Origin of the sequence: Streptomyces sp. NPDC021080 (genome assembly GCF_044333225.1) — a bacterium.
GTDB lineage: Bacteria > Actinomycetota > Actinomycetes > Streptomycetales > Streptomycetaceae > Streptomyces.
This window is the reverse complement of record NZ_JBIRQM010000001.1, coordinates 56,938-113,362: the sequence shown is the minus strand read 5'-3', so window position 1 is coordinate 113,362 and position 56,425 is coordinate 56,938. Positions and strand designations below refer to the sequence as shown.

51 protein-coding genes (2 of these 51 running past the window's edge) are annotated in these 56,425 nt (G+C 71.7%); 27 read left to right on the top strand and 24 right to left on the bottom strand.

The window, feature by feature from the left end; genetic code table 11:
- A protein-coding gene (locus ACH4S8_RS00495) for a Xaa-Pro dipeptidyl-peptidase (RefSeq protein WP_398389489.1) crosses the window boundary here: on the bottom strand, positions 1–956 show its 5' end (the start). The gene continues 1,012 nt to the left of window position 1, outside the view; 956 of the gene's 1,968 nt are visible here — the first part of the coding sequence; the start codon lies at positions 954–956; its stop codon lies off the left edge, out of view.
- 182 nt (positions 957–1,138) lie between these two features.
- Between ACH4S8_RS00495 and ACH4S8_RS00490 the strand changes: the two genes are divergently transcribed.
- Entirely contained in the window at positions 1,139–2,635 is a 1,497-nt protein-coding gene (locus ACH4S8_RS00490; protein WP_398389488.1) for a M1 family metallopeptidase, read from the top strand.
- 83 nt (positions 2,636–2,718) lie between these two features.
- Here the strand turns inward: ACH4S8_RS00490 and ACH4S8_RS00485 are convergent, their stop codons facing one another.
- Positions 2,719–3,651 carry an adenosine kinase gene (locus tag ACH4S8_RS00485; protein ID WP_398389487.1) on the bottom strand — a complete coding sequence of 311 codons (933 nt, stop codon included), beginning with the start codon at positions 3,649–3,651 and terminating at the stop codon, positions 2,719–2,721.
- Between the two features lie 186 nt (positions 3,652–3,837).
- Positions 3,838–4,317 (bottom strand): macro domain-containing protein, encoded by a 480-nt coding sequence (locus tag ACH4S8_RS00480; RefSeq protein WP_398389485.1) that lies wholly within the window; start codon positions 4,315–4,317, stop codon positions 3,838–3,840.
- A gap of 144 nt (positions 4,318–4,461) precedes the next feature.
- Between ACH4S8_RS00480 and ACH4S8_RS00475 the strand changes: the two genes are divergently transcribed.
- Entirely contained in the window at positions 4,462–5,160 is a 699-nt protein-coding gene (locus ACH4S8_RS00475; RefSeq protein ID WP_398389484.1) for a MerR family transcriptional regulator, read from the top strand.
- A 120-nt stretch (positions 5,161–5,280) separates the two neighbouring features.
- On the opposite strand, the gene ACH4S8_RS00470 is transcribed toward ACH4S8_RS00475, so the two are convergent.
- From ACH4S8_RS00470 to ACH4S8_RS00455, 4 genes are all read right to left on the bottom strand, one after another.
- A complete protein-coding gene (locus tag ACH4S8_RS00470) occupies positions 5,281–7,473 on the bottom strand; it encodes a 3-hydroxyacyl-CoA dehydrogenase NAD-binding domain-containing protein (RefSeq protein ID WP_398389483.1) in 2,193 nt (730 codons plus the stop codon).
- Between the two features lie 38 nt (positions 7,474–7,511).
- A complete protein-coding gene (locus ACH4S8_RS00465; protein ID WP_398389481.1) occupies positions 7,512–8,726 on the bottom strand; it encodes an acetyl-CoA C-acetyltransferase in 1,215 nt (404 codons plus the stop codon).
- Between the two features lie 21 nt (positions 8,727–8,747).
- Positions 8,748–9,890, bottom strand: coding sequence for an acyl-CoA dehydrogenase family protein (locus ACH4S8_RS00460; protein ID WP_398389479.1), 1,143 nt, complete (start codon positions 9,888–9,890; stop codon positions 8,748–8,750).
- A 118-nt stretch (positions 9,891–10,008) separates the two neighbouring features.
- Positions 10,009–11,145 (bottom strand): CaiB/BaiF CoA transferase family protein, encoded by a 1,137-nt coding sequence (locus ACH4S8_RS00455; RefSeq protein WP_398389477.1) that lies wholly within the window; start codon positions 11,143–11,145, stop codon positions 10,009–10,011.
- Between the two features lie 378 nt (positions 11,146–11,523).
- Here ACH4S8_RS00455 and ACH4S8_RS00450 point away from each other — a divergent pair, with 378 nt between their 5' ends.
- Positions 11,524–12,696 (top strand): saccharopine dehydrogenase family protein, encoded by a 1,173-nt coding sequence (locus tag ACH4S8_RS00450; RefSeq protein ID WP_398389476.1) that lies wholly within the window; start codon positions 11,524–11,526, stop codon positions 12,694–12,696.
- Positions 12,697–12,745: 49 nt separating this feature from the next.
- On the opposite strand, the gene mmpA is transcribed toward ACH4S8_RS00450, so the two are convergent.
- Positions 12,746–12,892 (bottom strand): morphogenic membrane protein MmpA, encoded by a 147-nt coding sequence (gene mmpA / locus ACH4S8_RS00445; RefSeq protein WP_398389474.1) that lies wholly within the window; start codon positions 12,890–12,892, stop codon positions 12,746–12,748.
- Positions 12,893–13,095: 203 nt separating this feature from the next.
- On the bottom strand, positions 13,096–13,785 hold the full coding sequence (locus ACH4S8_RS00440) for an endonuclease V (protein WP_398389472.1): 690 nt from the start codon (positions 13,783–13,785) through the stop codon (positions 13,096–13,098).
- A gap of 219 nt (positions 13,786–14,004) precedes the next feature.
- Here ACH4S8_RS00440 and ACH4S8_RS00435 point away from each other — a divergent pair, with 219 nt between their 5' ends.
- Entirely contained in the window at positions 14,005–14,301 is a 297-nt protein-coding gene (locus ACH4S8_RS00435; RefSeq protein WP_398389471.1) for a YciI family protein, read from the top strand.
- 82 nt (positions 14,302–14,383) lie between these two features.
- Here the strand turns inward: ACH4S8_RS00435 and ACH4S8_RS00430 are convergent, their stop codons facing one another.
- Positions 14,384–15,490: a WD40/YVTN/BNR-like repeat-containing protein gene (locus ACH4S8_RS00430; RefSeq protein ID WP_398389470.1), complete on the bottom strand. Its 1,107-nt coding sequence runs from the start codon at positions 15,488–15,490 to the stop codon at positions 14,384–14,386.
- 321 nt (positions 15,491–15,811) lie between these two features.
- Between ACH4S8_RS00430 and ACH4S8_RS00425 the strand changes: the two genes are divergently transcribed.
- Positions 15,812–16,228 (top strand): SsgA family sporulation/cell division regulator, encoded by a 417-nt coding sequence (locus ACH4S8_RS00425; protein ID WP_398389469.1) that lies wholly within the window; start codon positions 15,812–15,814, stop codon positions 16,226–16,228.
- 16 nt (positions 16,229–16,244) lie between these two features.
- Here the strand turns inward: ACH4S8_RS00425 and ACH4S8_RS00420 are convergent, their stop codons facing one another.
- Positions 16,245–17,081, bottom strand: coding sequence for an isocitrate lyase/phosphoenolpyruvate mutase family protein (locus ACH4S8_RS00420; RefSeq protein WP_398389468.1), 837 nt, complete (start codon positions 17,079–17,081; stop codon positions 16,245–16,247).
- Positions 17,082–17,215: 134 nt separating this feature from the next.
- On the bottom strand, positions 17,216–17,902 hold the full coding sequence (locus tag ACH4S8_RS00415) for a GPP34 family phosphoprotein (RefSeq protein WP_398389467.1): 687 nt from the start codon (positions 17,900–17,902) through the stop codon (positions 17,216–17,218).
- Between the two features lie 305 nt (positions 17,903–18,207).
- Here ACH4S8_RS00415 and ACH4S8_RS00410 point away from each other — a divergent pair, with 305 nt between their 5' ends.
- The 3 genes from ACH4S8_RS00410 (at position 18,208) to ACH4S8_RS00400 (ending at position 21,938) form a co-directional block, all read left to right on the top strand.
- Positions 18,208–19,842 carry an ABC-F family ATP-binding cassette domain-containing protein gene (locus tag ACH4S8_RS00410; protein WP_398389465.1) on the top strand — a complete coding sequence of 545 codons (1,635 nt, stop codon included), beginning with the start codon at positions 18,208–18,210 and terminating at the stop codon, positions 19,840–19,842.
- A 129-nt stretch (positions 19,843–19,971) separates the two neighbouring features.
- The gene (gene ddaH / locus ACH4S8_RS00405) at positions 19,972–20,748 is read left to right on the top strand and encodes a dimethylargininase (protein ID WP_398389463.1); all 777 of its coding nucleotides are present in this window, start codon (positions 19,972–19,974) and stop codon (positions 20,746–20,748) included.
- A gap of 212 nt (positions 20,749–20,960) precedes the next feature.
- Positions 20,961–21,938, top strand: a complete 978-nt coding sequence (locus tag ACH4S8_RS00400; RefSeq protein ID WP_398389461.1) for an acyl-ACP desaturase — start codon at positions 20,961–20,963, stop codon at positions 21,936–21,938.
- A gap of 113 nt (positions 21,939–22,051) precedes the next feature.
- On the opposite strand, the gene ACH4S8_RS00395 is transcribed toward ACH4S8_RS00400, so the two are convergent.
- Positions 22,052–23,269: an esterase/lipase family protein gene (locus ACH4S8_RS00395; RefSeq protein ID WP_398389459.1), complete on the bottom strand. Its 1,218-nt coding sequence runs from the start codon at positions 23,267–23,269 to the stop codon at positions 22,052–22,054.
- 324 nt (positions 23,270–23,593) lie between these two features.
- On the bottom strand, positions 23,594–23,839 hold the full coding sequence (locus ACH4S8_RS00390; RefSeq protein WP_398389457.1) for a WhiB family transcriptional regulator: 246 nt from the start codon (positions 23,837–23,839) through the stop codon (positions 23,594–23,596).
- A gap of 271 nt (positions 23,840–24,110) precedes the next feature.
- Between ACH4S8_RS00390 and ACH4S8_RS00385 the strand changes: the two genes are divergently transcribed.
- Positions 24,111–24,902 (top strand): VOC family protein, encoded by a 792-nt coding sequence (locus tag ACH4S8_RS00385; protein ID WP_398389456.1) that lies wholly within the window; start codon positions 24,111–24,113, stop codon positions 24,900–24,902.
- A 38-nt stretch (positions 24,903–24,940) separates the two neighbouring features.
- Here ACH4S8_RS00385 and ACH4S8_RS00380 read toward each other — a convergent pair whose 3' ends face one another.
- The 3 genes from ACH4S8_RS00380 to ACH4S8_RS00370 form a co-directional block, all read right to left on the bottom strand.
- Complete coding sequence (locus ACH4S8_RS00380) at positions 24,941–25,984, bottom strand: LacI family DNA-binding transcriptional regulator (protein WP_398389454.1); 1,044 nt, start codon at positions 25,982–25,984, stop codon at positions 24,941–24,943.
- 321 nt (positions 25,985–26,305) lie between these two features.
- The gene (ligD, locus tag ACH4S8_RS00375) at positions 26,306–27,337 is read right to left on the bottom strand and encodes a non-homologous end-joining DNA ligase (RefSeq protein ID WP_398389453.1); all 1,032 of its coding nucleotides are present in this window, start codon (positions 27,335–27,337) and stop codon (positions 26,306–26,308) included.
- A 133-nt stretch (positions 27,338–27,470) separates the two neighbouring features.
- Positions 27,471–28,205, bottom strand: coding sequence for an SDR family oxidoreductase (locus ACH4S8_RS00370; RefSeq protein WP_398389452.1), 735 nt, complete (start codon positions 28,203–28,205; stop codon positions 27,471–27,473).
- 92 nt (positions 28,206–28,297) lie between these two features.
- Between ACH4S8_RS00370 and ACH4S8_RS00365 the strand changes: the two genes are divergently transcribed.
- From ACH4S8_RS00365 to ACH4S8_RS00345, 5 genes are all read left to right on the top strand, one after another.
- On the top strand, positions 28,298–29,161 hold the full coding sequence (locus ACH4S8_RS00365; RefSeq protein ID WP_398389450.1) for a LysR family transcriptional regulator: 864 nt from the start codon (positions 28,298–28,300) through the stop codon (positions 29,159–29,161).
- Between the two features lie 317 nt (positions 29,162–29,478).
- Complete coding sequence (locus ACH4S8_RS00360; protein WP_398389449.1) at positions 29,479–30,105, top strand: hypothetical protein; 627 nt, start codon at positions 29,479–29,481, stop codon at positions 30,103–30,105.
- Between the two features lie 45 nt (positions 30,106–30,150).
- Complete coding sequence (locus ACH4S8_RS00355; RefSeq protein ID WP_398389448.1) at positions 30,151–30,420, top strand: hypothetical protein; 270 nt, start codon at positions 30,151–30,153, stop codon at positions 30,418–30,420.
- A 131-nt stretch (positions 30,421–30,551) separates the two neighbouring features.
- Positions 30,552–31,622 carry an ATP-dependent DNA ligase gene (locus tag ACH4S8_RS00350; protein WP_398389447.1) on the top strand — a complete coding sequence of 357 codons (1,071 nt, stop codon included), beginning with the start codon at positions 30,552–30,554 and terminating at the stop codon, positions 31,620–31,622.
- A 169-nt stretch (positions 31,623–31,791) separates the two neighbouring features.
- Positions 31,792–32,775 carry a DUF3048 domain-containing protein gene (locus ACH4S8_RS00345; RefSeq protein WP_398389445.1) on the top strand — a complete coding sequence of 328 codons (984 nt, stop codon included), beginning with the start codon at positions 31,792–31,794 and terminating at the stop codon, positions 32,773–32,775.
- Between the two features lie 18 nt (positions 32,776–32,793).
- Here ACH4S8_RS00345 and ACH4S8_RS00340 read toward each other — a convergent pair whose 3' ends face one another.
- Positions 32,794–33,258 carry a MarR family winged helix-turn-helix transcriptional regulator gene (locus ACH4S8_RS00340; RefSeq protein ID WP_398389444.1) on the bottom strand — a complete coding sequence of 155 codons (465 nt, stop codon included), beginning with the start codon at positions 33,256–33,258 and terminating at the stop codon, positions 32,794–32,796.
- A 240-nt stretch (positions 33,259–33,498) separates the two neighbouring features.
- Here ACH4S8_RS00340 and ACH4S8_RS00335 point away from each other — a divergent pair, with 240 nt between their 5' ends.
- From ACH4S8_RS00335 to pcaD, 6 genes are all read left to right on the top strand, one after another.
- Positions 33,499–34,281, top strand: coding sequence for a CoA transferase subunit A (locus tag ACH4S8_RS00335; RefSeq protein WP_398389442.1), 783 nt, complete (start codon positions 33,499–33,501; stop codon positions 34,279–34,281).
- A complete protein-coding gene (locus ACH4S8_RS00330; protein WP_398389441.1) occupies positions 34,281–34,928 on the top strand; it encodes a CoA transferase subunit B in 648 nt (215 codons plus the stop codon). Before ACH4S8_RS00335 ends, ACH4S8_RS00330 begins: the two co-directional genes overlap by 1 nt.
- Before the next feature lie 114 nt (positions 34,929–35,042).
- Positions 35,043–35,819, top strand: coding sequence for a protocatechuate 3,4-dioxygenase subunit beta (pcaH, locus tag ACH4S8_RS00325; RefSeq protein WP_398389439.1), 777 nt, complete (start codon positions 35,043–35,045; stop codon positions 35,817–35,819).
- Positions 35,816–36,379, top strand: a complete 564-nt coding sequence (gene pcaG, locus ACH4S8_RS00320; protein ID WP_398389437.1) for a protocatechuate 3,4-dioxygenase subunit alpha — start codon at positions 35,816–35,818, stop codon at positions 36,377–36,379. Before pcaH ends, pcaG begins: the two co-directional genes overlap by 4 nt.
- On the top strand, positions 36,376–37,725 hold the full coding sequence (gene pcaB, locus ACH4S8_RS00315; RefSeq protein ID WP_398389436.1) for a 3-carboxy-cis,cis-muconate cycloisomerase: 1,350 nt from the start codon (positions 36,376–36,378) through the stop codon (positions 37,723–37,725). Before pcaG ends, pcaB begins: the two co-directional genes overlap by 4 nt.
- Positions 37,722–38,864, top strand: a complete 1,143-nt coding sequence (pcaD, locus tag ACH4S8_RS00310; protein ID WP_398389434.1) for a 3-oxoadipate enol-lactonase — start codon at positions 37,722–37,724, stop codon at positions 38,862–38,864. Before pcaB ends, pcaD begins: the two co-directional genes overlap by 4 nt.
- 100 nt (positions 38,865–38,964) lie before the next feature.
- On the opposite strand, the gene ACH4S8_RS00305 is transcribed toward pcaD, so the two are convergent.
- Positions 38,965–41,631: an ATP-binding protein gene (locus ACH4S8_RS00305; RefSeq protein WP_398389432.1), complete on the bottom strand. Its 2,667-nt coding sequence runs from the start codon at positions 41,629–41,631 to the stop codon at positions 38,965–38,967.
- Positions 41,632–42,292: 661 nt separating this feature from the next.
- On the opposite strand from ACH4S8_RS00305, the gene ACH4S8_RS00300 reads away from it, so the two are divergent.
- Positions 42,293–43,303, top strand: a complete 1,011-nt coding sequence (locus tag ACH4S8_RS00300) for a DUF2510 domain-containing protein (RefSeq protein ID WP_398389430.1) — start codon at positions 42,293–42,295, stop codon at positions 43,301–43,303.
- Between the two features lie 178 nt (positions 43,304–43,481).
- Here the strand turns inward: ACH4S8_RS00300 and ACH4S8_RS00295 are convergent, their stop codons facing one another.
- Positions 43,482–44,099 (bottom strand): TetR/AcrR family transcriptional regulator, encoded by a 618-nt coding sequence (locus ACH4S8_RS00295; protein WP_398389428.1) that lies wholly within the window; start codon positions 44,097–44,099, stop codon positions 43,482–43,484.
- A 424-nt stretch (positions 44,100–44,523) separates the two neighbouring features.
- Between ACH4S8_RS00295 and ACH4S8_RS00290 the strand changes: the two genes are divergently transcribed.
- Positions 44,524–45,312, top strand: a complete 789-nt coding sequence (locus tag ACH4S8_RS00290; protein ID WP_398389427.1) for a phosphatase PAP2 family protein — start codon at positions 44,524–44,526, stop codon at positions 45,310–45,312.
- Positions 45,309–46,283 (top strand): hypothetical protein, encoded by a 975-nt coding sequence (locus ACH4S8_RS00285; RefSeq protein WP_398389425.1) that lies wholly within the window; start codon positions 45,309–45,311, stop codon positions 46,281–46,283. The genes ACH4S8_RS00290 and ACH4S8_RS00285 overlap by 4 nt, the downstream gene beginning before the upstream one ends.
- A 92-nt stretch (positions 46,284–46,375) precedes the next feature.
- On the opposite strand, the gene ACH4S8_RS00280 is transcribed toward ACH4S8_RS00285, so the two are convergent.
- From ACH4S8_RS00280 to ACH4S8_RS00270, 3 genes are all read right to left on the bottom strand, one after another.
- On the bottom strand, positions 46,376–47,215 hold the full coding sequence (locus tag ACH4S8_RS00280) for a phospholipid scramblase-related protein (protein ID WP_398389423.1): 840 nt from the start codon (positions 47,213–47,215) through the stop codon (positions 46,376–46,378).
- Positions 47,216–47,267: 52 nt separating this feature from the next.
- A complete protein-coding gene (locus ACH4S8_RS00275) occupies positions 47,268–49,319 on the bottom strand; it encodes a phosphocholine-specific phospholipase C (protein ID WP_398389422.1) in 2,052 nt (683 codons plus the stop codon).
- A gap of 198 nt (positions 49,320–49,517) precedes the next feature.
- Complete coding sequence (locus ACH4S8_RS00270) at positions 49,518–49,982, bottom strand: DUF3592 domain-containing protein (protein ID WP_398389420.1); 465 nt, start codon at positions 49,980–49,982, stop codon at positions 49,518–49,520.
- A gap of 359 nt (positions 49,983–50,341) precedes the next feature.
- Between ACH4S8_RS00270 and ACH4S8_RS00265 the strand changes: the two genes are divergently transcribed.
- The 3 genes from ACH4S8_RS00265 (at position 50,342) to ACH4S8_RS00255 (ending at position 55,403) form a co-directional block, all read left to right on the top strand.
- On the top strand, positions 50,342–53,176 hold the full coding sequence (locus tag ACH4S8_RS00265) for a hypothetical protein (protein WP_398389418.1): 2,835 nt from the start codon (positions 50,342–50,344) through the stop codon (positions 53,174–53,176).
- 212 nt (positions 53,177–53,388) lie between these two features.
- Positions 53,389–54,453, top strand: coding sequence for a Rieske 2Fe-2S domain-containing protein (locus tag ACH4S8_RS00260; RefSeq protein ID WP_398389417.1), 1,065 nt, complete (start codon positions 53,389–53,391; stop codon positions 54,451–54,453).
- Entirely contained in the window at positions 54,450–55,403 is a 954-nt protein-coding gene (locus ACH4S8_RS00255) for a PDR/VanB family oxidoreductase (RefSeq protein ID WP_398389415.1), read from the top strand. Before ACH4S8_RS00260 ends, ACH4S8_RS00255 begins: the two co-directional genes overlap by 4 nt.
- On the opposite strand, the gene ACH4S8_RS00250 is transcribed toward ACH4S8_RS00255, so the two are convergent.
- Complete coding sequence (locus ACH4S8_RS00250) at positions 55,354–56,169, bottom strand: IclR family transcriptional regulator C-terminal domain-containing protein (protein ID WP_398389413.1); 816 nt, start codon at positions 56,167–56,169, stop codon at positions 55,354–55,356. The two genes, ACH4S8_RS00255 and ACH4S8_RS00250, sit on opposite strands and share 50 nt — an antisense overlap.
- A gap of 185 nt (positions 56,170–56,354) precedes the next feature.
- Here ACH4S8_RS00250 and ACH4S8_RS00245 point away from each other — a divergent pair, with 185 nt between their 5' ends.
- A protein-coding gene (locus ACH4S8_RS00245) for an ABC transporter substrate-binding protein (RefSeq protein WP_398389412.1) crosses the window boundary here: on the top strand, positions 56,355–56,425 show its start. It continues 901 nt past the right edge of the window; 71 of the gene's 972 nt are visible here — the first part of the coding sequence; the start codon lies at positions 56,355–56,357; its stop codon lies off the right edge, out of view.

Here is a 56,425-nt window from a genome sequence, read left to right as displayed (position 1 = left end):
CACCACTGGCCGAAGTTCTTGGTGCGGACGTTGAGGTCCTGCATGCCGTGCACGAGGAAGACGCTGGCCCTCACCTTCGCGGCGTCCTTGACGTAGTCGCGCTCGGTCCACAGCGAGGTCCAGTCGCCGGTGCGCGGTGCCCCGTCGACCAGCTTCCGCTGGACGGCCGCGCACTTGGCGCGGGCGTCGGGGCTGTCGACGTAGCCGGACAGCCAGTCGGGTCCCGAGTCGTAGAGCGGGGCGCCCTTGGCGAAGTAGTAGTCGTACCAGGAGGAGATGGCGCTGATCGGCACGATGGTCCGCAGGCCCTTCACGCCGGTGGCAGCAACGCCGTTGGCGATGGTGCCGTCCCAGCTCTTGCCGATCATGCCGGTCCTGCCGTTGGTCCAGCCGGCTCCGGCCGCGGTGGTGCCGGTGCGGCTGGTGTAGCCCTTGGCCCGGCCGTTCAGCCAGTCGATCACCGCCTTGGCGGACCGGATGTCGGAACGGCCGCCCACGTCGACGCAGCCGTCGGAGCGGTCGGTGCCGGCGAGGTCGACGCCGACGAAGGCGTAGCCGCGCGGCACGAAATAGTTGTCGTAGAACAGCGGCATCTGCACGACGTGGCCGTCCGCGTCGTACGTCTTCTTCTGGCTCTCGTTGCCGCGCCCGCAGCAGGAGTAGTACGGGCTGGCGTCCATGATCACGGGGATCTTGCGTCCCTGGCGGGCGAGTTCGCGCGGCCGGACGATGTCGACGGCGACACGGTCGTGCCGTCCGTCGCCGTCGCCGTCGAGGCCGGTGTCCACCCAGACGGACTCACGGATCGCGTTCGCGTACGAGTAGACCGGCGTGCTCTGTCTCGGGGCGCCTTGTGCGGCGGCCGGGACGAGTAACGCGGCCATCAGGGCGGCCACGGCCGCCGTCGCGAGCGATCTCCAGGTCATGAAGCGCGTTCGGCTCACTGGTATCGGCATGCGCGGAAGGTACCCCGGTCGACTCCTGTACGACAGAGGGTCGGTGACAGGCCCCTGGGACCGGATGGCTCATGTCGGCCGAATGGCGATCGTGTGACAGGGGTGGCCGTGGACATGACCGGGGCCACCGGGACTGAATAGGCTCCGGACGGACTTCACGCCCCGACGACTTGGAGCTTGACGTGCACCGCAGACTCATCGCCCCGGGCGCCCTCGCCGCCTCTCTGCTGCTGGCGATCCCGGCATCGGCGGCAAGCTACACCCCGGGAGCACCGGGCATCGGCGACCCCTACTACCCGGCCTACGGCAACGGCGGATACGACGTCTCGCACTACGACCTGAGGCTCACGTACCAGCCGACGACGGACGAACTGGAGGGCACGGCCACCCTCCTGGCGACCACCACGCAGGACCTGTCCCGGTTCGATCTGGACTTTCTGCTCGACGTGAGCGAGGTCCGGGTCAATGGCGCGAAGGCGTCGTTCGCCCGGTCGGGCGAGCACGAGCTGGAGATCACGCCGGCGAAGCCGCTCGCCAAGGGGACGACGGTCACCGTCGTCGTCCGCTACAGCGGAGTGCCGTCCACGAAGAGCGCGTACGGCTTCTCGACCTGGCACCGCACCCCGGACGGGGCGGTCGCGGCGGACGAGCCCGAGTCGGCCTGGTGGTGGTACCCGAGCAACGACCACCCGCTCGACAAGGCGACCTACGACGTGTCGGTGGCCGTCCCCGACGGCACCCAGGCGATCTCCAACGGCACCCTGCAGTCGACGAGTTCACGCCTCGGCTGGACCCGCTACAACTGGCGGTCCAACAAGCCGCAGGCCACGTACCTGACCACGCTCGCGGTCGGGAAGTTCGACATCACGACCGGCACCTCCGAGGGCGGCGTCCCGGTCGTCAACGCCTACAGCAAGGACCTCGGCGACAACGACGGGGCGGCGCGCGCCAGTGTCGAGCGCACGGGCGAACTCGTCGACTGGCTGAGCGGCTACTTCGGGCCGTATCCCTTCAGCAGTGCCGGCGGCTACGTCCCCAACACCACCACCGGGTACGCGCTGGAGACCCAGACCCGGGTGTACTACAGCCCGCGCCAGTTCGCGAACGGCTCCAACACCTCGGTTGTCGTGCACGAGTTGGCGCACCAGTGGTTCGGCGACGACGTGTCGCTCAAGGGCTGGAAGGACATCTGGATCAACGAGGGCTTCGCGCGCTACGCGCAGTGGCTGTGGTCCGAGCACGAGGGCGAGGGCACGGCGCAGGAACTCGCGGACTACGTGTACGCCTCGCATCCGGCGGACGACGCCTTCTGGACGGTGGCGCCCGGCGACCCGGGTCCTGACGACCAGTTCGACATCGCGGTCTACGACCGGGGCGCGCTGGCGGTGCAGGCGCTGCGCAACCGGGTCGGGGACACCGCCTTCTTCGCCATCCTGAAGGGCTGGCCGAAGGAGCACGCGTACGGCAACGCGTCGGTCGACGACTTCCGGAAGTACGCCGAGCAGGTGTCCGGCACGTCGCTCGCGGCGTTCTTCGACACCTGGCTGTTCCAGCCGTCGAAGCCGGCGGCGCCCGCGGCCCGGAACGCGGGAGTCGCCCCCGCCGCCGCGAAGGACGCCGTCGCCCGGCCGAAGTCGTGGAAGAAGATCGCCGCGACGAACTCGCTCCACGCACACTGAGCCCACCACGCTGAGCCCACCCCGGGGCCCACGACACGGGTCCGCGTCCCACCTCGGCGGGACGCGGGCCTGCTGGACCTCCGTCAGGGGCGGCCCGGGGCCGGGGCGCCGAGGTCCCGGTGTGCCACCTGGTCGAGGAGTTCCGCGCGGGTGACGGCGTCGGCGCGGGTCGCGGGCACCGTGCAGGCGTAGGCGCCGGCCACCGCGCCGTACAGGGCGCAGCGCTCGACCGGTTCGCCGGTCAGACGGCCGAAGAGGAAGCCAGCGGCGAAGGCGTCCCCCGCGCCGTTCGAGTCGACGACCGGTGTTCGGGGCGGGATGGCGGGGATGTGGGTCACCTCGCCGTCGGTCAGTACGTACGCGCCCTCGGCGCCGGCGGTGGCGACGACGACCTCGGCGCGGCCGCGCTCCATGATCTTCCGCATGGTGCGCTCATGGTCGGCGAGGGCGGTGGTGGAGACGAACACGACGTCGGCGGTGTAGGCGAAGTCCTCGTGGTACGGGTTCTCGCCGTCCCAGTTGTGCAGATCGGTCGAGATGGTCACCCCGGCCTCCCGCAGCACCGGCAGGGCGAAGGCGCACGGGTGGGTGATGGAGACGTGGGCGTGCCGGCTCGACGCGGCCAGGTCGCGCACCGTGTCCTCGGGCAGCCGGTCCCCTTCGCCCGCCCGGCTGTCGTCGTACAGGGACAGCCTGCGCCCGTCGGGGCCCACTAGGTTGACCGCGCGTTTGGTGCCCGCGGGCTGGGGGACCTCGGTGAGCGCGATGCCCCGCTCGCGGTGCAGGGCTCGTACGAGGTCGCCCTCGGGGTCGTCGCCGAGCATGTCGAGGTGGTGTGTGCGCAGGCCGAGGGTGTGCAGTCCCAGCGCGACGAAGTCACCGGTCTGCCCGGCGCGGGTCTCGATGCCCGGGCGGATCATGTAGCTGTCGGCGTAGGGCAACGGCAGTTCGGGGACGTGGACGATCGTGTCCACACCCGCACCGCCCAGAACGAGGACGTCGATGTCGCGGCTCATGACACTCCCTTTCGGACGCGAGCAGCGAGTCAACCAGCCCCTCGACGATCACCGCAAGGACTTGCAGAAACTTTCGCAAGCCCCCTCGTGGGCTCGCTCCAGGGCTGGACCTCCGAGGCTTGCTTCGGTGCCGGTGCTCACCCAGGGTCGGCGGACCGCCCGTCACCGCGGCACCTCCGGCGCCGGTCAGCCGCCGTGGTCGTACACCGTCACCGCCAGGCCGCGGCGCACCAGCCGCTCGGTGACCAAGGGTTCCACCCGCGCCCAGGTGCCACCGGCCAGCCCGCATCCGATGCGCGGCATGTGTACGGAGGCGCCCAGTTCGACGGCCTTGTCGGCCAGCAGTCCGAGGGCGGCGTCGATGGCCTCGTAGCGCACGGGCACACCCTTGCTGCCGGTGCGTATCCCTCGTTGCCCCACCATGTTCGCCACCCACACATACGGCTCGACCTGGACGAACTGGGCCGCGCCCAGGCCGAAGTCGTTGCTCGCGCGGCCGCGGTGCCAGGCGCGGTAGGCGGCCTCGGGCTCCGGCCAGCGGCGGGAGAGCGCCAGCACGAAGCCCTTCCCCCAGCCCCCGATGTCGTTGCACACGTGGGCGATCACTTTGACGCCCTTGACGGAGGGAGCGGTGGCGTCCCCGCGGACGTAGCTGATCTCCGACATGACACCACCGTAGAGGCCGCCACTGACAACGGCGTCGCTGGACAGGTGCTTTCACAACACTGGTGGGACAGCAATACTGTTGCACCGCGCCGTCACCCCTCACCCCGGACGCGCGCCGCACGACGGGAGAGGCGAGGACCTGGCATGACGACGGACACCGAGGAGCCCAAACTCACGGTCGACGAACTGGCCGCGCGCGCGGGCGTCACGGTCCGCACGGTCCGCTTCTACAGCGCCAGGGGCCTGCTGCCGCCGCCCGTGATCGGGCCCCGGCGCGTGGGCCACTACAGCCAGGAGCACCTGGCCCGGCTCGCGCTGATCGAGGAGTTGCAGCACCAGGGCATGACGCTGGCCGCGATCGAGCGCCATCTGACGCAGCTGCCGCCCGGTCTGAGCGCGCACGACCTCGCCATCCACCGTGCCGTGGTGGCCTCCTGGGCGCCCGACGCGATGGAGGACGTGACCCGGGAGGAGCTGGAGCGGCGGGCCGGGCGGCCGCTCGGCGACGCGGACCTGGAGCGGCTCGCCGCGATGGGCGTCGTCGAGGGGGCGGGGGACCCGCTCCGGCTGGACCCCGGGCTGCTGAAACTGGGCCTGGAGCTCCTGGACGTACCGATCGCGGACGAGACGATCCTCGCCGCGCGGACCGTCCTGCTGGACCACTCGCGCGCCGCGGCCCACGAACTGTCCGGCCTGCTGCGCAACGCGGTGGGCGACCAGGAGTCCGTGGCGGCCGTGAAGTCGCTCTCGGCGCACATGCAGCCGCTGGTCGTGCAGGCGCTTCTCACCGCGTTCCAGCGCTCGTTGAAGGACGAGCTGCGGGAATGGCTCAAGGAGTCCTGACGGCCGCCGTTCGACGGCGGGGGCGGGTCCCGGACGTCTGTCGGTGTCCGGGACCCGCCCCCGTGGAGCAAGTCCCGCGCCTGCCGCCTGATCCGGTGCCGGATCAGGCGGCGGCCCGGATCAGGACGCGTCGGTGAACCGCTCGCCCTTCTCCGCCTTCTCGACGAGCAGGGCCGGCGGGAGGAAACGGTCGCCGTAGCGCTCCGCGAGCTCCCGCGCGCGGGCCACGAATCCGGGCAGTCCCTTGCCGGCCGCACCCTCGTAGCCGTTGACGTACTGCAGGACACCGCCGGTCCAGCCCGGGAAGCCGATGCCGAGGATGGAGCCGATGTTGGCGTCGGCGACCGAGGTCAGCACGCCTTCCTCCAGGAGCCGGACGGTGTCCAGCGCCTCGGAGAAGAGCATGCGCTCCTTCATGTCCTCGAACGGGATCTCGTGCCCCGGCCTGGTGAAGTGCTCGCGCAGACCGGGCCAGAGAAGACCGCGCGCGCCGTCCTCGCCGTACTCGTAGAAGCCCGCTCCCCCGCTGCGTCCGGGGCGCTCGAACTCGTCCACCATGCGGTCGATGACGGCCTCGGCCGGGTGGGTCTCCCAGGTGCCGCCCGCCTCCTCGACGGCCTGCTTCGACTCCTTGCGGATCTTCCGCGGCAGGGTGAGGGTCAGCTCGTCCATGAGGGAGAGGACCTTCGCCGGGTAGCCGGCCTGGGCGGCGGCCTGCTCGACGGAGGCGGGCTCGATGCCCTCGCCGACCATCGCCACGCCCTCGTTGATGAAGTGGCCGATGACCCGGGAGGTGAAGAAGCCCCGCGAGTCGTTCACGACGATCGGGGTCTTCCTGATCTGGCGGACCAGGTCGAAGGCACGGGCCAGGGTCTCGTCACCGGTGCGCTCGCCCTTGATGATCTCCACCAGCGGCATCTTGTCGACGGGCGAGAAGAAGTGCAGCCCGATGAAGTCCTCCTGCCGCTCGACGCCCTCGGCGAGGGCGGTGATCGGCAGGGTGGAGGTGTTGGAGCAGAGCAGAGCGTCGGGCTCGACGATGTTCTGGATCTCCTGGAACACCTTGTGCTTGAGCGCGGTGTCCTCGAAGACCGCCTCGATCACGGCGTCGCAGCCCGCGAGGTCGTTCGGGTCGGCGGTGGGCGTGATGCGGGCGAGCAGCGCGTCGGCCTTCTCCTGGGTCGTACGCCCCCGCGAGACCGCCTTGGCGCAGAGCTTCTCGGAGTACGCCTTGCCCTTGTCCGCCGCGTCGGCCGAGACGTCCTTGAGGACGACGTCCATGCCCGCGAGCGCGCACGAGTAGGCGATGCCCGCGCCCATCATCCCGGCGCCGAGGACGGCGACCCTGCGGACCGGGCGCGGCTCGATGCCCTTGGGGCGGTTGGCGCCGGAGTTGACGGCCTGGAGGTCGAAGAAGAAGGCCTGGATCATGTTCTTCGAGGTCTGGCCGGCGGCCAGCTCGACGAAGTAGCGGGCCTCGATGACCTGGGCCGTCTCGAAGTCGACCTGGGAGCCCTCGACGGCGGCCGCGAGGATGTTGCGCGGGGCCGGGTAGGGGGCGCCGTTGGTCTGCTTGCGCAGGCTGGCCGGGAAGGCGGGCAGGTTGGCCGCGAACTTCGGGTTCGACGGGGTGCCGCCGGGAATGCGGTAGCCGGGCTTGTCCCAGGGCTGCTGCGACTCGGGGTTGGCGTCGATGAACGCGCGGGCCTTGGCGAGCAGTTCCTCGGGGGTGGCGGCCACCTCGTGGACGAGGCCGTTGTCCCGGGCGCGCGTCGCGTTGTACTGCGTGCCCTGGAGGAGGACCTTCAGCAGGGCGTCGGCGATGCCCAGCAGGCGCACGGTGCGGACGACTCCGCCGCCTCCGGGGAGCAGGCCGAGGGTGACCTCGGGGCAGCCGATCTTGGTGCCGGAGGTGTCGAGGGCGACCCGGTGGTGGCAGGCGAGGGCGAGCTCGAAGCCGCCGCCCAGGGCCGCGCCGTTGATCGCGGCGACGACCGGCTTGCCCAGGGTCTCGATGCGGCGCAGGTTCCGCTTGATCGCGAGTCCGCCGTCGAAGAGGTCCTGGGCGGTCTCGGGGGTGACCCGGATGAGGTCACGCAGGTCGCCGCCCGCGAAGAAGGTCTTCTTGGCGGAGGTGAGGATGACGCCGCGGATCGAGTCCTTCTCGGCCTCCAGGCGGTCGGTGACCGCGGCGAGGGAGGCGCGGAACGCCGCGTTCATGGTGTTGGCGGACTGGTTGGGGTCGTCGAGGACGAGGGTGACGACGCCGGTCTCGTCCTGTTCCCAGCGGATGGTGGTGGGCTCAGTGCTCATCAGGGGATGCTCCGTAGATCCTTGATCCGTTGGGAAGGTCAGACGCGCTCGACGATCGTGGCGATGCCCATGCCGCCGCCCACGCACAGGGTGGCGAGGCCGTACCGCTTGTCCTGGCGCTCCAGTTCGTCGACGAGGGTGCCGAGGATCATCGCGCCGGTGGCGCCGAGGGGGTGGCCGAGCGCGATGGCGCCGCCGTTGACGTTGACCTTGTCCAGCGACAGGCCCATGTCCTTCACGAAGCGCAGGACGACGGCCGCGAAGGCCTCGTTGATCTCGACGAGGTCGATGTCGTCGATGGTCAGGCCGGCCTTGGCGAGCGCCTTGCGGGCCGCGGGGGCGGGTCCGGTGAGCATGATGGTCGGCTCGGAGCCGGACACGGCGGCGGAGACGATCCGCGCGCGCGGCGTCAGGCCGTAGCGCTCGCCGACCTCCTTGGAGCCGATGGCGACCAGCGAGGCACCGTCCACGATGCCCGAGGAGTTGCCCGCGTGGTGGACGTGGTCGATCTTCTCGACCCAGTGGTACTTCTGCAGCGCCACCGCGTCGAAGCCGCCCAGTTCACCGATGTCCGCGAACGACGGCTTCAGCTTGGCGAGCGAGTCGGCCGTCGTGCCCGGGCGCAGGAACTCGTCGTGGTCGAGGACCGTGAGACCGCCGCGGTCCTTGACGGGGACGACGGACCGCTCGAAGCGGCCGTCCTTCACGGCGGTGGCCGCGCGCTCCTGGGAGAGGGCCGCGTACTCGTCGACGTCCCGGCGGGAGAAGCCCTCGATGGTGGCGATGAGGTCGGCACCGATGCCCTGCGGAACGAAGTTGGTGGCCAGGTTGGTCATCGGGTCGGCGAACCACGCGCCGCCGTCCGAGGCCATCGGCACGCGCGACATCGACTCGACGCCGCCGGCGAGGACGAGGTCCTCCCAGCCCGAACGGACCTTCATCGCGGCCATGTTGACCGCTTCGAGGCCGGAGGCGCAGAAGCGGTTCTCCTGGACGCCGGCCACCGTGTCGGGCAGTCCGGCGGCGATGGCCGCGATCCGGGCGATGTCGGAGCCCTGGTCCCCGACGGGGCCGACGACACCGAGCACGATGTCGTCGACGGCGGCCGGGTCGAGGCCCGGGAAGCGCCGCTGCACCTCGTGGATGAGCCCGACGACCAGGTCGATGGGCTTGGTTCCGTGCAGGGAGCCGTTCTGCTTGCCGCGACCGCGCGGAGTGCGGATCGCGTCGTACACGTACGCTTCGGTGCTCACTGGTAAGCCTTTCGGGGAGGGTTAGCCGAGCAGGGAGCGGCCGATGATCTCCTTCATGATCTCGGTCGTCCCGCCGTAGATGGTCTGGATGCGTCCGTCGGTGAAGGCCCGTGCGACCCGGTACTCCGTCATGTAGCCGTAGCCGCCGTGCAGTTGCAGACACCGGTCCGCGACCCGCTTCTGCAGTTCGGTGGCCCACCACTTGGCCATGGAGGCGTGCACCGCGTCGAGTTCGCCGTCCGAGTGGTCGACGATGCAGCGGTCGAGGAAGGTGCGGGTGACGGCGCACTCGGTGGCCATCTCGGCTATCTCGAACCGGATGTGCTGGAGTTTCGCGAGCGGCCGGCCGAACGCCTCGCGCTCCTTGACGTACTGGGTGGTGATCTCCAGCAGGTGTTCGGCTCCGGCGATGGCGGCGACGGCGATGCCCATGCGCTCCTGCGCGAGGTTGGTCATCAGGTGGACGAACGCGCCGTTGAGCTCGCCGAGCAGGTTCTCCTTGGGGACGCGGACGTCGTTGAAGAACAACTCGGCGGTGTCCTGCGACTTCTGGCCGATCTTGTCGAGGTTGCGGCCGCGCTCGAAGCCTTCCGTGCCCCGTTCGACGACGAGCAGCGACAGTCCGTGCGCCCCGCCCTCGGGGGTGGTCCTGGCGACCACGATCACCAGGTCGGCGAGGATGCCGTTGGAGATGAAGGTCTTGGATCCGTTGAGCAGGAAGTGGTCGCCCTTGTCCTCGGCGTGCGTCTTGATGCCCTGGAGGTCGGAGCCGGCGCCGGGTTCGGTCATCGCGATCGCCGTGATGACCGAGCCGTCGCAGAAGCCGGGCAGCCAGCGCCGCTTCTGTTCCTCGGTGGCGAGGTCCGTCAGATACGGGCCGATGATGTCGTTGTGCAGTCCGAGGGCCAGACCGGCCGCTCCCGCGCGCGTGAACTCCTCGGCGAGTACGGCGCTGTAGCGGAAGTCGGTGTTCCCGCCGCCTCCGTACTCCTCGGGCACGGCGAGGCCGAGCAGGCCCTGCTTCCCGGCCGCCCGCCAGGCCTCGCGGGAGACGATGCCGTCCTTCTCCCACTGTTCGTAGTGGGGCAGCACCTCCTTGGCGAGGAAGGTGCGCACGGTCTCGCGGAACGCGTCGTGCTCGGCGGTGAAGATCTGCCGCTTCATGCGGGAAGCGCCTTCCTGGAGTGGGTACGGAGGCCCTCGTGGAGGGCGGTGGGGAGGCTTGCGCGGGGACGGGCGGGCGCCGGGGCCCCGCCGGTGACGAGCGGCCGGTGAGCCTCCATCAGCCACCGTCCTTCGTCAGCCGGGGCACGTCCCAGTCGCGGGCCACGTCGGCGGTGTCGGCGCCCGGCAGGGCGGGACCGCCGCGGACGGAGGTGGGGGTGGCCGAGAAGCGCGGCGCGGGGGCGGGCTGGGTGATGCCTCCGTGGTCGACGAAGGTGCTCCGGGCGGCGAGGTGCGGGTGCCCGGGCGCCTCGCGCAGGGACAGGACCGGCGCCACACACGCGTCGGTGCCCTCGAAGACGGCGGTCCACTCGTCGCGCGTACGGGTCCGGAAGCGGTCGGCGACCGTGGCGCGCAGTTCCTCCCAGCGCGCCGGGTCCTTGTGCGCCGGGGCGAGTCCGGGGATGCCGAGCAGGTCGACGAACTCGTCGTAGAAGCGCTTTTCCAGGGGGCCGACGGCCATGTACCGGCCGTCGGCGGTCTCGTAGGTCCCGTAGTACGGGCAGCCGCCGTCCAGGAGGTTGGCGGCGCGCCGGTCCTGCCAGCCGCCCGCGGCGATCATGCCGTGGATCATCGTCGAGAGGTGTGCGGTGCCGTCGACGATGGCCGCGTCCACGACCTGCCCGGTGCCGGTGGCGCGCGCGTGGTGCAGGGCGGCGAGGAGGCCGACGACGAGGTAGAGCGAACCGCCCGCGTAGTCGCCGAGGAGGTTCGCGGGGACGGCCGGCGGCTCGTCCGGGTCGCCGATCATCCCGAGGGTGCCGGTGAGCGCGATGTAGGCGATGTCGTGCCCGGCGCGCTGGGCGAGCGGGCCCTGTTGGCCCCACCCGGTCATCCGGCCGTAGACGAGCCTCGGGTTGCGGGCACGGCAGTCCTCGGGGCCGACGCCCAGGCGCTCGGCCACGCCGGGCCGGTAGCCCTCGATCAGGATGTCGGCCCGTTCGGCCAGGTCGAGGACGCGGGACGCGCCGTCCTCGGCCTTGAGGTCGATGATCACGGACCGCTTGTTGCGGTTGACGATGTCGTGGGCCGGGTCGACCCCGAGCCCGGGGCCGCCGGGCCGGTCCACCCGGACGACGTCGGCTCCGAGGTCGGCGAGCAGCATGGCGGCGAACGGGCCGGGACCGATGCCCGCCAGCTCGACCACGCGCACCCCGGCGAGGGGACCGTGCCCCGGCGTTCCTGCCGCTGTCATCAAGCCCCCAGCACTGTGACACCACTGATGTGACATCAGTGATGTTAAGAACGTGTTCCACTCCGGGCAAGCCCCTAACGAGCAAGCGCTTAGTTAAATTCCCGTTCCGGGATCCGCCTCGGGGGCTATGACGCGGCAGCTCCCCTCGGCGGGGAACTCCTTCGCGGCGCCGGGCGGGCCGGGCATGGACCCGCGCACCTTCTGCCACTTTTTCGGCGCGTTTTCCGACACGGCCACGGCTGCCTCCGGCCTGTTCGTGCGACCTCGTCGTCCGACTGTTCGTAGCTCACGCTAGCCTCAGCCACCGACAACGGCGCTTCGCGCACGACGTGGCGCGCACCGCACGTTCCAGCGCAGCCCACAGTGGTGGAGGGTGTCATGAGCAGGCTTAACGAGCCGGACCGCGCGTACGACATCGTGCTCTTCGGAGCCACGGGGTTCGTCGGGGAGCTCACCGCGGAATATCTGGCGGCTCACGCGCCCGAGGGACTGCGGTGGGCGATCGCCGGACGCAGCGCCGGGAAGCTGGAACGGCTGCGGGAGCGGCTCGGCGGCGCTCCCGGTGTGCTGCGGGCGGATGTCACGGACCCGGACTCGGTGCGCGAGCTCGCCGGGCAGGCGCGTGTCGTGGCCTCGACCGTGGGGCCGTACATCACCTACGGAGAGGACCTGGTGGCCGCCTGCGCGGACGCCGGGACCGACTATCTGGACCTGACCGGCGAGCCCGAGTTCGTGGACCTGATGTACGTCCGGCACGACGCACGCGCGCGGGAGACGGGCGCGCGGCTGGTGCACGCCTGCGGCTTCGACTCGGTCCCGCACGACCTGGGCGCCTACTTCACCGTCCAGCAGCTTCCGGAGGACGTGCCGCTGCGGGTGGAGGGATTCGTGCGCTCCCGGGCGATGTTCTCGGGCGGCACCTTCGCCTCCGCGCTGGGCCAGTTCGCGCGCGGCCGGCACGTCCTCGCCGCGGCGCGGGAGCGCAGGTACCACGAACCGCGCCTGATGGGGCGGCGGGTCCAGGCCCCGCTGGGCGCGCCCCGGTTCGCCAAGGAGGTCGGGGCCTGGGCCCTGCCGCTGCCCACGATCGACGCCCAGGTGGTGCAGCGCTCGGCGCGGGCCCTGGCGCGCTACGGGCCGGACTTCCGCTACCGCCACTACGCGGCCGTCGAGCGGCTGCCCGTCGCCCTCGGCGGAGTCGCCGGGGTGAGCGCGCTCTTCGCCGCCGCCCAGCTTCCGCCCGCCCGGCGCTGGCTGTCCGACCGGATCAAGCCGGGCGAGGGACCGAGCGCCGAGCGCCGCGCGAAGAGCTGGTTCTCGGTGCGCTTCGTGGGCGAGGGCGGCGGCCGGCGCGTGTACACCGAGGTCTCGGGCGGCGACCCCGGATACGGCGAGACCGCGAAGATGCTCGCGGAGTCCGCGCTGTCCCTGGCCCTCGACGACCTGCCGAAGACGTCCGGACAGGTCACGCCCGTGGTGGCGATGGGTGACGCGCTGCTGGAACGGCTCCGCGCGGCCGGGATCACCTTCCGGGTGGCGGCGGTGCGCTAGGAGGCCGGAATCCGGCGGGCACGGCGCGTTCGTGAGGGCCGCTCGGTCCTCACGACGCCCAGACGATCACCGTGTAGATCATCCCGCCCGTCCAGGCGAGGCCGGCCGAGACCGCGAGGACCAGCGCGGTCGTCACCGCGCGCCCGGCGGCTCGGGCGGGTTCGGCGGAGGGCTCCGAGGCCCGGTGCGTCGTCATGCGGATCAGCCTGCCGGTGGCGCCGCGGCCGTACATCCGTACGGGTACTCAGAAGCCGTACTCACGTGCACCGGGCACCTCGGCGGGCGGGGGAAACAGGCCGTTGCCCACCGGCCGGGGAGATCAGGCCGCTTCCTGCCGACTGGGATCGGGCCGGTTCCCGCCCGGTGCCGGATCCGGGTGGTTCCCGCCCGGTGCCGGAATCAGGCCGTTTCCTGCCGGAGGGCCCGTCTGCACAGGGAGTCCGCCCGGCGGGTGGATTCCGGCAGACGGTACTCCGGGGTGAGCGCGAGCGTGTGGGCGCAGGCGTTGTCGAGGTCCACGCGGTGGCCGACGGACACGAACACGGGCTTGATCCCGTCCTGGGTGCGCAGGGCGCGGCCCACCTCGTCGGGACCCGCGAGCAGCGGTGAGGCGCTGCCGCGCCGGACGCCCGGCTCCTCGTAGGAGAAGGTGAACGGGTTCTTGGCCACCCCGATCGTGGGGAGGCCGGTGAGGACGCCGAGGTGGCTGGCGAGGCCGAAACGGCGCGGGTGGGCGAGACCGTAGCCGTCGCAGACGACCAGGCCCGGCGGGCAGGGCAGGGCGTCGAGTGCGGCCATGACGGTCGGGATCTCACGGAAGGCGAGCAGTCCGGGGACGTACGGGAAGGAGACCCGGCCGACGGCGGTGGCCTCCGCCACGACCTCGCGGGTCGCGGCGTCGAGGACGACGGCCGCCGCGACGACGACATCGCGCTCGTCGTCGTAGGCGACGTCGACGCCCGTCACCCGGCCGGTGCCGGGCGGCGGGCCCGGCTCGTCGAGCACCACCCGCCCGCGCAACTCGTCCTGCACGGCGCGGGCTTGTTCCTCGGTGGCGGGCCAGCCCGCGGGGATGCTCACGATCGTCATGATGGGAACGAGCCTACGGGCGGCGCCTCGCCCCCGACCGCCCGGGGCGGCCCGCACGGGGCCGGTCCCGGCGGCCCCGTTGCGGCCCGTCGCCCGGGGCGTCCCTCGGAGTCCGTGCCGGACCGGCTCAACGGGGCGCCGGCGCAAGGCTCTTGATGGGACCGTGTGCGCGGGGCCGGGCACCCGGGTGGCGGGCGGGCCGGGAGTAAGCTCGTGATCATGTTCGTACTGGAGCTGTCCTACACCGCGCCGCTCGAAGCCGTCGACGCCGTCCTGGAGGCCCATGTCGCCTGGCTGGACGAGCAGTACGCGGCCGGGACCTTCCTCGCCTCGGGACGCAAGAACCCCCGCGACGGCGGTGTGATCCTGGCCGTCGCGGACGACCGGGCGCGGATCGAGGAGATCGCCGCGGGCGACCCGTTCGTCGCCGCGGGCGTGTGCGCGTACCGCGTCACCGAGTTCGCGGCGACGAAGACGGCGCCAGGTCTGGAGCGCTACCGCGAGACCCTGGGCTGAGGACCGAGGAGCCCTCGGCCGAGGACCCCGGAGCCCCCGGCCGAGGGCCCTGAGGTCCTCGGCCGGGAACCCTCCCCGTCCCTCAGCGCTCCAGCCGGGCGATCCGGCCCTTCTCGCCGGAGGCCCAGCAGCCCAGGTCAGGGGTGCAGTCCACGGTGTCGAACGAGCCGGTGTCCAGGGTGCGCCAGGTGCGGCCGCCGTCGCTCGTCAGATCGGTGCCGGTGGGGCCGACCGCGAGGGCGGCGGTGCGGCTGTGCGGAAGCCAGGTGACGCCGGAGCGGTAGGCGGGCGGGGGCCGGTCCGCGGTGGTCCAGGTGCGGCCGCCGTCGGGGGTGGTCGCCGCGGCCCGCGGTGAGGGCTGGTCGGCGCGGTAGTCGCCGCCCACCGCGAGTCCGTGCGCGCGGTCGCGGAAGGCGAGGGCGAAGACACCGCGCGCCGGGTCACCCGCGGGGACCGGCGTGTCGGCGGCCGTCCAGGTCAGCCCGCGGTCGGCGGAGTGCAGCACGCGCGCGGTCGCGCCCCCTCCCGTGGCCAGCCACACGTCACGGGGCCCGGAACCGACCAGACACTGGCCGCTCGCGGCGAAGCCCGCCTCGCCGTCCTGCGCGGCGGGCATCCCGTCGCCCGGCAGCACCTTCCAGGAGCGGCCGCCGTCGCTGGTCGACAGGATCCGGAACCTGCCGTCCACCGGGTCGCTCACCGCCAGGCCGTGCCGCCGGTCGAGGAAGGTGAGGCAGTCGTAGAAGGCCGCGGCGTCGGTGTTGCGGAAGGACTCGGTCCAGGTGGTGCCGCCGTCCTCGGTCCGGTAGACGCGGGACGCCTCGCCCTCGCCGATGGCCAGGACCACGGCGCGCCGCGCGTCGAACGCCTCGATGTCGCGGAACTCCAGGTCCGCGACCCCGGGCGGCGACACGTTGTTCCAGTGCGCGCCGCCGTCGGTGGTGCGCAGCACGGTGCCCTTCGAGCCGGCCACCCAGGCTGTGTCCCGGCTGACCGCCGACAGTCCGCGAAAGCGCGCGTCCGTACCGCTGTCCTTGAGCGCCCAGTGCGGGGTCCGTGCCGTGTCGTGCGCCGGTGCGGGCGCCGCCACCGCGGGCGCCGCCACCACGAGTGCCGCGGCGAGTGCGGCCGCCGCCGGTCCCACGCCGATCGTCCGGCCCGTGCGTCTCGTCTTCCCCAAGGCCCTCATGGCGGGCGAAGCTAGTGCACTCCCCCGACGGCGTCCAGATGGCCTCCGTCCCCCGATGGTGTCCATATGGCGGTCGGCGGGAACCTCGGGGGCCGCCCGGATGTCCTCTTCGGTGTCGGGCGAGTGCGGAACGGAAAGGGATCACCGACCGGAGAAAGCAGATCCTCCGGGCGACCGGAGAAAGTTGATCTTCCTGTGCTTGACCTCGGTGACAGAGGTCACTCGGCTCGGAGGTGCACGCGCCGGGTCTTTCTTCCGTCTCTTCAATTGACCGGCTTCATCCGCCCGGAGTCCGTCCAGCCGTCACAAGGGAGCAAGGCGTTGTCCACCGTCATCGAGCAGCCCGTAGAGGCCCGCCTCGTCGCCGCCGCGCCGCGGATGCCGAGCATTCCGGCCACGCTCCACTACGACCGGACCGACCCGTTCGCCGTCCGCATGACCTTCCCCGCCCCCGCCACGCTCGAAGGCGTCGAGGTCTGCTGGACCTTCGCCCGTGAACTGCTCGTGTCGGGCCTCGAGGACGCGGTGGGGCACGGCGACGTGCGGGTGCGGCCGTACGGCTTCGACCGCACCGTGCTGGAGTTCCACGCCCCCGAGGGCACCGCCGTGGTCCACGTGCGCTCGGGCGAGGTGCGGAACTTCCTCCGGCAGACCACCGAGCTGGTGCCGGTCGGACTGGAGCACCTCCAGGTGGACCTGGACCACGATCTGGCGGAGCTCATGCGGGGCACCTGCTGACGCGACGCGGGTACCGTCAGCCGGCGCGTCCCATCAAGGCGTTGAGGCCGGCGTAGTCGAACCCGCCGGTCAGGGTCTCGTAGGTCCCCGTGTCCAGCAGCTCCCGCGCGGCACGCCGGACCAGGCCGTGCGCGGCCGCCGCGATGCTCGATCCGGCGCTGATCCGGGCCACGCCGAGCGCGGCCAGTTCTTCGACGGGCGGCGCCCCGGGGCCCACCAAAATGTTGAGGGGGCCGTCGATGCCCTCGACGAGGGCCTTCACGGTCGCCGGATCGACCACTCCGGGGACGAAGACCCCGTCCGCGCCCGCGGCCAGGAAGGCGGCGGCCCGCTCCAGGGTCTCCTCCACATCGCCCGAGCCGCGCAGGAAGGTGTCGATGCGGGCGTTGACGAACAGCGGCACCTGGGCCGCGTCGGCGGCGGCGCGGGCCCCCGCGATGCGCTCCGCCTGCTCCGCCGCCGGACGCAGCGGCCCGGCCCCCTCCCCGTAGAGGGCGTCCTCGATGTTCACGCCCACCGCGCCCGCCGCGAGCACCGCGCGGACGGTGTCGCCCACGCCCTCGGCGTCGGACGCGTACCCGTTCTCGATGTCCGCGCTGACCGGCACCCGGACCACGGCGGTGATCCGCGCGACGGCCGCGAGCGCGCCGTCCCGCTCCAGCCGGTCCCCGTCCGCCACGCCGAGGGCCCAGGCGAGGCCCGCGCTCGTCGTCGCCACGGCGGCGGCGCCGGCCTCTTCGACGATCCGCGCGGTCACCGCGTCCCAGGCGTTCGCCAGGACGAGGGGGCGGCCGGGTACGTGCAGGGCGCGGAAGGCGCGGGCGGATGTGCGGAGTTGCTCGGTGTCGGTCATGGGACCAACCCAAACACGGCCGGGGCGCGACCGGCTGGCAGGAAACCGACATGTACGTGAGGGCGTGTCGCCGTGGTCGTTCAGTTCTCCGTGGTCGTTCAGTTCTCCGTGGTCGTTCAGTTCTCCCTGGTCGTTCAGTTCGCCGTGGTCGTCGCCGTGGTCGTGGAGGAGGCCGTCGTGGCCGCCACGACCACGGCCGTACGGACGTCCTGGATGACCTTCCGCAGGGCGGGGGCCGCGGCGCCGCCGCGTTCGGCGAGTTCGTCGATGCGGGTCCGGTGCGCCTTGCGTTCCTTGGGCGAGGCGAAGGTGCGCAGCTCGGCCGCGGTGGCCAGTGCGACGAGGGCCGCGTCGCGGTCGCCGACGTCGGCGACGGGCACCGGCCCCTCCAGCACCTCTCGCGCCTCCGCGCGCAGGGCCTCCACCACGGGCACCCGGTCCAGCTCGTACTCGACGGACGGGAAGATCCCGAGGACCCGCTTCCGCTCCGCCCGCAGATACCCGTCGGCGGCGAGCTGGGCGCGTACGGCGTCCAGGGTGATCCGGGCCCGTGAGGTGACCCACGTCTTCCACCGCCGGGGCCGGGACTCCGACACGAGTTCCAGGAGTCCGTCGAGGACGACGTCCCCGGTCCGGGAGTCGGGGTCGACGGGAGTGACGATGCCGTCGTCGTCGACGAGGAGCCCGCGCTGGGCGAGCTCGGTGAGCGCGCCGGCGCGCACCAGGTGGTGGAGGTGGGTGGAGCCGGTGATCCTCCGTTTCGTGGTGTCCCACGCCAGGAGGTAGAGCCGGGCGGGCAACGAGAGCGGGCCGTTCGGCACGGGGTCTCCTCGGTTCGTCGGTGGGCCGCGTTAATCCTTTGACAGCCCTCGGGATCGTTCCTACGGTGTACAGCGGTTCTGTTGCCGTCGAATGGAGAAGGACGTTGCTCGTCTGAGGTCTGAGACACCGCGTCACACCCCGTAGGTCCTGTCGGACCGGTGTGTGCGCAGCGTGCGACCTCGGCGTTGGAGCCGTCCTCGGGTGTGCGGAGCCTTCTTCTCGCTCTCCTCCGAACCGGATCGTCGTCGCCTCGCGGTGTCCCGTACGCGTACCCCCGACCGCATCCAGCAATCGCGAGGCCTGTATGTCAACGTCCCCCACTTCCATCACCTGTACGTCCCTGTCCTTCGCCTGGCCGGACGGCACCGAGGTCTTCGACGGTCTCCAGGTCGCCTTCGGACCCGGCATCACCGGACTCGTCGGTGCCAACGGCTCCGGCAAATCAACCCTGTTGAAGCTGATCGCCGGACGGCTCACCCCGGCCGACGGCACCGTCCGGGTCGCCGGCGAGGTCGGTCACCTGCCGCAGAACGTCACCCTCGACACCGGGCTGCGGGTCGACGAGGCACTCGGCATCCGCGCGGTCCGCGCCGCGCTGCACGCGATCGAGGCGGGCGACGTGGCCGACGAGCACTTCGACGTGGTCGGCGACGACTGGGACGTCGAGGAGCGGGCCCGCGCGACCCTCGGCGAACTCGGGCTCGGGCACATCGACCTGGACCGCACGATCGGCGAGGTCTCCGGTGGCGAGTCGGTGCTGCTGCGGCTGGCCGCGCTCCTGCTGCGCCGGCCCGACGTCCTGCTGCTCGACGAACCCACGAACAACCTCGACCTGTACGCGCGACAGCGGCTGTACGCGGCCGTGGAAGCCTGGTCCGGGGTCATGATCGTGGTCAGCCACGACCGTGAACTCCTCGACCTGGCCGACCAGATCGCCGATCTGCACTCCGGCGAGGTCACCTGGTACGGCGGGAACTTCTCCGCGTACGAGGAGGCGCTCGCCGCCGAACAGGAGGCGGCGGAACGCATGGTGCGCGTCGCCGAGTCCGATCTGAAGAAACAGAAACGCGAACTGGTCGACGCTCAGGTCAAGTTGGCCCGACGCAGGCGGTACGGACAGAAGATGTACGAGCAGAAGCGCGAACCGAAGATCGTCATGGGGGCGCGCAAGCGGTCGGCCCAGGAATCCGCCGGCAAGCACCGGCTCCTGCACGAGGGCAGGCTCGGCGAGGCGAAGGAGCGTCTCGACGAGGCGGTGGAGGCCGTACGCGACGACGATCTGATCCGGATCGACCTGCCGTACACGGCCGTACCGCCGGGGCGCACCGTTCTCACCCTCGACCGGCTGGAACTGCAGCACGGCTCGCGGGTGAACGGGGTGTTCGATCTCCGCGGACCCGAGCGCGTCGCGCTCATCGGGCGCAACGGAGCGGGCAAGACGACACTCCTGCGCACGATCGCCGGGGAGCTGGACCCCGTGTCCGGCGAGGCGCACGCCCATGTGCCCCTGCGCTTCCTGCCGCAGCGGCTCGACGTCCTGGACGACGAGCTGAGCGTCGCCGAGAACGTGGCCCGGTACGCTCCCGCCGCCACCGACAACCGGATCCGGGCCCGTCTCGCCCGCTTCCTGTTCAAGGGGGCCAAGGCCGACCAGCGGGCGGCGACGCTCTCCGGCGGCGAGCGCTTCCGCGCGGCACTCGCGGCCCTGATGCTGGCCGACCCCGCCCCGCAGCTCCTGATGCTCGACGAGCCGACGAACAACCTCGACATGGCGAGCGTCCGGCAGCTCACCACGGCCCTGGAGTCCTACGAAGGGACACTGATCGTCGCCAGCCACGACATGCCGTTCCTGAGGTCGATCGGCATCACGCGGCAGCTGCTGCTGGAAGGAGGAGAACTGAAAGAAATCGCTCCGGAAACTGTCGGGTATTCCTCATAGTGCGGGAGGCGGAGGCGGCCTAGCGTCGGGGGTGGGCGGTGCCCGGCGTCACGCCGGGGGCCTTTTGCGCGCGCGAACCGCGCTGCATGATGTTGCGCCGACACCCCCAGCCGATACGGAGACCCGCCCGTGCCCAGTCAGAAAGCGCTCGTCCGCAGGCCCGGCCCCCGCCTCGCCGAGGGGCTGGTGACGCACGTGGAACGCACGGCGGTGGACGTCGACCTCGCGGTCGAGCAGTGGGAGGCGTACACCGAGGCACTGCGCACGCACGGCTGGGAGACCGTGGAGGTGGACCCGGCCGACGACTGTCCGGACTCGGTGTTCGTCGAGGACGCCGTCGTCGTCTTCCGCAATGTCGCGCTCATCGCCCGGCCCGGCGCCGAGTCCCGCCGGGCCGAGACCGCGGGGGTGGAGGAGGCGGTGGCGCGCCTCGGCTGCTCGGTGAACTGGATCTGGGACCCCGGCACCCTCGACGGGGGCGACATCCTGAAGGTGGGCGACACGATCTACGTCGGCCGCGGCGGCCGGACGAACGCGGCCGGGGTCCAGCAGCTGCGGACGGTCTTCGAACCGCTCGGCGCACGGGTCGTCGCCGTTCCCGTCAGCAAGGTCCTGCATCTGAAGTCGGCGGTCACCGCGCTGCCCGACGGGACGGTGATCGGGCACGAGCCGCTGGTGGACACCCCCTCCCTCTTCCCGCGCTTCCTGGCGGTGCCGGAGGAGTCCGGGGCCCACGTGGTGCTCCTCGGCGGCGGCAGACTGCTGATGGCGGCGTCCGCCCCGAAGACCGCGGAACTGTTCGCCGACCTCGGCCACGAACCGGTCGTGGTGGACATCGGCGAGTTCGAGAAGCTCGAGGGCTGTGTGACGTGTCTCTCGGTGAGACTTCGGGAGCTGTACGCCTGAACGAGTGAGCGAGCCATCCGTACGGCCCCGGCACTTCGACGCCCCGGGTCTCGCCGGCATGGGCCGGGAGGCGGCATGCCCTCGCCCGCAACACCGCTGATCAGCGGTCTTTACGGGGTCCTTAACCTACGGAGACGTAACCTACGGAGACGTAGCCTACGATGCCGTAGGTTAGCTTTTCCGCTCGTTGTCCCGTCCCCCCTGGAGCACCCGTGACGATCACTTCTCCCGACCTCGGCAGCCCGTCGGCCGCCTGGACCGACGCCCGCCTGCTGTACGCGCTGGAGGAAGTCGTCGAGACGGAGCTCAATCGCCACCTGAAGGTCGCCAAGGACTGGATGCCGCACGAGTACGTGCCCTTCAGCGACGCCCGCAACTTCCCGGGGCAGTTCGAGGACGGCGAGGCCTGGGGCAAGGAGCAGTCCAAGGTCACCGAGATCGGCCGGATCGCGCTCGTCGTCAACCTGCTCACCGAGGACAACCTCCCGAGCTACCACCACGAGATCGCGTCCCTGTTCGGCCGGGACGGCGCCTGGGGCACCTGGGTGCACCGCTGGACGGCGGAGGAGGGCCGGCACGGCATCGTGATGCGCGACTACCTGCTCGCCTCGCGCGCGGTGGACCCGGACAAGCTCGAGGCCTTCCGGATGCAGCACATGAGCGAGGGCTTCGAGTCGGACAACCGTCACTCGATGCTGCACTCGGTCGCGTACGTCGCCTTCCAGGAGCTGGCGACCCGCATCTCGCACCGCAACACCGGACACCAGTCGGGCGACCCGGTCTGCGACCGCATGCTGTCGCGCATCGCGACCGACGAGAACCTGCACATGGTCTTCTACCGCAACCTGCTGAAGGCCGCGTTCGAGCTCGCCCCCGACCTGACCATGCAGGCGTGCCGTGACGTCGTCGTCAACTTCCGGATGCCCGGTCACGGCATGCCCGGCTTCGAGCGCATGGCCGCGCAGATGGCCATCGGCGAGGTCTACAACATGCGCATCCACCACGACGACGTGCTCCAGCCGGTGCTGCGCCACCTCAAGGTCCTGGAGATCGGTGGCCTCGGCCCCGAGGGCCTGAAGGCCCAGGAGGAGCTCGGCTTCTTCATGGGCGGCCTGGACGCCGAGGCCTCGAAGTTCGACGAGAAGCTCGCCGCCCGCAAGGCCCGGATGGCGGCCCGCGCCACCGCGTGACTCCCGCCCGCCCGCGCGGCGGGGCCCCCGGGCCCTGGCGCGGGCAGGCCACCGCCCGTGTACGTCCTGGATGACCGGACGCACACGGGCGTCCCCGGTCCGGGCCGGCCGTTCTAGTCAGGCAGCCGGTCCAGGACCCAGCGCCCGATGTCCTCCGTCATGAGGGCGTGCGGGTCGTTGTCCTGCGACAGCAGGAAGTCGTCGAGCTCGGACTCCTCCGGAGGCAGCTCGTCGATGTTGGTGTACAGGTCCTCCTGCCGGTCCAGGTCACGGATGGCGACCGCGCTGACGGACGGGACGAAGCACACGGACCGGTGGATCATGTCGATGTTCTCGCCGAACGCCTTGAGCGTGTCCCCGACGATGCCGAACGACTCGAGGGTCCCGCCGGGCGCGCCGTCCAGCTCGGGGAACCCGCTCGTGGTGATCGTGTGCGGTCCGCCGAGGATGCCGTCGAGCACGGCCACCTCCGCCGCCTCGCCCTTGGGCTGGGCGAGGAAGTAGGTCCCGTCGAAGAGCGGCCCGGCGCAGGTCAGCGCCTTCGCCCCGGCGCGCACCCCGTTGCCCACGCCGTCACCGCGACCGCTGGAGACCCCGATCAGGCGCGGAATGCGCGGCCAGTCGCCCACCTTCTGCAACTGCTCCTTGAACTCCCTGCGCAGCGGACTCTCCTTCGGCGTGCCGTCGAGAGCGTCCAGGTGGCGCCAGAGCATCTGCTGCGAGGCCGGGCTGCCGATCTGCCGCAGGTAGGTGTCGTCGCCGGCGTCGGCGAGGTAGTGCGCGAACGCCTGGAGTCCGATCGGCACCCACGCCCCCCGGTGCGGGCTGTCGAACGACACGTAACAGCCGACCCGGTGGTCCATGCGCTGCAGTTCCATCCTGGCCAGCGCGTAGCGGGCGACGATGCCGCCCATGCTGAACCCGCCGGCGAGCAGACGGGTGTCGTCGAGCTGCTCCGCGATGGTCCGCATGATCGCGGCCATCATCGTCTCGGCGTTGCGCAGGATCGACTCGCTGCGCTCCTCGAACCCGACGAGGATCAGCGTGCGCCCCCGCCGCCGCAGCTCGCTGATGAACGGGAACCTGCCGTTCTCCAGCCCGTCCCACAGCCAGTCGAAGTCGGTCGGCCCCAGGTCGAACCCGTCGGCCAGGATCACCGGCCGGACCACACCTTTCTGGCCCTCGCCGTAGTAGACCTGGGCGCTGCCGCCCGGCAGCTCCCATTCCTCGTCGGCCCGGGGAGCCGCCGCGGGGGCGGGCCTTCCCGTCGGGGTCACGAGTCCGATCGCCCCTGCGGCTTTCCTCGCTTTGGCGGCCTTGCTGTCGGCCATGACGTCCCTTTCGGTGTCGGTGACAACGGTCAGAGGACGTCATGTGCACATTTGGCACGGTCCATGCGCATATGACAGGCCGCTCACTCCGATGAGCCGCGCGATCAGCGCGATCAGGGCAACCACGGCGGTCAGGGGGATCAGGGCAACCGGAGTGCTCGGACGGGATCGGGGCGGGAGAACGACGCCGACCGGCGAAACGGAGCGCCCCCGACCGGCCGAAGGAGGTACCCGGACCCGTGAAGCGGGGTGCCGGACCGGTGAAAAGGGGTGCTCGGACCCGTGGAGAGGGCAGCCCGGGCCGGACGCGGCCCGGGGCTCGTGTCACTCCTGGGCGCGCCGCAGTCCCAGGCGCTCCTTCTCGGAGAGCCCACCCCACACGCCGAAGCGTTCGTCGTTGCTCAGCGCGTAGTCGAGGCACGCGGATCGCATCGCACACATCCCGCAGATGCGCTTCGCGTCGCGCACCGAACTGCCCGGTTCGGGAAAGAAGAAGTCCGCCCCCGTCTGCGCGCACAACGCCTGCTCCTGCCAGGCGAGGTCGGACGGAGTGATGGTTTGCGAGTACATGCACACGAGCGTGCCCCGCTGCGAAAAACGTTCGATCAACACAGGATCAACGCCGCGTTCCGAGGCGTCCGGCGGCCTCGATGATGGACCCGCGACAGGGCCGGGGGCACGGCGGCGCGCGGAGGAACTCGGCTACGACGAGAATCGCGGCGACCACCCGGCGTGAACGGGATCGCCGCTCCGGGCGGTCCGCACGTCTCCACGGCGATTGTCAGTGGGCGGTGGAAGAGTGGACGCCAAAGGGAACGAGGCCCCTCGAAGGAGGACAATCATGCTCACCACCAACTTCGTCGACGGCTCCCCGAACTGGCTGGATGTCGGCACGCCCGACATCGAGGGGGCCATCGCCTTCTACGGAGACGTCTTCGGCTGGCGGTTCCTGTCGGCGGGGCCCGATGCCGGTGGCTACGGCTTCTTCCAGGTCGACGGGAAGACCGTGGCCGGGGGCATGCAGATCACCGCCGAGCAGGGCCCGCCGTCCTGGAACGTCTATTTCCGGACCGCGGACGCCGAGGCCACCGCCAAGGCGGCCGAGCAGGCCAAGGGCACGGTGCTCATGCCGCCCATGGACGTGATGGGCGAGGGGCACATGGCCATGCTCGCCGACGAGGCGGGCGTGACCTTCGGCGTCTGGCAGCCGGGGCGGACCAAGGGCCTGGGCATGGCCGGCGACCCGGGTTCCCTGTGCTGGGTCGAGCTCGTCACCCCGGACATCATGGCGGCCGCCGCCTTCTACAACTCGGTCTTCGGCTGGAACACCTCGGCGGTTTCGTTCCCGGGCGGGATCTACACCTGCATCAACCCGGCGGGGACCGAGGAGGAGGGCATGTTCGGCGGTCTGATGCCGCTCGCCGACGACCCGGTCGAGGCGAAGACCGGCGCGTACTGGCTGCCGTACATCGAGGTCCCCGACACGGACGCCGTGGTCGCCAGGACTCAGGAACTCGGCGGTACGGTCCGCATGCCCGCCACGGACCTGGAGGGCGTCGGCCGCATGGCCAAGCTCGCCGACCCGTACGGGGCACGCTTCGCGGTGATCAAGAGCGCGCCGCAGCAGAGCTGACCTCCCGGCCGGCGGGTCCTCGCCGCACGGCGGTGGTCCTACGCGGAGACCCGGTGCACCACCGTCGTCGGCAGGACCACTCCCGGGTGCGGGGACACCGGGGCTTCCCCTCCGGACCCGCCCTCCAGCCCGCGGATCAGCAGCCGGGCCATCAGCCGGCCCATCTCCTCTATGTCCTGACGCACCGTCGTCAGCGGCGGATCCGTCTGTTCGGCGATCGGCAGCATGTCGTCGAAGCCGATCACGGCGACGTCGTCGGGCACCCGTCGGCCGTGCTCACGCAGCACGCGCAGCACGCCGAGGGCCGACAGGTCGTTCGCCACGAACACCGCGTCCAGGTCGGGGCGACGCTCCAGCAGCTCCCGCATCGCGCGTTCGCCGCCCGCGGGGGTGAAGTCGCCCTGCGCGACGAGCGCGGGATCGGCACCGGCATCGGCCATGACGTCCCGGTAGCCGTCGAGCCGGTCGACCGCGGACGTCTGGTCGAGGGCGCCGGTGATGTGGGCGATGCGCGTCCGCCCGAGACCGAGGAGGTGCCGGACGGCCTGGCGGGCTCCGCCCCGGTTGTCGCAGTCGACGTAGACCGCTTCGCGGACCCCCTCGCCCCAGCCGGGCCGCCCGCCGAAGACGGTCGGCACACCCGCGCCGTGGATCAGGCCCGGCAACGGGTCGTCCAGGTGCAGCGAGAAGACGAGCGCGCCGTCGACGTGGCCGCCGGCGAGGTAGCGGGCGACGCGGGCGTGGTCGTCGCGGCCTTCCGTGAGCAGCAGCACCAACTGGGAGTCGTTGGCGGTCAGTTCCTTGCTGATGCCCCGGAGCTGGAGTGCGAAGAACGGGTCGGCGAAGACCCGGGTCTCCGGCTCGGCGATCACGACCGCGACGGCGTCGTGGCGCCGGGTGACGAGGCTGCGGGCGGCCTGGTTCGGAACGTACCCGAGTTCTTCGACGGCCCGGCGCACCCGCTCGACGAGCGGCTCGCGGACTCCGTCCCCACCGTTCACGACGCGCGACACGGTGGCCCGGGAGACCCCGGCCCGCGCGGCCACGGCCTCCAGCGTGGGGCGCGACGCTGTCTCGGTCACCTCAGGGCACCTCCTCGGCGGATGCGGATCAGGATAGCCGCGCGACCGCTCGCTCCGGGGAAGTGCTCCCCGATCATCGAGAACGGCTCGATCCGATCTCTCCGGAGGGCACTTCGGCGGAGCGGGCACCTGCCCGCTCCCCCGGTGTCCGGTCCGGCGGAACCCGTTGTCAGTGGGGTGCGGCATGCTGTGATCAGTGGCGGGAACACGCCGCGGCCAAGGGGAGGTCCGCGTGCTCACGGGGATCGAGGAGATCGACCGGTCGTCGTCGGGACACTCCTGCACCGAGCCGGCGACGGACGTGCCGGACCTGTTGGGGGATCAGTCGCCCGACGGCCCGGCGTCCTCGTGTTTCGCGCGGCTCGGCTGCACCCGTTTGGGTTCGCCCGGCATCTTCGGATAGTCGGGCGGGTACGGGAGGTCGCCGAGGCCGTGGTCGTGCTCGTCGCGGTCGGCGAGTTCCAGCAGGGCCTCCAGGGAGAAGGCGTGGTCGTCCATGTCGGCGTGCACATCGCCGAGTTCGGCGAAGCGCTTCGGCATGGTCGCCAGGTCGAAGTCCCGGGGTCTGGCGTCCTGCACCTCGTCCCAGCGCAGGGGCGCGGAGACCGGGGCGTGCGGGCGGGGCCGTACGGAGTAGGCGGAGGCGATGGTTCGGTCCCGGGCGGTCTGGTTGTAGTCCACGAAGATCTTCTCGCCTCTCTCCTCCTTCCACCACGCGACGGTGACCTGGTCGGGCATGCGGCGTTCGAGCTCGCGCCCCGCGGCGATGGCGGCCCGGCGCACCTGGGTGAAGGTCCAGCGCGGCTGGATCGGCACGAAGAGGTGCAGCCCGCGGCCTCCGGAGGTCTTGGGCCAGCCCCGCAGACCGCCGTACTCGTGCAGGATCTCCCGCAGTTCGTGGGCGGCCCGCACCGCGTCGGCGTAGTCCGTACCGGGCTGGGGGTCGAGGTCGATGCGCAGTTCGTCGGGGCTGTCGACGTCGTCGCGGCGGACCGGCCACGGATGGAAGGTGAGCGTGCCGAACTGCGCGGCCCACAGCACCGCGGCGGGCTCGGTGGGGCACATCTCGTCGGCGCTGCGGCCGCTGGGGAAGGTGATGCGGGCGGTCGGGATCCAGTCGGGCATGTTCTTGGGCGCCCGCTTCTGGAAGAAGGACTCGCCAGTCACCCCGTCCGGATAGCGCTCCAGCGTGGTGGGGCGGTTGCGCAGGACGCGCAGGATGCCGTCGCCGACGGCGAGGTAGTACCGGGCGAGATCCAGCTTCGTGAAGCCGCGCTCCGGGAAGAAGATCTTGTCCGGGCTGGACAGGCGAACGCTCCTGCCGGCCGCTTCGAGTTCCACCGCATCGCCCATGCGAGCCACGGTAGGCGCGGCTCACGGGTCCCGCACACCGGGCGCAGAGGCCGTCTGCTCTCCTGTCGATCCGGTCCTTCTCCACCGTTTCGTGGACCTGCCGGAGCCTCGTCGACTCACGGCGGGTTCGTGATCACCAGGGGACGACGCCGTCGTCCTCGAAGAACGAACCGGTCGGGCCGCCGTCGGGCAGGGTGGCGAGCCGGATCGCTGTGGCCGCGCCCTGTTCAGGAGTGCGGGGCCCTTGGAAGCCTGTGAAGTCGGTCGCGACCAGGCCCGGGCAGGCGGCGTTGATCAGGATGTTCGTACCGGCGAACTGCCGGGCGTACTGCACGGTGAGGGCGTTGAGGAACGACTTCGACGGCGCGTAGGCCGCCATGATCGGGATCTCGATGTCCGGGTCCGTCTGCCGGGCCAGGGAGCCGACGCTGCTGGAGACGTTGACGATGCGCGGCGAGGCCGAGCGCCGCAGCAGTGGCAGCATCGCGTTGGTCACCCGGACGACACCCATGACGTTGGTATCCACGACCGCGCGGAGCACCTCCAGGTCGAGCGCGGTCGGGTCCTGCACCCACCCCGGGTCCATCTCGCCCGAGATGCCGGCATTGTTGACCAGGACGTCCAGACGTCCGGCCAGCCGTTCGATCAGTTCCGCGGCATCAGTGACGCTCCGGTCGTCGGTCACGTCCAGCGGTACCCCGAACGCGTCCACGCCGGCGGCGCGCAGCTTCCCGACGGCGGTTTCGCGTCGGGCGGCGTCGCGGGCTCCCACGCCCACGCGGTACCCGAGGCTGCCCAGCCCGGCCGCGATCTCGTACCCGATGCCCTTGTTCGCGCCGGTCACCAGCGCGATCATCGTTTCGCTCATGCTGATGATGTTGGCTCGCGGACGAGTGGCGCGGCCAACACCGATACGGTGTCCTGTCATACCTGCCAGGTATCACCGCGTATGCTGCGGCCGTGGACACCCTGGAGACCCGCGAGCTGAGGTACTTCGTGGCGGTCGCCGAGGAACTCCACTTCGGGCGCGCCGCCGAGCGCCTCGGCATGGCCCAGCCGCCGCTGTCGCGGGCGATCCAGCAGCTCGAACGGCGCCTCGGGGTCTGCTTGTTGCAGCGCAACCGCCGTGGCGTCCGTCTGACCGGTGCCGGAGAGGTGCTGTTGCACGAGGGCCGGGCGGCCCTCGACGCGACCGCTGCCGCCGCTCGCCGCACCCGGCGCGCCGGCGGTGCCGACAGCCCTGACGGCTCCCGCGGTCGGCTGGTCCTCGCGGTGAAGGCCGCCGCGTCCCACGAACTGCTGCGGAAACTTCTCGACGCCTACGCGGCCGAGCCCGACAGTGCCGAGATCGAGGTGCTGCCGTGCGGCATTTGCGAGCAGGAAGAGCTGCTGCGCGACGGACGCGCCGATGTCGCGCTCATGCACACGCCGTGGAACTCCCTCGCCGGGTTCGACAGCGAGGCACTGACGACCGAGGGACAGGTCGCCGTCCTGCCTGCCGGGCACCCCCTCGCCGCCCGCGAGACCTTGTCCCTGGCCGATGTCAGGGACGTCCCCGATCTGCCGCTCGCCCGCTGGCCCACCCACGGCACCTACGCACCCGGCCCGGGCCCCGAGATCCACAACCAGACGCAACTGGCCCAGTTGATCGCCCTCGGACGCACCGTGGCGGTCGTCCCCGACTCCGCCCGCTCCTGGCTGTGGGCCGAGCACACGGCAGTCCCCTTGACCGACGCACCTCCCGTCGTGACCCACATCGTCTGGCCCGCCCACAGCCGCTCCCTCGCCCTGGCCGGCCTGATCCGCACGGCCGCACGGCTATGACCAGCTCCTGCCCCCAGCGGTCAGCACCAGGGACAGCTCAGATGCCACCAGGGCCGACGAGACCGAAGAAGCAGACCCGCGGGACCGGATCATCCGGGACGGCGAGCGAATCGGACCAGATCATTCGAGACAGGGACCGGATCGCCCGAGACGGGACACGACGCACGGTGCCGAGGCGCAGCCGGAGCTTGTCGCCCTCTGACAGGTGATCTCGACCATGTGCCGGGCGAGTTCGACCGGTCGGGTCCGTGTCGGCGCTGCCGGTTGATTCGGCAGCTCAGTGACCGTATGTCAGAACCGGGTGGTAGACATCGGCTGTGGATACCGATGATTCCCGCCTGCCATCTGTCGATCACCCTGCCGAGATCGCTTTCAGGCGAGGGTGCCAGGCCCTGGACTCGGGGGACCGGGAACGCGCACGCAGCCTGTTCGAGGAGGCAGTTGGCGGTTCCGGCCCGCAGATGCTCTGGTACGTGGCCGAGGCATGCCTGGAAACCGACCAAAGCGCATTCTGGATGCGTCGGGCCGTGGTCTCGGAGAGCGAGCCGGGCGGCATCACGGTGGACCCGGGCGCGCTGCGCATTCTGGGGGGCGACGGCGATATGTTCCAACAGCACTGGGAGATCGCCGTCGAGTCGGACGATCCGGCCCGTGCGGTCGCGGCGCTCACCGCCGCGGAACGCCGCCTGGGGCGCGTGCTCGAGGACGGCCGCGAACTCTCGCCGGAGGAAGCCGACGACACCATGGCCGACACCGACCTCTACAGCCCCAACTACGTCGCCGTCGACGACACGGTGCCCCGCGTGTGGATGGACTGCAAGGGCGGGATGTTTCCGCACATGGCCCGCACCGCGCTGCGCATCGTGGCAGACGAACTGCGCAAGGCCGGGGTACGGCGCGCGCACCTGTTCACCCGTCCCGCATCGCACCCCTCGGACAGCTAGCGACGACCGCCGGCGGAGCCGGGCACCGCTGGACGACCATCGCCGGTGGCAGAGCAGTCCGCCGCGGCGCCGAAGCGGCACACGACGCCCCGACCGATCCGGGTGCCGGATCCGCCGTGGCAGGCATACGGCCGGGTGTGCGAACAGCTCGGGACGGATCGCACGAACGACGTCCTCGAGCACATGAGGGCCCGTGTCCTCGAGCACGGCACCGACGAGGACGAGGCCGACCTGGAGAAGGCCGACAAGGAGCTCGCGGAGCGCCGGTCCCGCAAGGGCGGACGGCCGAAGCAGGACCCGGCCACCGGCGGCTGAGCACCGCGGTCGCGTCTCACACCCGTCTCACGGCCCGGTCGTGAAACGGCGGTAAAACCGCAGGACAGCCGGACCCTGTCGGCCGAATGGCGCAACAGGCGGACACCATGGACGGCTCTTAGAGTCGAAGTATGGATCTGCCGGTGATGCCACCCGTCAAGCCGATGCTCGCCAAGTCCGTGGCGAAGATCCCGCCGGACATGCACTACGAGGCGAAGTGGGACGGCTTCCGGGCGATCGTGTTCCGCGACGGCGGCGAGGTGGAGCTCGGCAGCCGTACCGGCAAGCCGCTGACCAGGTACTTTCCTGAGCTCGTGGAGGCGTTGCGGGAGCGGTTGCCGGAGCGCTGCGTGATGGACGGGGAGATCGTGATCGCCAGGGAGGGGCGGCTCGACTTCGACGCGCTCACGGAGCGGATCCACCCCGCCGACTCACGGGTGCGCATGCTGGCCGAGAAGACCCCCGCCTCCTTCGTGGCCTTCGACCTGCTGGCACTCGCCGACACCTCCCTGCTCGACGTGCCGCTGAGCGACCGGCGCGCGTTGCTGGTGAAGGCGCTGTCCGGGGTGACGGCGCCGGTCCACGTGGCGCCCGCGACCACGGACGGCGAGGTGGCGCAGCGGTGGTTCGAGCGGTACGAGGGGGCGGGGCTCGACGGAGTCGTGGCGAAACCCCTCACGCTGCCGTATCTGCGGGACGAGCGCGCCATGTACAAGATCAAGCACGAGCGGACGGCGGATGTCGTCGTCGCCGGCTACCGCTTCCACAAGAGCGGACCGGTCGTCGGCTCGCTGCTGCTGGGCCTGTACGACGACGGGGGCACGCTCCAGCACGTGGGCGTGAGCGCTGCGTTCACGATGAAGCGGCGGGCGGAGCTGGTGGAGGAACTGGAGCCCCTGCGGCTCGAGGACGCGGCCGGGCATCCGTGGGAGGCCTGGGCGCAGGAGTCGGCGCACGAGTCGGCCCGGCTGCCGGGCGCGCCCAGCAGATGGTCGGCGCAGAAGGACCTGTCCTGGATCCCGGTCCGGCCCGAGCGGGTGGCCGAGGTGGCGTACGACCACATGGAGAACGGCGTACGGTTCCGCCACACGGCCCGCTTCCGCCGATGGCGCCCCGACCGCACCGCCGAGAGCTGCACGTACGGACAACTGGAGGAGCCGGTCGGCTACGACCTGGCGGAGATCCTGGGGCCGCGGAGCTGACGCACCGGGCACGGAACCACTTCGTCCGCAACCCCGTTCGCCCCTGTACGGATCGACCCGCCGAGCCGATCACCTCACTCGCCACGCGTAATCAGAAACGATCGGGTAAGGCCACCGATGAACTGATGAGCGCATAAATCGATGGCACGGGACAGGTGGCACGGTGGGCATGCGAGAGATGGCACGGACGCGGCGGGGCGCGTGGACGGCGGCGCTGCTGGCCGTCACGGTGACGGGCTCCCTGGTGTCGGGCTGCACCTCGGGGGGCGGGGCCCCCGACGACGGCCGGTCTCCGAGTCAGAGCCGGAGCCCGAGCGAGAGCAAGACCGGCACGGCGAAGGCCGGTCCGGTGCTCGCCGTGAAGATAGACAACGCGCCCGACGCCCGCCCCCAGACGGGGCTCGACGCGGCGGACGTGGTCTACGCGGAGCAGGTCGAGGGCGGTCTGAGCCGGCTGATGGCGGTCTTCGCGAGCACCCTGCCCAAGGCCGTCGGGCCCGTGCGCAGCGCCCGCGAGTCGGATCTGGAACTGCTGAGACAGTTCCACGAGCCGACGCTCGCCTTCTCCGGGGCCCAGCACAAACTGCTGCCGCTGATCGCCGACGCCCCGCTGGATCCCGAGCCGGCGGGGAAGGTGCCCGACGCCTGGTACCGGGGCACGGGCAAGGCCGCGCCGCACAATCTGTATCTGCGCCCGCGGCAGCTGATGGACTCCGTGCCCGGCGACGCCGCCCTGACCACGGGCTTCCGTTTCGGTTCGGCGCCCGCGGGCGGCACCCCCGAGGCCTCCCGCACGGTCCGCTTCCCGTCGGCGCGCTTCACCTTCACCTGGTCCGCCGACCGCGGGCGCTGGCTGGTGGCCATGGACGGCACCCCGACCGTGACGACGGACGGCAAGACGGTGGCCCCGGCGACGGTGGTCATCCAGTACGTGAAGGTGCGGACGTCGAGGTACCACGACTTCCTCGGCAACAACACTCCGTTCACCGAGTCGGTGGGCACGGGCACGGCCCAGGTGCTGCGCGACGGCCGCGCCTTCGACGCGAAGTGGACGCGCCCCGAGGCGGCCGACGGCACCCGGTTCACCACCCCGGACGGCGCGCCGATGAACTTCGCCCCGGGCCAGGTGTGGGTCGTCCTCGCCAAGGCGTGAGCTCCCCGGGCGCGGGCCTCAGCGCTCCGCGGGGAGGGGCTCCGAGGGGTTGCGGAGCATCTCCGCGGCGTCCGAGACCCGTCGGATGAGGTCGAAGAAGAGGTCCTGTTCCCCGGCGGAGAGGGGCGCCAGGAAGACCTGGTTCATGCGTGCGGTGCGCACGGTCAGCTTCCGGTGGACGCGCAGGCCGTCGTCCGTGAGGCGGAGCAGGAAGCGCCGCCCGTCCTGCGGGTCGCGCACCTTGTCCAGCAGCTCGCGGCGCCCGAGCCGGCTGATGACCTCGGCGATGGTGGACCGGTCGAGGCCCACCCGCTCCCCCACCGTGCGCTGGTCGAGGCCGGGCTCGGCGACGAGCGCGTTCAGGACCGCGAACTGGGGCGAGGTGATCTCCTCGGAGACCATCGTGTTCCACAGCAGGTAGTGCGCCTGCTGCAGTCGCCGGGCCAGGTGCCCGGGGTGGGTGGAGAGGTCCACCGCGGCCATGTGCGCTCCTCGGATCCGGTACGCGCCGGTGCGTTCATATTGGTTGGTGCACTGAACGATACCCGCCCACCTGGCGACTGTCCCGCTTCCATCGACCGGACCGACCTCCCCCTTCACGTCGCCTATCTGGAGTCTTGACGCGCCGAAGTCCGGGTGGCAGCGTGTTGCGCACCTCGGAGAATTAATCAGTGCCCTGATTAATTGAGGTGCGGGACACTCGGGAGAGATGGGGCTTCACGGATGGACAAGGTGGTCGCCACGGCACTGGAGGCGGTGGCCGATGTACCGGACGGCGCGACGCTGGCGGTCGGCGGATTCGGCCTCAGCGGTGTGCCGAACGTGCTGATCCAGGCACTCCACGAGCGTGGCGTGCGGAGGCTCGGGGTCGTCTCCAACAACTGCGGGGCCATGGACTCCGGACTCGCGACCCTGCTCTCCGCCGGACGCATCGCCCGGGTCACCGGCTCGTACATCGGCGCGAACAAGGAGTTCGCCCGGCAGTACCTGGCCGGCGAGCTGGAGGTCGAGATGATCCCGCAGGGCACGCTCGCCGAGCGGCTGCGCGCCGGCGGTGCCGGCATCCCCGCCTTCTACACGCCCGCGGGGGTCGGCACCCAGGTCGCCGAGGGCGGGCTGCCGTGGCGGTACGACGGCCGGGGCGGCGTCATCCTGGCCTCCCCGCCGAAGGAGGTCCGCGAGTTCGACGGCACCGCGTACGTGCTGGAGCACGGCATCCGCACCGATTTCGCGCTGGTGCGGGCCGCGAAGGGCGACCGGCACGGCAACCTCGTCTTCAACAAGTCCTCCCGGAACTTCAATCCGCTCGCCGCGATGGCCGGCCGGGTGACGGTCGCCGAGGTCGAGGAACTCGTGGAGCCGGGCGGGATCGATCCGGACGCGGTGCACCTGCCGGGCATCTTCGTGCAGCGCGTCGTGGCGCTGACCCGCGAGCAGGCGGGCGCCAAGATGATCGAGAAGCGGACGGTCTCGGCGTCCGCCGGGGACGGAACGGTGGGCGAGTGATGGCCTGGAGCAGGGAGGAGATGGCCGCCCGCGCCGCGCGCGAGCTGACGGACGGCCAGTACGTGAACCTCGGCATCGGACTGCCGACCCTGATCCCCAATCACCTCCCCGCGGGGGTCGAGGTGGTCCTGGAGTCGGAGAACGGCATTCTGGGCACCGGCCCCTACCCGGCCGAGGATCAGGTCGACCCCGACCTGATCAACGCCGGCAAGGAGACCGTCACGGTCCTGCCGGGTGCCTCGTACTTCGACTCCGCGCTGTCCTTCGGGATGATCCGCGGCGGGCACATCGACGTCGCGGTGCTGGGCGCGATGCAGGTGTCGGCCGGCGGCGACCTCGCCAACTGGGCCGTCCCCGGCAAGATGATCACCGGCATCGGCGGCGCGATGGACCTCGTCCACGGGGCCCGGAGGGTCATCGTGGTCATGACGCACACCGCCAAGGACGGCTCGCCCAAGATCCTGCGGGAGTGCGGACTGCCGCTCACCGGAAAGGCGTGCGTCAACCGGATCGTCACCGACCTGGGCGTCCTCGACGTCACCGCCGGGGGTCTGCTCCTGGTGGAGACCGCGCCGGGTGTCACCGCCGGTGAGATCGCGGCGAGGACCGCCGCCGAGATCGTCGTCGCGGAGGGGATCGGATCGTGAAGGACGTCCGCACCGCCGCCGCTGTCCGGACGCCCGCCGGCAGGTACGCCGCACCCCTCCGTATCGGCGTGGGCCAGGACCCCGCCCTCGTCCTCGAACGCTAGGAAGTCGACCATGGCCCTCACCCAGACGGAGATCGACGCCGGGATCAAGGATCTCCAGGACGCGTACGACAAGGCGGTGGCCGGCGGCGCGCCCGTGCGGCACCATCCCGCACGCGACTACGCCCCGTACCTCGGCTCACGGCTGCGCCACCCGAAGCAGCCGCTGGTCGCCGTGAGCGGCGGCGACCCGGAGACGGTCGAGCTGTCGGGCCCGGTCTTCGGTGTCACCGACATCACCGAGATCGACAACGACCTCACCCTGCAGCACCGGGGCGAGCCGATCGGCGAGCGGATCACCGTCTCGGGCCGGCTGCTCGACCGCTCGGGCCGTCCGGTGCGCGGCCAGCTCATCGAGATCTGGCAGGCCAACGCCGCGGGACGGTACGCCCATCTGCGCGAGCAGCACCCCGCCCCGCTCGACCCCAACTTCACCGGTGTGGGGCGGACCCTGACGGATGATCAGGGACGGTACACGTTCACCACGGTGAAGCCGGGACCGTACCCCTGGGGCAATCACACCAACGCCTGGCGGCCCGCGCACATCCACTTCTCGGTCTTCGGCACCGCGTTCACCCAGCGGCTGGTCACCCAGATGTACTTCCCGGGCGACCCGCTCTTCCGTCACGACCCGATCCTGCGGTCCGTGACGGACGAGGCGGCCCGCGGCCGGCTGATCGCCGCCTACGACCATGATCTGTCGCGGCCCGAGTTCTCCCTGGGCTACGCGTGGGACATCGTCCTCGACGGTCCCTCCGCCACCTGGATCGAGGAAGGCCACCGAGCATGACCGAGCGATTGCTCCCCACCCCCGCCCACACCATCGGCCCCTTCTACGGCCACGCCCTGCCCTTCCCGGGCGGGGGCGACATCGCACCCCAGGGCCATCCCGACACGATCACCCTGCACGGCCGTGTCCACGACGGGGCGGGGGCGCCGGTCCCCGACGCCCTGCTCGACTTCTGGCAGGCCGGGCCCGACGGCTCCCTGAAGGGTGCCCCGGGATCCCTGCGCCGCGATCCGTCCACGGGCGGCTTCCTCGGCCGCAACGGCGTCGACTTCACGGGCTTCGGACGGGTCGCCACCGACGCCGACGGCCACTACGCGCTGCGCACGCTGCCGCCGGGGAACGCGGGACTGCCGTACATCGGCGTGTGCGTCTTCGCACGCGGTCTGACACACCATCTGTTCACCCGGGCCTATCTGGCCGACGGCACGGACCCGCTGCTCGACGCGCTGCCGGACGAGCGGCGCGCCACGCTGATCGCCACCGCGGGCGCGCCGCGGACGTACCGTTTCGACATCCGCCTTCAGGGCGAAGGCGAGACGGTCTTCCTGGAGTTCCGGTGACACCCGCCGACCCCCTCGCCACCGACACCGGGCTGCTCGCTCCCGGCCGGGCCGGCTCCCCGGCGTCGGCCGCGACGAGCGACACCGCGTATCTGCGGGCCCTGCTCGACGCGGAGGCCGCGCTGACCCGGGCCCAGGCGTCCCTGGGGCTGGCCCCGGCCGAGGCCGCGACGGCGGTGACCCTCGCGGCGCGCGGCGCGGACTTCGACCTCGCGTCGATCGCGCTGCGTGCCCGGGGCGGCGGCAACCCGGTGATCCCCCTGGTCACGGACCTGACAGCCGCTGTCGCCGCCGAGTTCGGCCCGTACGTCCACCGGGGCGCGACGAGCCAGGACATCCTGGACTCGGCCACCATGCTCGTCGCGGCCCGCACCCTGGACCTGGTCCTGGACGACCTGGAGCGGACCGCCGGCAACCTCGCCCGGCTCGCGGCCCGGCACCGGGACACCGTCCTGCCCGGCCGCACGCTCACCCAGCACGCGGTGCCGACGACCTTCGGACTGAAGGCGGCGGGATGGCGGTCGCTGGTGCTCGACGCCAGGGACCGGCTGCGTGCCGTACGAACCTCCCTGCCCGCCCAACTGGGCGGCGCGGCAGGCACCTTGGCCGCCTTCACCGCCTTCGGCGCGGCCGACACCCGGGCCCTCGTCGCCGCGTACGCCCGCGAACTGGGCCTCGCCGAGCCCGCGTTGCCCTGGCACACGCTGCGCACCCCGGTCGCGGACCTGGCCGGGGCGCTGGCGTTCACGGCCGGCGCGCTCGGCAAGACGGCCGTCGACGTGCTCACCCTCTCGCGCACCGAGATCGCCGAGCTGGCCGAAGGGACCGGCGGCGGTTCGTCCGCGATGCCGCACAAGGCGAACCCGGTCAAGGCCACGCTCGTCGCCTCGGCCGCCCGGCGCGCTCCCCTGCTCGCCGCGGCCCTGTACGGCTCGATGGCGGCCGAGGACGAACGCCCGGCCGGGGCCTGGCACGCCGAATGGGAACCCCTGCGCGATCTGCTCCGGCTGACCGGCGGGGCGGCCCGTGACACGGCCGAACTGACCGAGGGGCTACGGGTCGACGCCGACGCCATGCGCGAACACCTGGACCTCACCCATGGGTTGATCGTCTCCGAGCGGCTGGCCGCCGAACTCGCCCCGGTTCTGGGCCGGGCGCGCGCCAAGGAGCTGCTGACGCGGGCCGCCGAGCGGGCGGCCGGTGAGCGGCGGCCCCTCGCGGAGGTGCTCGGCGACGAGCCCGCTCTCCGGAGCCTCCCGGGTACCGGCCTCGCGGACCTGACCGATCCGACCCGCTACACGGGCTCCGCCGGAGTCCTCACCGACCGTGCTCTGGAGCGACGTTGACCGCGAACCTGCTCACCCATCGTGCCGAGGGGTCCCCCTCCGCTCCCCCGCTGCTCCTCGGGCCCTCGCTCGGGACGTCGTACGCCCTGTGGGACAAGGTCGCGCCCGAACTGTCCGCCGGCCACCGGGTGGTGCGCTTCAACCTGCCGGGACACGGCGGTTCACCGGCCGGCGCGATCGGCCCCGGGGCGACGGTCGCGGACCTGGCCGCGCTCGTGCTGGAGCTGGCCGACTCCCTGGGCATCGGGCGTTTCGCGTACGCCGGTGTGTCGCTGGGCGGCGCGGTGGGCCTGCATCTGGCGGTCCACCACCCCGAGCGGCTCTCGTCCCTCGCCGTCATCTGTTCCTCGGCCCACTTCAACGGGTCGAAGCCGTGGGAGGAACGGGCGCAGCGGGTGCGCCGCGAGGGACTCGGGCCCCTCGCCGCGACCGCCGACGCGCGCTGGTTCACCGCCGGTTTCACGGTGCCGGAGCTGGTCCGGGACCACCGTGACGCCGACCCGGAGGCGTACGCCGCCTGTTGTGACGCCCTGGCCGGCTTCGACATCCGGGACCGGCTGGCGTCGATCACCGTACCGACGTTGCTGATCGCCGGGCGCGAGGACCCCGCGACGCCGCCCGCGCATCTGCGGGAGATCGCGGACGCGGTGCCGGGCGCGGCGCTCGTGGAGATCCCGGGCGCCTCGCACCTTGCGCCCGCGCAGTGCCCGGAGGCCGTGCTGACGGCTCTGCGGACGCACTTCTCGGGAGGTGCCCGGCGCGGCATGGAGGTACGCCGGCAGGTCCTCGGTGACGCGCACGTGGACCGCGCGCAGGCGCGCCAGAGCCCGTTCACGGCCCGGTTCCAGGACTTCGTCTCGCGCTACGCCTGGGGTGAGATCTGGACCGACACGACACTGACCCGCCGCGAGCGCAGCATGATCACACTGACCGCTCTGGTGGCGCACGGTCACCACGACGAGCTGGCGATGCACGTCCGGGCGGCCCGGCGGGGCGGGCTCACACCGGAGGAGATCGGCGCGGTGCTGCTGCAGACCGCGGTCTACTGCGGTGTCCCGGCCGCCAATTCGGCGTTCGCGGTGGCCCAGCGGGTGCTGGCCGAGGAGAGCGCGGAGGACGACGGCTCCCCCGCGGACTGACCCCGCCGAGGGATCCCGCCCACGGGCTGCCCTCCGACCGTGCGCCACGGGTGACGGACCGCCGGTGGCACGCCGCGGACAGCGGGCCACCAGCGGTTCGCTACAGGCCCGCCAGTGCCGCCTCCGCCTTCGCCACCAGACCGTCCGCGCCGCAGGCACGCGCCAGCGTCAGGCCCTTGTTCAGTTCCGTCACCGAACGGGACGCGATGCCGTACTCGATGCGGGCCGCCGCGTGTTCGTACTGGCAGGGGGAGGCTTCCAGATAGGTGACCGCCTGGGCCGCCAGCCGGACCGCGCGCTGACCGGTTTCGAGGGCGGCGGCGCACCGCAGGGCTTCGCCGATCGCCGTGTCGGTGCCGAACCGCTCGGCCTGGCGGCGGGCGTCGCCGGCCAGGGAGGCGGCGCGTGCCGGGTCCTCGTTGGCGAGCGCCCTCGCGAGGTCGACGGCCCAGGGCGCGAGCACCGTGTTGTGGTGGCCGCGGGCGGCGGCGGCCTTCTCCGCCGCCTCCAGTTCGTTGATGCCCTCCTTGGTGCGGCCGACGGCCAGCAGCAGACGGCCGCGCACCGAGCGGGTGTCGGGAAGGACGATCGTGGAGGGGTACGGCGGCGCGAAGCCGTAGCGTTCGGCGATCTCCGCCGCCTCCTGGACGTGCCCGCGGGCCAGCAGGGTGTCGATGAGCCCGCAGGTCGCCGACCAGTACAGGGGCAGTCCGCGGCCGACCCGTTCCGCGAGGCGCAGCGACGCGCGCTGGTAGTGCTCCGCGTCGACGAGGCGGCCCCGCCTGCGGTGGGCGAGACCGAGGTAGGCGTTCGCCAGGGAGAGGTGACCGCCGCTCCAGCCCGCCTTCACATAGGCGTGCAGGGCCTCGCTGAAGAGGCTCTCGGCCCGGTCGAGCCGGTCCGTGTAGGCGTACGCGCTGCCCAGCATCAGCAGGAGTTCGACGCCCCACTCGCTGTCGGTCCAGGCGAGTCCGGGGGCGAGGCGGCCGTTGACGAGGGCCCGGTCGCAGAGTTCCGCGACCACCTCGGCGTTCTCGCCGCGGGTCATGGCGTCGAAGCCGCGCAGTATGAGGAGCGCGCGCTCGGAGTTGTCGCGTCCCGTGCAGGTCGTGGCGAGTTCGGCGAGGCCGCTGGAGTGTCCGGCGCGCTCCTCGCCCGCGTGGATGCCCTCCCACATGTAGTGCACGGCCTGGAGTCTCATCCGGGCGGGTCCCGGGTCCAGCCGCTCGACCTCGGCGTCGACCGTGCGGACGGCGTCGTCCAGCTGGTTGTTGTGCACGAGCGCCTGGGAGAGCCGGAAGACGGCGTCGACCCGCTCGGTGTCCGTGAGTCCGGGCCGTTCGAGGGCGGCCCGCAGATGGCCGATGGTCGTGGCCGGCGCGGTCAGGAGCGTGGCGCAGCCCAGTTCGTAGAGCACGCGTGCGTGCACTTCGGGCAGCGGTGGCTCCTTCAGGGCGCGCTCCAGGCAGCGCCGGGCCGCGTCCGGGGCGCCGACGGCGAGGTGCTCTCGGGCGGCTTCGCGCATCTGCTCGACGAGTTCGGGGTCGTCGTCCGGATGCACTTCGAGGAGGTGGCGGGAGGCCGCGGCCGCACCGCGTCCGGACTCGGTGACCGCCCAGGCCGCCTGGCCGTGCATCGCCGTGCGCAGGGCGTCCGGGATGGAGCGGTAGACCGCTGTGGCGATCAGCGGGTGCACGAACTCCAGCTCGCCGTACGACTGTTGGCCGCCTGTCGTGCCGACGGCGGTCAGGATGCGTGCGGCTCCCAGCAGTTCGGCGCAGCGGGAGGCGTCGTCGTCCGGCATTCCGGCGAGCTGGGCGGCGAGGTCGAGGGAGATCCCGGTGCCGAGGATGGCGGCCGCCCAGGCGAACCGGGTGGCGTCGATACCGAGCCCTTCGAGGCGGGCGACGAGTCCACGGCCGCGGGCGGAGCGGTTCAGGTCGCGCAGTTCGGCGGCCGAGCCCTCGACCGGCTCCATCTCGCTGTCCTGGACCTTGGCGAGCAGTTCGACGGTCTCGTACGGGTTGCCGCCGGTGACCGCCCACACCTCGCGACAGAAGGGCGCGTCGGCGTGCTCCCCGAGCGTGGCGCGGGTGAGTCCCTCGGCGGCGGCCGGGGTCAGCGCGGTCAGGGTGGAGACCGGACGGCCCGCGGCGGCCACCGCGTCGAGCAGCCGGGCGCTCTCGCCGCTGACCCCGCCGGGCCGACGGGCCACCACGACGAGGACGGACAGGTCGTCCAGGCGCTCGGCGAACGCGGCGAGCCAGCGCAGGGTCTCCTGGTCGGCCCAGTGCGCGTCGTCGATGAGCAGCACGAGCGGCCAGTCCCGCTTCGCGAGCCGCCGCACCGCGGCGACCAGACCGTCGCACACGCCCTGCGGGTCGGGCTGCCGCACGCCCGGTTCCGTTATGCCGAGGGCGGGTCCGGCGATGTCGTACCAGTCTCCCAGGTATTCGCGCGCCTCCTCCGGGAGCAGCGAGACGAGGGCCGGCTGGAGCAACTGCCGTACGACGTTGAAGGGGACGGACGTGACGGTCTCGCCGCCGCGTGCCGACCACACGGCACAGCCGTTGCTCTCCGCGATCCTGCGTGCCTCGGCGAGGAGGGCGGTCTTGCCGAGACCCGCTTCTCCGGTGAGCACCAGCACGGTGCCCGAGGTCGCCGCTTCCGCGCGCAGCGCGATGATCGCCTCTTCGAGGGTGGCGACCTCCTCGTCGCGCTCCCACAGGGAAGCCGAGGCGACCGCTCCGGGCCGTACCTCCGTCATCCCGCTACCTCCCCAGGTCGCCCAAACGACGTAACTACAACGAGCCTAGCCTCCTGGAAGCCGCGGTGGAGGCGGGACCCGGCACCGTGCGCCGGGACGGACGACGGCGATGTCCCGGAGGGCGCGCCGCCGAACACCCGGCCGCCCGGAAGGGAAGTGACGGACAGTCAATCACTGGGAAAATAAAGGTAATTTTCCTCCTTCGTTCACCGCCCCGGGCCGAGCCCGGCCGGCCCGCGGGCTTCCACGGGATGAACCGGCACGAGCGCCCCCGCGCGCGACCGTGACCTGCGCGCCCTCCTCCGGCACGCTCCCGGGGCGCGGCTCCCGGGAGCCGCGGAGGTCTCGTCGAGCCGTTCGCGTCCGGCGCCCCCGGCTGTCGCCCGACGCCCGCCGGGCCCCGCCGCCGCACGCCCGAGGGGCGCGACGGCCGGCCCGGGCGGTTCGCGCGTCGTACGCGCTCCTGGCACTGGCGTTCTTCATCCGTCCGGTGGGCCTCGGCGTCCGTCCACCCGGGCCCGGTCATCTGCATGCCCGCGTCAAAGCGGGGGAGGTGCGGACGCTCTCCCGGCGGGAAGCCGGACAGTCGCTTCGGGGCCCGGAAGGGGCTCAGGGGGAACCCTCTCATCCGCCTTTCACCCTGGACTCATACGGTGGGGCCATGACGCAGGTGACTCCCCCCGGCTGGTATCCCGACCCCGGGCAGACAGATGACGCTCCCGCCACCGAGCGCTGGTGGGACGGTAGGACATGGACGGACCAGGTCCGCCCCGTCGGGTCGGCGGCCGCGTGGGGTCCCCCGGTGTACCCGGCGGGAGCCACCGGTCCCTATCCGGCGCACGCCCCCTCCGCCCCGCGGCGCGGGCTGCGCACGGGCATAGCGGTCGCGGCGGCGGTCGCCGTCCTCGCCGGTATCGTCGGTGGCGTGTACGCGCTGACCAGCGACAACGGACGTGGCGGCAGCGCGGCCTCCGCCGGGCCGAACGGCCAGGGCGCACCGGGTGGCCCCGGCGGCGGCCAGGAGGGCGGCCCGAGCGGGGCGCCCGGCGGGTCCGGCGGGCCGGACGGCTCCGGGGGCTCGGACGGTTTCGGCGGGCAGACCCCGGCGCCCGGCGAGTCGGGCCGGCCGCAGACGGACCCCGGCTTCGCCACGGACGTCTACAACGGCATCAGCATCCCGGTGCCGGACGGCTGGACCGGCCGGAGCGGCGCGGGCACGGCCTCGGTCTCCACCAAGGACACCTACAAGTGCCCGGGCGACACCTCGCAGGACTGCCAGCGCGGCGGTGCCTACTCGGCCCCCGCGAAGGCGCAGAAGCTGAAGTCCACGACGGCGGAGGCGGCGGCCAAGGAGGACATCTCCAAGAACGCCACCGAGTCGTACGGCAAGGGCTACGGCTCGATCACCTCGCACGCGCAGCTCGCCTCGAAGGCGGTCACGGTGGCCGGGGAGAAGGGCTACATGGTCCGCTGGAAGGTCGTGACGAGCAAGGGCGACGACGGTTACGTCGAATCGCTGGTGTTCCCGTCCCCGGCCGACCCCGCCTCGCTGGTCGTCGTCCGCTTCGGCGTCGACGCCGGCTCCAAGGCTCCCCCGCAGTCGGTCATCGACACGATCACCAAGGGCATCAAGGTGGCGCCCGGGACCGGCGGCAACGGCCAGAACGTCTAGGACCTGTCCGGTCGCGCCACCGTCCGGCCCGGGCCGGACGGAAGTGGATCGGCCGGGTGGAGCGCCCCTCCGCTCAAGGGGCACCCCACCCGGCCGGGGGGTACGCGCCGCCCCCGTCCCCACGGTGCGGCGCGGTACAGGCCGCCGTCCGGTCATCCCACGGACGGCGGCCTGAGCATCAGGTGAGGCCGAGCGTCGGAAGGACGACGGCCTCCACGAACCGTGTGAGATACGCCGCGTCCGCGTACTGGCCGTCCAGGAGGGGACGCACCCTCAGGACCCCCAGCATCTGCGCCGGGATGAACTCCAGCGCCGGATGACCGGCGTCGACCTCCCCGCGCTCGACGCCGCGGCTGATCATCTGCCGCAGTTCGGCGACCTCGGGTTCCACGAGCGCTTCGCGGAGCGCCTGCTGGAGCTCCTTGTCCTGCATCACGGCGTTGCCGAGGCCCTGCAGCAGCTGCGTGCTGTCCCGGGCCGACCATTCCCCCGCGGCCCCCGCCGCCGCACGCAGGTCCCCGGCGAGCGAGCCCGTGTCGATCCCGGTGAACCGCGGACAGCGGTTGTTGCGCAGCGCGGCGGCCACGAACTGGGGCTTCGTCTTCCACTGCCGGTAGAGCGTGGACTTGCTGCACCGGGTGCTGGCGGCGACGCCCTCCATGGTGAGCGCCTCGTAGCCGCATTCCCGGATCTGTTCGAGCACGGCGTCGTAGAACTCCTGCTCACGCTCGGGGGTGATTTTGGAGCGGCGCGAGGCGACGACCGTCTCCGGTCCGTCCGCGGCCTGCGACGTCATGGCGCTTCTCCTCGCTCGATCCGGCCCGAAACCGGTGCGGTCTTGCGCCCAGTGTAATCGATACGCAAGGGTACCGGTACGCATCCGTATCGGTACACTCGCGTATCGGTACACAGTCGTATCGGTACACTGCCGTATCGATGAGCCTCGGACAGGATCCACTCCTCCCGCACCGGGAAGGCCGAGTGGATCCTGTCCTGGGCTCACCGCGCTTCGCACGACATCAGACCGTCAGCAAGGGGGCCGGGGGATGGATTCCCGCATCGAGCCTGCAGATCCCGCATCCGATTCCGCGCCGGAACCGGAGCCGCCCGACGCGGCGACATCCGACACATCGGCACCCGACGCCTCCATACCCGCGGCCGCGTCACGCGCCACGGCCGTCGGCCCGCGCCCGCGCCCGTTCGCACACGTGCGTCCGGGCGTGCACGCGGACGACACCGTGGCGCGCCCGCCGCTGCTGCGGGAGCTGCTGCTCGTCGCCGGGCTCTTCGTCGTCTACAAGGCCGGACGGCTGCTGGCCACCGGCCGCACCGACGAGGCCTTCGCCGACGCGCACCGCGTCCGGGGCTGGGAGCGCTCGCTGCACCTGCCGGACGAGGGCACCGTGCAGGCCGCGCTGCTGCACAGCGACACGCTCGTGCACCTCGCGAACACCTACTACGCGACCGTCCACTTCCCGGCCACCGTCGCCTTCCTGGTGTGGCTGTACCTGCGGCGCCCCGCGCACTACGTGTGGGCCCGCAGGGTCCTCGCCCTGGTCACCGCCGCCGCCCTGGTCGGGCACCTCGCGTTCCCGCTCGCCCCGCCGCGGCTGCTCCCCGGGACGGGCCTCGTCGACACCGGCCGGGTGTACGGGCCCACGGTGTACGGAGCGCACCCGGCCACCGACGCCCTGGCGAACCAGTTCGCGGCGATGCCGTCGCTGCACTTCGGCTGGGCACTGATGGTCGCCGTCGGCCTGATCGCAACGACCCGGTCGCGGCTGCGCGCGCTGTGGCTGCTGCATCCCCTGCTCACCCTGCTGGTGATCGTCGGCACCGCGAACCACTACTGGCTCGACGCGATCGTCGCGACCGCCCTGCTCTGCGTCGCCCTCGCCGTGGTCCGCCCGCCGCACCGCACGGCGACCTCCTCGGCACGGCTCCGGGGCCACGAGCCCGCCGAGCCCCCCGTACGGGAGCTGCCCGGACTCGTGGGAGCCGGGCGATGAACCCGACGCTCGTCGCCGTCGGCCTCTCCCTGTTCTCCGCCGCCGCCTACGCCTCCGCGGCCGTCGCCCAGGAGCGGCTCGCCGCCCGGTCGGCCGGCACGGGCACGGGCACGCTGCGCCTGCTGGCCCAGGGCACCTGGTGGTGGTCGGTGACACTGAACGCCTCGGCCGCGCTCCTGCACGTCGCGGCCCTCAAGTACGGAACGCTCACCCTGGTCCAGCCGCTCGGGGCGCTCACCCTCGTGGCCGCCGTGCCGCTGGGCGCGCGGATCGCCGGACGGCGGGTCAGCGCGGTCGAGTGGCGCGGCACCGCGCTCACCCTGACCGGCCTCGCCGCGCTGCTCGTCACCGCGTCCGGGGCCGCGCCGGACGAGGTGCTGAGCCTGCCGCAGGCGCTCGCCGTCGCGGGAACGACCGCCGCGGTCATCGGCGTTCTGGCGCGTCGCGCCCGGCCGGGACTGCGGCACGCCACGGCCTCCGGGTTCGCCTCGGGCGTGGCCTCGGCGCTCACCCAGACCGTGACGGTCGCCGCGACGGCCCGTTCGAACTCGCCGTTCAGCGCGCAGGTCGTCGTGGTGGCCCTGCTCGTGGCGGCCTTCGCGGCGGGCGGACTGCTGCTGTCGCAGACCGCCTACCAGGGCGGGCTCGGCGCCCCGCTGGCCGTCGTGACACTCGCCAACCCGCTGGCCGCGGCGGCGATCGGGCTGTCCCTGCTCGGCGAACGCCTTCAGGGCGGCGCGGCGGGCCTGCTGCTCGCGCTCGTCGGAGCGTCGATCGCCGCGTGGGGCGTGGTGACGCTGTCGCGTACGGCGCCCGAACCGGCGGGGGCACCGGCGGACGCTCCCCTGGACGGCCTGGCGGACGACGACCACCCGGTCGCCGCCGTGCTGGCGCTGGAGCCGAACGGGGTCGCGCACGAACCCTCGTTGACGCCCCGGCAGGCCGGCTCGGGCCATCTGACCTCCCTGTAGGAGGACGTCACCGCGGGCGGCGACGGCCTGGGTGACGGGCGGGACGCACCGGAGGGCCGGCCGCGGCCGCCCTTCCGTACATCCGTGTCCCGTCAGCCCAGTCCGCGGGCGTCCTGCTTGAGCGCCGTGTCGACGGTCAGCGCCGTCGCGACGACGAGGCTCAGCATCGGCTCCGGGAGCTGGAAGTGGATCTGCAGGACGTAGTTGTCCGCGGTCGTGAACATCGTCTTGGCGAGGCCCTCCCAGGTCTTCGTGATCCGGGCCACCTCGTTCTCCGACTCGTCGACGATCGCGAAGTTCCAGGCGCGCCAGTTCTCCGCCTTGATCGCGCCGACCTGCCGGCCGTCCACGTTCAACGCGAAGTTGATCTTGCCGATCATGTTCTTCTGGACGATCTCGCCCACGGTCGAGCCGTCCGGACGGGTCACGATCACGCGGGACTTGAAGATCTTCGCCGGCCGGGTCAGCAGCAACTGCGGCTGCCCGTGGGCGTCGCGGATCTCCAGCCGGTGGGTGAGGTACTGGTCGAGGCTGGAGACCAGCCGCAGGATCTTCCTCAGCACGCCCTGGCCGACCTCGGTGACCGAGCCGATCGGGTTGCCCTGCTGATCCATGACCTTGTACTCGTTGGTCAGCTCGATCAGCTTGGCCTTCTGGTTCACCACCAGGACCGGCTCGGTGAACAGCGTGCCGCCGCCGACACCGCTCGGGGCCACCCCGGCCTGCTGCTGCACCTGGCGCTGGACCCGCGGGTCGGGGGCGGTGGCCTGCTGGGGGAAGGGCTGCTGGGGCGGCGTGCCCTGGTGCGGCACCTGCTGCCCCGCCGGAGCCTCCTGGTCGGTCCACTGCGAGCCGTCCCAGTAACGCTGCGTCTGGGGCTTCCCGTTCGGGTCCGGGTACCAACCTGCAGGAGTGTTCGAATGCGTCGTCACCGGGGCACCCTACCGCGACATGGCCGGAAAACAACGGTCAGTTGTGGGCCCATCAGACAGTAATCAGAGCAGGGTCGCTCACACCGGGTCGACCATTCTCGACATGTCCGGCGAATCGCCTCAGGAAGCCTGCCTGGCCGTCGACGACGACACCGAGGTCGTACCAGCGCTTGCTCGCCGTCAGGTCCACCGTGTGCCTCACGGTCGCGCCCGCCCGGACCCGGAAGACCCGGGACGGTCCGCCGTAGCCGTTCGTGAGCCTGAGCGTCGCCGTGGCGGCCCCCTTGTTGACGAAGGCGAGCTCCACGTCGCAGCCGGTGTGACGGGCGGTGATCTCCGGTCCCGCCGTCCTGTTGTCCCCCTTGAAGGTGCGCAGGAAGCCGTTCGGACCGTGGACGGTGAGGTCGTACGAGCCGCCCGAGTAGGCCGAGTTCCAGGTGTCCGCGACGGTCTCGCCCGCGGCGGTGGTGTAGGTCCAGGGGCCGTCGGTACGGTTCCCCGAGGTGACGAGGAAGGCCGCGCCCGCCTTGGGACCGGAGCCGAAGGTCAGCGTGAATTTCCCGGCCGCGGTGTCGGCCGAACCGTCCACGAGGGGCGCGTACTCGAGCGGACGGGTCGGTCGCGAGCCGCGCTCCTGCCGGGGCAGGGCGGGGTTCGCGGGCGGGGTCGGCACATAGTCGGGGTGGCGGTCGCCGTCCGGCGGCCGGTAGCCGTCGGTGGCGGGCAGCGCGACCGGCTCGCCGTCCTTCCGGGAGAAGTCGAAGGCGGCGGTGAGGTCGCCGCAGACGGCCCGCCGCCAGGGCGAGATGTTGGGCTCACGCACCCCGAACCGGGCTTCCATGAACCGGATGATCGACGTGTGGTCGAGCGTCTCGGAGCAGACGTAACCCCCCTTGCTCCAGGGCGAGACGACGAGCATCGGCACCCGCTGGCCCAGTCCGTACGGTCCGGCGGCATGGCTCGCGTCGCCCGCGAACAGGTCCGGGCCGACGTCGACCGTGGAGCGCCCCTGGGCCGGCGACTGCGGCGGGAAGGGCGGCACCAGGTGGTCGAAGAAGCCGTCGTTCTCGTCGTACGTGACGAACAGGGCCGTCCTGCTCCACACCCCGGGGTCGGAGGTGAGCGCGTCCAGCACCTGGGAGATGTACCAGGCGCCGTAGTTGGCGGGCCAGTTGGGGTGCTCCGAGAACGCCTCGGGAGCGGCTATCCAGGAGACCTGCGGCAGCTTGCCGCTCCGCACGTCGGCCCGGAGCCGGTCGAAGAACCCCTCGCCCTTGCGGGCGTCGGTGCCGGTGCGGGCCTTGTCGTACAACGGGTCGCCCGGCTGCGCGTTGCGGTACTGGTCGAAGTACAGCAGCGAGTTGTCGCCGTAGTTGCCCCGGTAGGCGTCGGGGATCCAGCCCCAGGAGCCGTTCGCGTCCAGCCCGTCACCGACGTCCTGGTACACCTTCCAGGAGATCCCGGCCGCCTCCAGTCGCTCCGGGTACGTCGTCCAGCCGTACCCGGCCTCGTCGTTGCCGAGGACCGGGCCGCCACCCTTGCCGTCGTTGCCCGTGTACCCCGTCCACATGTAGTAGCGGTTGGGGTCCGTGGAGCCGATGAACGAGCAGTGGTAGGCGTCGCAGACGGTGAACGCGTCGGCCAGCGCGTAGTGGAAGGGGATGTCCTCACGCGTCAGATAGGCCATCGTCGTCGCCGACTTGGCGGGTACCCACTTGTCGTACCTGCCCTTGTCGAACGCGGCGTGCCCGTCGCTCCAGCCGTGCGGCAGGTCCTTGAGGAACGCGAGACCGAGGTCGTCCGCCTCCGGGTGGAAGGGGAGGACGTCCTTGGTGCCGTCCGACTGGTACCAGACCGGCTTGGTGCCCGTCGTGGTGGCCGGACGCGGGTCGCCGAAGCCGCGGACGCCTCTCATCGATCCGAAGTAGTGGTCGAACGAACGGTTCTCCTGCATCAGCACGACGATGTGCTCGACATCCTCGATCGAGCCCGAACGGCGGTGCGCGGGCAGCGCCGCCGCGCGCTGGACGCTGCTGGACAGTGCGGTGAACGCAGCTGTCCCACCGGCGAGTTGGAAGAAGCGGCGCCGATTCACTTGAGGCATGACTGGGTGACCTCTGTCCTGACGGGCCCTGCGGCCGGAGGTTGACGGAACGTGCGCGAAAGGAGTTTTCCAAGCACACCGAACGTCAGGAAAGGGCCCACTGTCCCTTGTGTGAAGGTCGGCGGTACACCGGACGAACGGTTCCGGACAACGGACGGGCGGAACGGAACCCGTCCCGCTCCGGCGCCGCGGCGAGCACTAGGCTCCGGACGCGAACAGGGAGATCACACCGATCCCGACCGCGGCAATGATCAGCGCGATCATCAACGCGACGCCGAGGAAGGCCAGAAGGCAGCCGAGTTCCCGCTGGGCGGTCCGGTCGCCGGGCAGGGCGACCGTGGCCCCTTCCGGGTCGTCCGGCAGGTAGGAGACGGCGAGAAGGTCGCCCGGCACGGTGGTGTTCGGAGCGGCGTCCTCGAACCGGACCTGCCGGCCGTCGTGGGTGACGTACTCGAAGAGGAAGTAGCGCCGCGTCGAGGTGGCATAGCCCCCGCCCGAACGCCGCACCGTCTCGACCCGTATGCACCTGCCCTCGGTGCGCAGCCCGTACCGCTGCGCCCGTGTCCGCCGGCGGACCTTCCTGACCGCCACCACACCCGCGACGACCGGGGTTATCACGATCGCGGACAAGAAGACGGCGAAGACGACGGCGATGAGGATCATTCCAACTTCCTTGCTGTGCATGCGGTACTGACGGTGCATCGGGCACCGCTGAGGCCCTGCACGCCAAGACGGGCGCCGGACCGCGCGCGTTCCACCGGAGCCGCCGAACCGTCGACGGTTACCACGATGCCTGAGGTGGACATGATGAAGACGGCATCGGAGAGCAGGCGGATCCGGCCACGGAGAGATCCGTGCGTCCGGCCGGGACGAGGAAGGCGGCGTGCGAGTGATCGCAATTCGGATGCACTGTGCACGCTCCGTTTCATTAGCGGTCGACTAGCGGCAAAGCCGCCGAACCGCGCATTCCGTCCATAGACTCGCGCAACGCTCCCGCGACATATGCCAGTTGGAGGTTCCTCTTGCCTCATTCACCCCACGACGACGGGCAGCACCGCGCCGTGTCCGCCGACTTCCAATGGATCGTCCAGGTACTCGACCCGTACGTGACCGACCGCACGGCGGGTTCGCCCCGCCGGACCTCCTCCCGCGAACACCGGCTCCCCGCCCTGCTGCTGGCCCGGATGCCGGACGGCGGCGCGGTCACGGACACCGCCGAGCCGGATCCGGGGCTCACTCGGCTCGTACGGGCATACGCGAAGCGCCTGCAGGCCCCCGCGAACAGCACCGAGGCCCATCTTCCCAGCCTCGCCCCGCACGCGGTCATCGACGACGCGCAGATGGAGCGGGGCGACGCCGGGGAGAGCGGACAGCACGTCCGGTTGCTGGAGGAGGCGGCACGGCAGCTGCGCCGCTCCATGCCCGACGGAGCCGGGAGACTGCGGCTGCCCGAATTCGACACCGTCCTGACCGTGCTGCGGGCCGACATCCAGCAGCCGGACGAGGAGGAGCAGCGGCAGGCCCTGCGGGACCTGCTGTGTGACGCGTACGCCCGAAGGTTCAAGGACGCCTCCCCGCTCGCACAGCTCGGCGAAGCCGTTACCGGATGGCCGGGCGCACCACTTCGTGTTCTGGCCGTCGCGGCCGGCTGGGTGTGGCGCCGGTGGTACGGCATACGGCTCGACCGGCAGCATCTGTGGGTGGGCCGGACGCTGGACCTGCCCGGCAGAAGCTTCCTCGACGCGGCACTGTCCCTGCAGGACACGCACAAGGCGGCGTTGGCTCACCGCGCCGCCCAGAGCGGGCACGCGCAGGCGTCCCCCGACGAGGAAGTGGTCCGCGAGGTCCTCCTCACCGCGTTGATCCACGACCTGGCCGGGGCGGCGCGGCCGCGTGCGTGGAGTCGCCTCCGCCCCCGGCGCGCCTGGGCCTTCGTGCTGCTCCTGCCGACCGTGGGCGGCGAGGAATCCGCCTGCCGCAGGCTCCTCGACACCTACGACGCCGTCGTACGCGACATCGGATCCAGTCCGCTGCTGGTGCTGGGCGCCGCGACGGACACGCTGCCCTCGTACGCCGCGGGGCAGCCGCCGCGGACCGTACCCGAACAGGGAGGAACCCCCGGTGCACGCCGTGCCGGCCGTGCGGCGGCGGCCCAGTTCCGGGCGACGATCGCCGTCCGGGCTTCCCATGCGGTGCATGTCCTGCCCGTACCGCGCACCCCGGACAACGGCACCCCGGCGGCTTCGCCCGCAACGGTGGCCTTCCGTTCTCCCCGCGTCCGCGACTGGTGGCGTCCGGTGGCCGCCGCCACCGCCGCGGCGATGCTGTGCGCGGGCGGTATCGTCCTGACCCCGGCACTGATGAGGCTCGTCGCCGACGGAAGCCTCGCGGCCTCCTGCCGGCACCTGGCGAACGGGGAGGTCGTCGGCCTGACCGACGGCAACGACGGCTGCGACCTGGCCAACGACACGTACGCGGCGGACCTGGCCCACAAGAAGTACGTGACGGACCTGAAAGAGCTGGAGAAGATCCTCGGCCGCCAGAACGCGCAGGTGGACACGGATCAGCCGTACCGCACCGTCGTCTTCTTCGCGCCGCTGAGCGTCGGCTCGGATTCCAAGCGCACCGCACCGATCGGCTTCCAGACCTTGCGGGGTGCGCTGCTCGCCCAGAAGGACGTCAACGACCAGCATCTCAAGGTCCAGGTGCCCGTGCGCCTGCTCGTCGCCAACGCCGGTGAATACTTCCGCTACGGCTCGCGGGGCGGCCTCAACACGGTCAACACCACCGACGCGGACGTCTCCCAGATGATCATCGACCGCGCGGACCGGGACCACGTCGCCGCGGTCATGGGTCTCGCCCAGAGCCGTCCGGAGTCCCAGCAGGCCGCGATCGAGCTGGGAGACGCGGGCATCACCGTCCTCGGCACCGGCGTCTCGGGCCAGCGCATGCTCGACGGCAACTCGCCCGTGTCGTACTTCCAGCTCTCACCGCCCGACGCGCGCATCGCCGACGTCATGGCCGGCTTCGCCCGCAACTCGCCCGAGCTGCAGGCTCTGACGGACCCGGCTCCCGGACGCTCCGGTCCAGCCGCCATCGTCGTCTACGACCCGACGGACACGTACTTCAGCGCCGATCTCGCCGAACGCTTCGAGCACGCCTACCGCTCGACCGGTCCGGTGCGCCCCGTGGTCTACAAAGAAGCGTCCGACGGGCACCTGACGCAAAGCACGGCCGACACGGTCTGCAGCCTCGTCCAGAGCACCAAGGGCTTCGTTCTGTACGCGGGGCGCGCCGGTGTCATGGAGGACCTGTTCCTCGCGATGCAGCGGAACCGGGAATGCCGGGGCCCCAGGGTACCCGTGCCGGTGCTGGCGGAGAGTCCCGCGCCGGACGTCATCCTGCATCCGAGCCGGATGACGCTGAACTACTACGCGCTGAGGCTCTTCTACAACCAGTTCAGCCTGCCGGTACCCGACGGACCGTTCGGCAAGAAGTTCGGCTCGGCCTTCCATCTGTCCGCGGAGAACGACGCCGCGCTCGGCTACGACGCCGTCAGCATCCTCTCCTCGGCCATGAACGCCGTCTTCGCGACGGACGGCGAGTTCTCGTCGAAGGCGCTCGTCACCCGCCTGCAGGACCCGGGGATCCAGGACTACGCCGGGGAATCCGGGGTCATCACCCTGGACAGCGACCACCACTACCCGCCGAACAAGGAGATCCACGTCCGCGAGATCATTCCCGACGGGAAGAAACACACGGACCTGACCTGCGGATTGCTCTCCCAGGGCGCCGCGAACGCCACCCACTGGGGACCCGGAGACCACTTCGACTGCCCTACGGACCCGATCTCCTGACGGCTCGTCACACCGGGGCGGGAGGCATCGCCTCCCGCCCCGGCCCGCGACGGGGCACACCCCCGTACGCCCCTCGCACCCTGACCGACCCGTTCCCAGCCCCCCTTCCGCCCGGCGGAAGTCGCCTTGCCCGCCCGCCGCCGGCGTCACGACCCTGAGGGCGACCACGGCACGCGGGGCGACGGCGCCCCGCTCTCAGGGACGGGAACGCCATGCCGCACATCACCGCCTTCGCCAGGAACCAGTGGTACGTCGTCGCCTACACCTACGAGGTCGGGCGCGAGCTCCTCGGACGGACCGTCCTCGGTGAGCCGCTCGTGCTCTACCGGGCCGAGGAGGACGGCGCGGCCGTCGCGCTGTCCGACCGGTGTGTGCACCGGCGCTTCCCGCTCTCCGAGAGCCGGCTCGACGGTGACCGGATCGTGTGCGGCTACCACGGGTTCACCTACGACCCGACCGGGGCGTGCGTGTACGTGCCGGGGCAGAAGCGGATTCCGCGCACCGCCCGTGTGGCCTCCTACCCGGTCGTCGAGCAGGACCTGTTCGTCTGGGTCTGGATCGGCGACCCCGCGCTCGCGGACCCGGCCTCCGTCCCGCGCGCACCGCACATGGACTCGCCCCGGTGGACGACGGTCAGCGGCATGGAACCCGTCGACGCGGACTACGGACTCCTCGTCGACAACCTCCTCGACCTCTCGCACGAGACGTATCTGCACGGCGGCTACATCGGCACGCCCGAGGTCGCCGAGACGCCGATCGCCACCGAGGTGGACGAGGACGCCGGGATCGTGCGCGTCTCCCGGCGCATGGCCGACGCCGAGTGTCCGCCCTTCTACGCCCGGTCGACCGGCATCGAGGGCCGCATCACGCGCTGGCAGGACATCGAGTACCACGCGCCGTGCCTCTATCTGCTGCACAGCAGGATCGCTCCGGCCGGTGTGCTGCCGGAGGCGGACGGCAGTGACCCGAACGCCTTCCACACCGAGATCACGTACGCCATCACGCCGTCCGGCGACGGCACGGTGTACGACTTCTGGGCGGTCTCGCGCGATTTCGCCCGCTCGGACGACGAAGTCTGCGTCTTCATGCGGGACTTGAACCACACCGTCGTGATGCAGGACGTCGACGCGCTCAACCTCCTCCAGCGGACCCTCGCCTCCGAGCGCACCGGCTACCAGGAGCTGAGCATCGGCATCGACGCCGGCGGTCTCGCGGCCCGGCGCATCCTGGCGCGCCTGGTCGAGGAGGGCGACAAGCCGGTGGAGAGGGTGCGGTGACCGGCCCGGCCCGGGAGGACCTCCATGACACGGAACTCGTCGTCGCGCGACGGGAACCGGTCGCCGACGGCGTGCTCGCCCTGACCCTGCGGCATCCGCTGGGCACCGAACTCCCCGTCTGGGGGCCGGGTGCCCACATCGACGTCGCGCTCGGGCCGGACCTGGAGCGGCAGTACTCCCTGTGCGGCGATCCGGCGGACCGCGGTTCGTGGCGGATCGCGGTCCTGCGCGAGCCGAAAGGGCGTGGCGGATCGGCCTACGTGCACGAGCGGTTGGGCGTCGGCGACCGGGTGCGGGTCCGGGGCCCGCGCAATCGGTTCGCGCTCGTGCCCGCCCCGCGCTACCGCTTCGTCGCGGGGGGAATCGGCATCACCCCGATCCTGCCGATGCTCGCCGCGGCCGAGGCGGCGGGCACCGAGTGGACCCTGCTGTACGGCGGACGGACCCGCGCCTCCATGGCGTTCACCGGGGAGCTGGGGCGGTACGGGGACCGGGTCACCCTCGCTCCCCGGGACGAGACCGGACCGCTCGACCTCGCCGCCGTACTCGGCGGGATTCCCCGGGGCACCCTCGTCTACTGCTGTGGTCCGGATCCCCTGCTCGACGCCGTGGAGGAGCGCTGCCCGGCCGCCCTGCTGCGCGTCGAGCGGTTCCGGCCGAAGGACCGAAAGGGCAGCGGGGAAACGGAGTTCGAGGTCGTCCTGGAGCGGTCGCGGCGCACGGTGACCGTCGCTCCCGGTGTCTCCGTCCTCGACGCCGTGCGCGCCGCCGGCGCCGAGGTGCTCTACTCCTGTGCCGAGGGCACCTGCGGGACCTGCGAGACGGAGGTGCTCGACGGGATCCCGGACCACCGGGACTCGGTGCTCACGGACGAGGAGCGGGAGATGGGCGGGACCATGCTCATCTGCGTGTCCCGGTGTCGTGGGAGGCGGCTCGTCCTGGATCTGTGACGGCCAGGTCCCGCTCGATCCGCGCGACCGTCTCCAGCAGGTGGGGAAGCAGGTCGCGGCGCACAGATTCGAGGCTGTTGCGGCTGGCGTGCACGGGGATGTTCACGGCCGCCACCACGGTGCCGTCCCGGTCGCGCACCGGGGCGGCGACCGAGCGCAGCCCTTCCTCCAACTCCTGGTCGACGACGGCGTATCCCTGGCGTCGCGCCCGGGCCAGTTCCGCTCTCAGCCGGTCCGGGGAGACGATCGTGCGCGCGGTCAGGGGGCGCAGATCGACCCGCTCCAGCCGGGTGTCGATCTCGTCGTCCGCGAGATGCGCGAGGATCACCCGGCCGACCGAGGTGGCGTGGGCCGGGAAGCGGGTGCCGACGGTGATCGCCGCCGTCATGATGCGCCGGGTCGGGACCCGCGCCACGTACACGATGTCGTCGCCGTCGATGACACAGAGCGAGCTCGACTCCCCTACCTGTTCGGCGAGTTGCTTCAGATGGGGCAGGGCGATCTGGGGAAGGGTGAAGCCGGAGAGATAGGCGTAGCCGAGTTCCAGGACGCGCGGGGTGAGCCGGAAGACGCGGCCGTCCGTGTGGACGTATCCGAGGTCGACCAGGGTCAGCAGGAAACGGCGTGCCGCCGCGCGGGTCAGGCCGCAGCCGCGCGCGACCTGACTGAGTGTCAGTTCGGGCCGGTCGGGGCCGAAGACGCGGATGACGGCGAGTCCGCGTTCGAAGGACCGGACGAAGTGGGGTGCTCGGTCTGCTGCAGGCATCGTCGCCTCCAGAGGGACACACGGAGTGCTCTCCGCACGGGGCGGGGCACGCTTCGATAACTGTCAACAATATTGTCAGCCAAGGCCATTGACCCGGCACGGACGGGGTTCTACCTTCGCGCTGAGCACCATTGTGCGGTGTGCGCACGCCCTGTCGGAACACTCTCGTCTGCACAGGAGGAGCCATGCGTCGTCTGCTCGCCGGTATCGCGGTCGGAGCCTTGCTGGTCGCCGCGTCGGCCTGCGGTTCGTCCGG

Excerpts from the sequence above, each read along its gene's own strand:
- ACH4S8_RS00475 (WP_398389484.1), top strand. The coding sequence starts at position 4,462 with ATGACGACGGACACCGAGGAGCCCAAACTCACGGTCGACGAACTGGCC.
- ACH4S8_RS00450 (WP_398389476.1), top strand. The coding sequence starts at position 11,524 with ATGAGCAGGCTTAACGAGCCGGACCGCGCGTACGACATCGTGCTCTTC.
- ACH4S8_RS00260 (WP_398389417.1), top strand. The coding sequence starts at position 53,389 with ATGCCGCACATCACCGCCTTCGCCAGGAACCAGTGGTACGTCGTCGCC.
- ACH4S8_RS00395 (WP_398389459.1), bottom strand. The coding sequence starts at position 23,269 with ATGGCCGACAGCAAGGCCGCCAAAGCGAGGAAAGCCGCAGGGGCGATC.
- ACH4S8_RS00420 (WP_398389468.1), bottom strand. The coding sequence starts at position 17,081 with ATGACCGACACCGAGCAACTCCGCACATCCGCCCGCGCCTTCCGCGCC.
- ACH4S8_RS00350 (WP_398389447.1), top strand. The coding sequence starts at position 30,552 with ATGGATCTGCCGGTGATGCCACCCGTCAAGCCGATGCTCGCCAAGTCC.
- ACH4S8_RS00485 (WP_398389487.1), bottom strand. The coding sequence starts at position 3,651 with ATGAGCCGCGACATCGACGTCCTCGTTCTGGGCGGTGCGGGTGTGGAC.
- ACH4S8_RS00370 (WP_398389452.1), bottom strand. The coding sequence starts at position 28,205 with ATGAGCGAAACGATGATCGCGCTGGTGACCGGCGCGAACAAGGGCATC.
- ACH4S8_RS00435 (WP_398389471.1), top strand. The coding sequence starts at position 14,005 with ATGTTCGTACTGGAGCTGTCCTACACCGCGCCGCTCGAAGCCGTCGAC.
- ACH4S8_RS00410 (WP_398389465.1), top strand. The coding sequence starts at position 18,208 with ATGTCAACGTCCCCCACTTCCATCACCTGTACGTCCCTGTCCTTCGCC.
- ACH4S8_RS00335 (WP_398389442.1), top strand. The coding sequence starts at position 33,499 with ATGGACAAGGTGGTCGCCACGGCACTGGAGGCGGTGGCCGATGTACCG.
- pcaG (WP_398389437.1), top strand. The coding sequence starts at position 35,816 with ATGACCGAGCGATTGCTCCCCACCCCCGCCCACACCATCGGCCCCTTC.
- ACH4S8_RS00460 (WP_398389479.1), bottom strand. The coding sequence starts at position 9,890 with ATGAAGCGGCAGATCTTCACCGCCGAGCACGACGCGTTCCGCGAGACC.
- pcaH (WP_398389439.1), top strand. The coding sequence starts at position 35,043 with ATGGCCCTCACCCAGACGGAGATCGACGCCGGGATCAAGGATCTCCAG.
- ACH4S8_RS00340 (WP_398389444.1), bottom strand. The coding sequence starts at position 33,258 with ATGGCCGCGGTGGACCTCTCCACCCACCCCGGGCACCTGGCCCGGCGA.
- ACH4S8_RS00270 (WP_398389420.1), bottom strand. The coding sequence starts at position 49,982 with ATGATCCTCATCGCCGTCGTCTTCGCCGTCTTCTTGTCCGCGATCGTG.
- ACH4S8_RS00285 (WP_398389425.1), top strand. The coding sequence starts at position 45,309 with ATGAACCCGACGCTCGTCGCCGTCGGCCTCTCCCTGTTCTCCGCCGCC.
- ACH4S8_RS00275 (WP_398389422.1), bottom strand. The coding sequence starts at position 49,319 with ATGCCTCAAGTGAATCGGCGCCGCTTCTTCCAACTCGCCGGTGGGACA.
- ACH4S8_RS00470 (WP_398389483.1), bottom strand. The coding sequence starts at position 7,473 with ATGAGCACTGAGCCCACCACCATCCGCTGGGAACAGGACGAGACCGGC.
- ACH4S8_RS00385 (WP_398389456.1), top strand. The coding sequence starts at position 24,111 with ATGCTCACCACCAACTTCGTCGACGGCTCCCCGAACTGGCTGGATGTC.
- ACH4S8_RS00300 (WP_398389430.1), top strand. The coding sequence starts at position 42,293 with ATGACGCAGGTGACTCCCCCCGGCTGGTATCCCGACCCCGGGCAGACA.
- ACH4S8_RS00430 (WP_398389470.1), bottom strand. The coding sequence starts at position 15,490 with ATGAGGGCCTTGGGGAAGACGAGACGCACGGGCCGGACGATCGGCGTG.
- ACH4S8_RS00480 (WP_398389485.1), bottom strand. The coding sequence starts at position 4,317 with ATGTCGGAGATCAGCTACGTCCGCGGGGACGCCACCGCTCCCTCCGTC.
- ACH4S8_RS00440 (WP_398389472.1), bottom strand. The coding sequence starts at position 13,785 with ATGACGATCGTGAGCATCCCCGCGGGCTGGCCCGCCACCGAGGAACAA.
- ACH4S8_RS00305 (WP_398389432.1), bottom strand. The coding sequence starts at position 41,631 with ATGACGGAGGTACGGCCCGGAGCGGTCGCCTCGGCTTCCCTGTGGGAG.
- ACH4S8_RS00295 (WP_398389428.1), bottom strand. The coding sequence starts at position 44,099 with ATGACGTCGCAGGCCGCGGACGGACCGGAGACGGTCGTCGCCTCGCGC.
- ACH4S8_RS00390 (WP_398389457.1), bottom strand. The coding sequence starts at position 23,839 with ATGTACTCGCAAACCATCACTCCGTCCGACCTCGCCTGGCAGGAGCAG.
- mmpA (WP_398389474.1), bottom strand. The coding sequence starts at position 12,892 with ATGACGACGCACCGGGCCTCGGAGCCCTCCGCCGAACCCGCCCGAGCC.
- ACH4S8_RS00330 (WP_398389441.1), top strand. The coding sequence starts at position 34,281 with ATGGCCTGGAGCAGGGAGGAGATGGCCGCCCGCGCCGCGCGCGAGCTG.
- ligD (WP_398389453.1), bottom strand. The coding sequence starts at position 27,337 with ATGGGCGATGCGGTGGAACTCGAAGCGGCCGGCAGGAGCGTTCGCCTG.
- ACH4S8_RS00250 (WP_398389413.1), bottom strand. The coding sequence starts at position 56,169 with ATGCCTGCAGCAGACCGAGCACCCCACTTCGTCCGGTCCTTCGAACGC.
- ACH4S8_RS00455 (WP_398389477.1), bottom strand. The coding sequence starts at position 11,145 with ATGACAGCGGCAGGAACGCCGGGGCACGGTCCCCTCGCCGGGGTGCGC.
- ACH4S8_RS00345 (WP_398389445.1), top strand. The coding sequence starts at position 31,792 with ATGCGAGAGATGGCACGGACGCGGCGGGGCGCGTGGACGGCGGCGCTG.